Genomic DNA, 54,793 nt, shown 5'->3' with positions numbered 1-54,793 from the left:
GCACGTTCTGGTACAGCGCCGGGGCCAGCACCACGGCGGAGGTGCTGTAGAAGATGGTGTAGCCATCGGCCGTGGCGCGCTTGGCCTCCGTTGCCGCGATGTTGCCGCCGGCGCCGGGCTTGTTGTCCGGCACGACGGACGTGGACAGCTGCTTGCCGAGGCCCTGCGCGACGATGCGCGCGTTGATGTCGGCCGAGCCCCCGGGCGGGAAGCCCACGATCATCCGGATCGGCTTGCCGGGATAGGTGTCCGAGGCCAGCGCGGGCGTGGCCGCGATGGCGGGCAAAACAATGGCTGCCGCCAGCAATGCATGGGCGAGTTTGTGCATGGTGTCTCCTTTTTATTTTGAAAGCGGATTTGGGCGAAGCGAGGAGGCTGGCTATGGCTGGTTGGACAGCAGCCAGCCAAGCGCGTCCTGGATCGTGGGGTTGTCCTGGATGGGATGCGCATCCAGTGCCGCGGCCGTGGCCTTGAAGCGCGCTTCGACACCGGGCAGGACCAGTGAGGGAAGCCCGGCGCGTGCGAGTTCCTTTTGCGCTTCCAGCACCTCGTGCGTGCGGCGCCTGGCGTGGATGGTGTGGGTGCGGACCAGCATGTCGATAAAGCCGGCCAGCGGCGCTTCATCGATGTCGCGCAGCACGCCATAGAGCTTGTCGCGCACGCCTTGCTTCTCGGCGGCCATCAGCAGCTCCACGGACAGGGCTTCCATGCCCTTGGTGAAGACGCTGCGCAGGATCTTCAGCGAGATCGCATCACCGGCCACGCCGCCTTCCACGGCTTCGGCCTTGCCGCCGGCCGCGTTGACCAGCTTGCAGAATTCGGGGGCGGATGCCCCGGCGCAAAGCAGCGGGGTGCGATGCAGCGACAGCGAGATGGCGCCCATCACGGCCACGTCGACATACGCAAGCCCGGCAGCGGATGCCGCGGCGGCGGCCTTGCGCTTGTCCTCGGGGCTGGCGGTCGTCAGGTCCGCGTAGCTTGCGCCTGCTTTCATGTGCGCATGGCAGTTGCCCGCCACGGCCAGCGCAGCCGATCCGAATACGCAGGACAAGACCCAGTCGGCCGAGGCGAGCCAGGGGCCGATTGCCGCATGGACGGGAAGGCCCCGGGCGGTGGCGAGTGCCTTGCCCGCGGGGGAGAGGTGGGTGTCGCAGAGGTGGAGCTGCACGCCTGGAAGGCTTGCCAGGGCGGTGGCGTAGCAACGGCCGACTTCCCCCAGGCCAATGATTGCGATGTTCAAGACTATCTCCTGGCTGATTTCGGCCAAGAGTACATAAAAAAAACAGTCTCAACAATCTGAAATAACTAACCTGCGGGTATACCTCTAAATTCTTGACCTATCTTGCGACTTTTTCGCGGGGTCTCGTCAGATTTGTACTCAATTTGTTTTGTCGGCGGCTTCGTCGCCGGCGTCGGCATCGTGCTGCAACCCCGCCGGCGCCGAGTCCAGGCGGCGACTCATGAAGCGCTGGTTGGAGATATGGAGGTGGACCGACATAAGCTGCGCGGCCAGCTCGCCGTTGTGCAGCTCCATCGCCAGCACGATGTCCTGGTGATGATGCAGGCTGCGCCTGAGGTCATCGAGTTCATAGAGGAAGAACGAGCGGACGATGACCGGCATGTCGATCATCGTCTCCAGCATGGACTTCAGCCGGTTGGAGCCGGATGCTTCCAGCAGCAGGCGGTGGAAGGTGCTGTTCGCCGCCTGTATTTCCGCGATGGCGTCATCCCCTTTGGCGCCGGCTTCGATCACGGCCGCCATGCGCGCGTTGCAAGCCTTGAGCGCGGCGATGGTCTGCGCATCCGCCCGCTCGGCGGCAAGCCTGGCCGCGTACGGCTCCAGCAGCGAGCGCAGGCTGAACATCTCCTCGATGTCCCAGCGCGTCCAGCCCGCGACAAACACGCCGCGGCCGGTCTGCGCCACGGCCAGCCCGTCGTCGATCAGGCGCTTGAGCGCGGCCCGCACGGGCGTCCTGCTGACGCCCATTTCCTCGGCGATGTGTTCTTCCTTCAGCTGTGTGCCCGCCGTGTAGTGACCTGCCACGATGCGCTTTTTCAGCTGCTCGTAGGTCTGTTCGCTTCCTTTTTTCATAGCTGGCTTTGTTCTTTCCGGGGCGTGCCCATGCCGGGCGGCGCGCGATGTCCTCGGCGCGACGGGGATGCAATTTGCGCGCAAGCGTGCACGCCATGCGCGGCGGCAATCGTATCAGACCGCATGTCGGTGCCGGAAAACGCCCTTGGAGGAGGCGGGCAGGAATGGCCGTCGTCTGGGTGAGGCGGTTGACGCACCTTTTGTTGCTTTATGTATTCAATTTGTATCCATCCTTGCTGCGCGCGGAGGAGATTCTGCTTTTTTTGGCTGTATTTTCTTTGTCTAATCCTTTCCTTGCATCTTATTGTACTTTTTTTGTATTATTCGGGGATCGCAAGCGCGCTGCAGGCGCGAGCGGGCAAGCAGGTGGCCGCAAGAGCCCCTCTACTTCAAGACACCAAAGGAAACGAAAGGAAAGCCATGACCATCTCCCCGGAACAGATCACGCGCCTGAAGGCGCTCGGCGCGGCCACGATTCACGAGGCGCAAGGGCAGAAGGGCGCGGTCGACGTTGGCCTCAAGCCGCTGGACCCCACCTTGCGCATGGCCGGGCCGGCAGTGACGGTGGACCTGCGCCCCAGCGACAACCTGATGATTCACTACGCGCTGACCAAGACCAGGCCGGGCGACGTGCTGGTGGTCGATGCCAAGGGCTTTCTTGAAGCTGGCCCATGGGGCGACCTGCTGACGCTCGCCGCGCAGAAGCTCGGCCTGGCCGGGCTTGTGGTCAACGGTTCGGTACGCGACGGCAACGCCATCATCGAGATGGGCTTCCCGGTTTTCTGCCGGGGGCTGTCGATCAAAGGCACCAACAAGCATCAGCCAGGCCGCGTGAACGTGCCGGTGAGCCTTGGCGGCGTGGTGGTGAATCCCGGCGACATCATCGTGGGCGACCGCGACGGCCTGGTGGTGGTCGATGCAAACGAGGTAGACAGCGTGATTGCCAGGAGCGCCGACCGGGAGCTGAAGGAAGCGAAGATCCGCGAAGAGCTGGAGAAGGGCAAGACGATGGTCGAGCTGCTCGGGCTGGGGGATACGTTGCAGCGCTACGGGCTGGTTTGACGGCAGGTAGTGCCGCACGGCGGCAAGTGCGCGGCAGCAACCCGGGGCAGCAAAGGGTCGCGGACAGGAGCACAGTTGTGCCCCTTTTTGCGATTCAAGGCGCTAGCAGCAGGCGCTCGATGCAGGCCCTGCGCTCTTCCTTCTGCGCCGCGGTACCCTGGTGGGAAAGGAGGGACTCCGACAATTCATAACTGTATAGTGCGAACGCCCTGGCGCGCGCCTCGGGGATGTCGAACCCGAGTGCGCTGAAGCACTGCGAGATATAGGACAGGCGCTTGGCATCCACCTCGTCGAGCACCTGGCGTACCCGCTCTTCCCGGCGGGCCCACGCGCGGATGGCAAGCTCCGTTGACGCCGCTTCCTGCGCGGCGGTACCCCGGAACGGCAACGTGAGCAGATCCCGGACCAGCTCCCGGGGCGGCAGCCCGCGGCGCTCGAAGCGGTAGATGATCTGCTCGGTGGCCTCATCGCGCCATGCGGTCAGCATGCGCTGCAGCAGGTCTTCACGATCCTTGAAGTGCCAGTAGAAGCTGCCGCGCGTGACTTCCAGTTCCTTGGCCAGCACTTCGACGCGCACTGCGTCTACGCTGCGGCTGACCAGCAGATTGCGGGCAGCCATGATCCAGTCTTCCGGCGTAAGTTGGTTGCGAGGGGCTGCGGAACTTGTCCCCGTGCCTTTGGGCATAGTGCCTCCAATAAATATGGTGAGGATTGTACTTCCCCCATTCAATACACTTATGTACGGTAAGGTTCTCGGCATCTCCGGGGGTAAACACCAATAAATTAGCCGGAATCCTCGCTTGACCGGATTCATTTCCCTTCCTACAATACACATACGTATGTGTATGGAGAAATTGAGATGAGTCAGCATGAAGGCGTCGGCTTGACCTTGACCGCCGCGGAACACCAAACCAACTACTTTGACCAGGGCACGGGCAAGCCGCTGTTCCTGCTGCATGGCTCGGGGCCGGGCGTGTCCGGCTGGTCGAACTGGAAGGGCGTAATGGGCGAACTTGCCAAGACCTTCCGCGTCATCGTTCCGGACATCGCCGGCTTCGGCTTTACCGAATTCAAGGAAGGCACGAAGTACGACATCAAGCTGTGGGTGCGGCATCTGGTCGGCATCATGGACGCACTGGATATCGAGAAGGCTTCGTTTGTCGGCAACTCCTTTGGCGGCGCGCTCTCCGTGGGCCTGGCCGTGTTCGATCCGAAGCGCGTCGAGCGCCTGGTGCTGCTGGGCACGCCGGCAGGGGAGTTCGAGCAGACGCCGGGCCTGCGCTCGGCATGGGAGTACGAGCCGTCGCCGGAGAACATGGAAAAGACAATGCGCCTGTTCCCTTTCGACCAGTCGATCATCACCCCGGAGATGGTGCAGTCCCGCTACGAGGCCAGCGCCCGTCCCGGCGCGCAGGACGCGTTGCGCAAGCTGCTGCCCAAGCCGAATGCGCAAGGCCCGACCCTCGTCAAGGGCTTCCCGCCAGCTGCCATCGCCAAGATCGAGGCGCCTACGCTGGTGCTGCACGGACGCGAAGACCGCGTGGTGCCGCCGGCATGCGGCCAGTTGCTGGCAAGCACGATCCCGCAGGCGGACCTGCACCTGTTCGGGCAATGCGGGCACTGGGTCCAGACCGAGCGGCGCGCCGATTTCCTGAGCCTGGTCGGCAACTTCTGCGCATAAGACCATGAGCCGCAATGTCCTCGAAAAGGTCCTGCACCAGCTCACGGTGGATCGCTCGGCCAAGCAGCGCTTTCGCGACGATGCCGATGCCTACCTGCGGCGCTTTGCCCTCAGCGAGGCCCAGCGGGCCATGTTGATGCAGTTCGATGTGCTTGGCCTGCAGCAAGCGGGTGTCAACCCGATGCTGACCATGGGCTTCTGGCAGGAACTGTCCCCGGAGCGCGACATGCGCGCCTACATGAAGAAGCTGCGCCCGGTCGGCTCGGCCGAGACGTTGCACAGCGCCGCCTTGAAGCGCTAGGAACAGGAACAGGAACAAAGATGGGAAAGATCGTAGGTGGCTTCCTGGTGCCCCATGACCCGGTGATGTTCGTCGCGCCCGAGGCGCCGGCACCCGCGGTGCGCGAGCGCATGTGGAACGCCTTCAAGACTTGCGCGGCGCGGCTGGCCGGGCTGGCGCCCACCAGCGTGGTGATCGTGGGCGCGGACCACTACATGCTGTTTGGCACGGGTTGCCTGCCCAGCTACCTGATCGGCACGGGCGATGTCGATGGCCCGCTCGACGCCATGCCGGGCCTCAAGCGTGGCGTGATACCGAACAGCGAAGCGCTGGCGGCGCATATCGCTGCCGAAGGCCACGCGAACGGGTTCGACTGGGCGGTGGCGCGCGCGCTGACGGTGGACCACGCCATCGGCATTCCAAACCAGCTGATGGTGCAGCCGATGCGGGAAGCGGGCCACGCCGTGGGCATCATCCCGGTGTACCTCGCCGCCGGCGTCGACCCTTATATCCGGATGGCGCGCGCCATCCAGGTCGGCCACCAGATCCGCGATGCGGTCAGCGCTTATCCGGAGGATGAACGGGTTGTGGTGATCGGCAGCGGCGGCATCAGCCACTGGGTCGGCACGGCGGAGATGGGGCGGGTCAACGAGGCTTTCGATCGCGAGATCCTGGCTTATGCCGAACGCAACGATCTGCAGGCGCTTGCTGCGCTCAGCGACGAGTACATCCTCGCCAACGGTGGCAACGGCGGCATGGAGATTCGGAACTGGGCCTGCGCCATGGGCGCGCTGGAAGGCGCGCGCGGCGAGACCATCGCCTACGAAGCCGTCCCGGAATGGGTGACCGGCCTGGGATTTGTCCAGCTGCACCTGCAGTGACGCAATATCCGGCGCTTGCGCCGGGCAAGAAGGAATGACAGCGATGAGCAATAAAGTTTTCCTGATCCAGCGTGAAGCGCTGGCGCCGGGCCAGGTGTGCAAGGTCGAGACATCGGGCTGCCCGCTGGCTGTCTACAACATCGACGGCGAGTACTTCGCCACCAGCGATGTTTGCACGCATGCCACGGCATCCCTGTCCGAAGGCGAGATCGTCGATGGCGACCTGATCGCCTGCCCGGTCCACGACGGCCAGTTCCATATCCCGACCGGACAGGCCGTCGGGTTCCCGTGCACCGTCGACCTGCGCACTTACAAGGTCATCGTCGAGGCTGACCAGATCTACGCCGATCTCGACGAAGAGTCCGAAGCGGCGTCGTCGGCTATCTGAAGCCATTGAGAGAGTGAACATGACACACGACTGCAGCGGCAACTGCGAACGCTTGCGCAAGGATCCCGCCAGCGCGCCCCTGCGCGACCTGGATCGCCTGTTGGACCTGAACGCTGGCAGGCTGTCGCGCCGCGTCTACTGGGACCAGCGCATCTACGAGCAGGAACTGGAAAAGATCTTCGCGCGCAGCTGGCTCTTTCTCGCGCATGAATCGCAGATTCCCAAGGCGGGCGACTACGTCACCACGTATATGGCGGAAGACAACGTGATCGTGGTGCGGCAAAAGGACGCTTCCATCCGTGCCTTCCTGAACACCTGCCCGCATCGCGGCAACAAGCTGAACTTCACCGACGCGGGCAACGCGCGCAGCTTTGTCTGCAACTACCATGGCTGGAGCTTTGGCATCGATGGCGCCTTGCGTGGCATGGCGGGGCAGGAGCTGTTCGAGGCCAGCGGCATGGACCGCTCGGAACACGGCTTGCACCCGGTTGCCAAGGTAGCGAGCTACAAGGGGCTGGTGTTCGGCAACATGGATCCGGATGCGCCCTCGCTGGAGGACTTCCTGGGCGACTTCCGCTATTACCTCGACGTCATGCTGGACATGGACGGCGAGGGCACGGAGTTTGTCGGCAGCTGCGTCAAGTCGGTGATCAACTGCAACTGGAAGGTCCCGGTCGAGAACTTCATCGGTGATATCTACCACGCGCTGTGGACCCATGACTCCGCCGCGCGCGCCATGCTTGGCGGCCCGGTGGCAGAGGTCTTCAAGGATCCGGATTCGTACCATGTCAATGTCAACGGGCACGGCTGGGAATTCAACCTGGACGTCGTCGGCAATGCCGCGACCCTGGGCGACAAGGAGATCCGGAAATACCTGTACGGGATCCAGCCCAAGGTGGCCGAGCGGCTTGGCGAGTTCCGCTCGAAGATGATCGGCTCGATTTCCTCGGTCAGCGTCTTCCCGAACCTTTCCTTCCTGCCGGGGCAGAACACCTTCCGCGTCTGGCATCCGCGCGGCCCGGGCAAGATCGAGCTGCACACCTGGACCATCGTCAACAAGAGCGCGCCGCAGGACATCAAGGATCGCTGGCTAAAGGGCACCATGCTGACGTTCTCGCCCTCCGGCGTGTTCGAGATGGACGATGGCGAGAATTTCGAGTTCTCTACCCGCACCAATGCCGGCTTCGTCACGCGCCAGCAAGACCTGTACATGGGCCTGGGCCTCGACTCCCGGCTGGAGGGCAGCGAGCTGCCTGGCAATGTCTATCGCAACCAGGTGAACGAAGCCAACCACCGCGCGTTCTACCAGCGCTGGCTGGACCTGATGCAGGCGCGCGCCTGGGATGAAGTCCCGGTGCGCGACAAGCCAAGCTTGCCTGAGAGCGCGTTCGTCAACGACAGCCTGAAGGAGGTCGCATGAGCGCGCTCCCTCAACAATTGCCGCAGGCCCTGGCGCTGCAGGCGGTGGACCTTGCCACTGCGCATCGGGTGCAGCAGTTCCTCTATCGCGAGGCGCGCCTGCTCGACAGCGAGGCATGGAGCGACTGGCTGGCGCTGATGACGGACGACATCCACTACTGGATGCCGGCCATCGAGAACCGCCGCCGCGCGGACAAGCTGGGTGCCTACGGGGTGGGGCGTGGCGCGTATTTCGACGACAACCACTTCGACCTGGAACGCCGCGTGGCCCGCTTCAAGCAACCCTCCGCATGGGCCGAGGATCCGCCGACCCGCCATGTGCACGTCATCAGCAATATCGAAGCGTACGCGGGTGCGGCCGATGACGAGTTCATCGTGCATTCGGTCTTCGTCAACTACCGCAGCCGGGGAGAGGCGGACAACGATCTGTTGCTTGGCCGGCGCGAGGACGTGCTGCGCGCTCATGGCGGGGATTTCCGGATCGCCCGGCGCAAGATTGTCATCACGCAGTCCCTGCTGATGTCCAAGAACCTCAATACCTTCTTCTGACCATGGGCTGGCTCGATAACGATGTGGCATTGGTGACCGGCGCCAACTCAGGCATTGGCCTGGCGGTCACCCGCAGGTTCCTGGCGGAGGGCGCAGCCGGCGTCGGCGTGCTGGTGCGCAATGCGCAGAGCGCCGACGCCATGCGCGCAGAGTTTAGCGACCGCGTGGCGATCACCGTGGGCGACGTGCGCTCGGAAGACGCCAACGTGCAGGCGGTGCAGGCCACCGTCAAGGCCTTCGGCAAGCTCGACACCCTGGTTGGCAATGCTGGCGTATGGGACCACTTCGCCACGCTGCGCAAGCTGGAGCCGGGTGTGGTCAGCGCGACCTTTCGCGAGGTGTTCGACGTCAACGTGCTGGGCTACCTGCTGGCCGCTCATGCCGCCGCGCCCGCACTGCGTGAGAGCCGCGGCAGCATGATCTTCACGCTGTCGAACGCCAGTTTTTATGCCGGCGGCGGAGGCCCGGTCTACGTGGCCTCCAAGCACGCCTGCGTGGGCCTGATCCGGCAGCTTGCTTACGAACTGGCGCCGGACATCCGCGTGAACGGCGTGGCACCCGGCGGCACGGTGACCCCGTTGAAGGGCCCGGAGGCCCTTGGCAAGCAGGAGGCCCGACTGTCGGAGATTCCCGGCTTCTCGGACGCCGTGGCCAACGCAATGCCGCTGGGCTTTATCGCCCAGCCGGAGGACCACACCGGGCACTACGTGCTGCTGGCCTCGCGCACCAATTCCCCGGCAACCACGGCCGCCATCCTGCAAAGCGACTGCGGCTGGGAAGTCCGCGGGCGGCCAGGGCGGCGCTAGCCGATCAGCATGAGACAAGAACGAGACAAGATGAACGCCCCCAACGCATCGCCCAACACATCAGCCTGCGCCTCGCACGCTGCCGTGCGCAACGTCTTCGCCCGCGCGCGTCTGCCGGTCATGGGCGCGCCCATGTTCCTGGTCTCTGGCCCGGAACTGGTGGCCGCCAGCCTCAAGGCCGGCATCGTCGGCACCTACGCCGCACCGAACGCGCGCAACCTGGCCGCGCTCGATGCGGCGCTGGCGCAGATCGCAGCCGAGGCCGCCCATCACCCGCAAGTGCCCTGGGCACTGAACATGATCGTCCACAGCAGCTATGACCGCTTCGAGGCGGAAATGGCACTGGTGGAACGGTATCGCCCAGGCATCGTGACCACGGCGCTGGGCAGCCCCCGGCGCGTGCTCGAGCGCGTGCACGGCTACGGCGGGCTGGTGATGGCGGATGTCATCTCGCCGGCACTGGCCCGCAAGGCGATCGACGCCGGAGTCGATGGCCTGGTGCTGGTCACCAGCGGTGCCGGCGGCCACACCGGCACCTATCACCCCTTCGCCTTCCTGGCGGAAGTGCGCCGCTTCTGGGACGGCCCGGTTGGGTTGGCGGGCGCCATATCCAGCGGTGCGCAGATACGGGCCGCGCAGTTGCTGGGCGCCGATTTCGTGGTGGTCGGCACCCGCCTGATCGCAACGCGGGAGAGCATGGCGGCGCCCGCTTACCGCGACATGCTGGTGGCCAGCAATATGGAGGACCTGGTGCAGTCCACCGCCGTATCGGGCGTGATGGCGAACTGGCTCAAGCCGACGGTTGCGGCGGCGGGATTCACCCCCGACAAGCTCAAGGAGGAGAAGAAGATCGATTTCTCCGGCGACATTGCCTCGGCGCCGAAGGCATGGCGGGACGTGTGGTCGGCAGGCCATGGTGTCGGCGCCATCGATGCGGTCGGCTCGGTCGAGGACGTGGTCACGGCGCTGGCTGACAGCTATGCCGCCTGCCTGGCGGGAGAAGCTGAGCAGATCCTGCAGTTGCTGCCGAGATATCGCGCAGCCCGGGCCGCCGCCTAGGCTGGCGGACAAGCAGGCAATGACCAGACAACAAGCATCACGAGGTAGACAACGATGAAAGATACCCCCATCCAGCAGGCGGCCGAGGCTCTGTACCAGGCCCGCCGCGAGCGCAGCCCCATCGCCAGGGTCTCGGAGACCTTCGGCATCGACGGACTCGAGGCGGCCTATGCCGTTGCCGCCGCCAACACGGGACGCGCGCTGCGCGAAGGCCGCGTCATCAGCGGCAAGAAGATCGGCCTGACATCGAAGGCCGTGCAGGCGCAACTCGGCGTCGACCAGCCGGATTTCGGCGTGTTGTTCGCGGACATGGAGTTCCTGTCCGGCGCGGCCATTCCCTCGGGCTCACTGATCCAGCCGAAGGCGGAAGGGGAGGTCGCCTTCGTCATTGGCCGCGATCTTGATGACGAGGCAATGACCTGGGGGCGTTTCCTCCGTGCCATCGAATTCGCATTGCCCGCCATCGAGATCGTCGACAGCGCCATCCAGGACTGGAAGATCACGCTGGTCGATACGGTGGCGGACAACGCGTCCTGCGGTCTCTACGTGCTCGGCACCGATCCGAAGCGCGTGACCGACCTGGCGCTGGCCGATTGCGCGATGCGTTTCACGCGCAACGCCGAACCGGCGTCGGAGGGCAACGGCGCCGCCTGCCTGGGCCACCCGCTGCATGCCGCCTGGTGGCTGGCACGCACCATGACCGTGATGGGCGAGCCGCTGCGGGCTGGCGACGTCGTGCTCTCTGGCGCGCTTGGGCCCATGTTCAAGATCGGCAGTGGCGACGCGCTGCATCTGGAGATCGAAGGGCTGGGGCAGGTGCGCTGCCAGGTGGATTGACGCTAACGCCCGTCGCAAGAACGGGCGATTCGGAGACAACAATGGGAATCAAATACGCTGCCGCAATTGCGGCGGGGATCATGGTGTCCGCGTGGGCCGCTACGGGCTGCATTCTCGCCAAGCTGGAGGAGGGCGCATGGACGCAAACCAATTGACTCGCGCGTCCGCCGTCGGCCGCCGCGCCGCCGGACCAGATGCTGGCCTGCGGCTGGCAGAGCCCAGCATCCTGCGCACCGACCTGCCCGATGGCAGCTTTGTCTTACGCTCCTCGGTACCGCTGGCAGATTTCGATCGCTGCATCGGCGAATGGCTCGCACGATGGGCGGCCAAGGCGCCTGCGCGCGTCTTCCTGGCGGAGCGCCGAGGTTCGGGCTGGCATACCGTCAGCTACGGCGAGGCCCATGCCACGGTCCGCAATATCGGCCAGGCGTTGCTGGATCTCGATATTGCGCCGGAAGATCCCGTGGTCGCGCTGTCGGACAACAGCGTGAACCTGGCACTGCTGTCGCTGGCGGCCATGCACGTGGGACTGCGCATCGCGGTGGTGTCGTCAGCCTATACCAGGATGAGCAGCGATCACGCCAAGCTGCACGCCATCCTCGCCAGCTTGCATCCCGGCCTCGTCTATGCGGAGGACGCCGCCTTGTACGCAGCGGCGATACGGCGCGCCGGGCTCTCGTGCCCCGTGGTCTATGCGCAGGGCGCGGCCGGCGGCGAGTTGCCGTTCTCCGCGCTTTGCGCGGCCAGTGCCGGGCCCGGCGTGGATGAGGCGCTGCGCAGCATCACGGGCGCCACCATAGCCCGCATCCTGCTGACTTCCGGCTCCACCGGGGCCCCCAAGCTGGTGCCGAATACGCACGAGATGCTGTGCGCCAACCAGCAGATGATCGCGCAGTGCTGGCCGTTCGTCGACGAAACGCATCCCGTGGTGCTGGACTGGCTGCCGTGGAGCCATACCTTCGGCGCCAACCACAATTTCAACCTGGTGCTGCGCAATGGCGGCGCCCTGTACATCGACGACGGCCGCCCCGCGCCGGGCCTGATCGAGCGGACCATCGAGGGCATCCGCCAGGTTCGCCCGACGCTGTTCTTCAATGTGCCCAAGGGCTATGACGCGTTGCTGCCCTACCTGGAGGCGGATGAAGCCCTGGCCACGGCGCTGTTCGAACGGCTGGACATGCTGTTCTTCGCGGCCGCGGCCCTGCCGCAGAGGACTGCGGAGCGCCTGCGCGCGGTGGCGCGCGGCGCCCGGCATCGATCGTTGTTCTTCACGACGGAGTGGGGTTCGACGGAGACTTCGCCAGTGGTGACCAGCGCGCATTTCTCGTCCTCGGACCCGCGCAATATCGGCGTGCCTGTTCCCGGCGTCGAGCTGAAGTTCGTGCCGTGCCAGGGCAAGCACGAACTGCGGGTGCGCGGGCCGTCTATCTTCGCTGGCTATCTCGGCGACGAGGAGAAGACGCGCGCCGCGTTCGACGAGCAAGGCTTCTACTGCATGGGCGATGCGGGCCGGCTCGCCGATCCGGCCGACCCGAACAGCGGCGTCATCTTCGATGGCCGGGTGTCCGAAGACTTCAAGCTGACGACGGGCACCTGGGTATCGGTCGGCTCGCTGCGCGTGCGCGCGGTCTCGGCGATGTCGCCCTATGCGCTGGATATCGTCGTCACCGGGCACGATCGCGATGAAGTCGGCTTGCTGGTGTTTCCCAGCGCGAAGCTGCGTGCGCTTGCCAACGACCAGGACGGCACGCTTTGCGGTAAGTCGCTGGGGCTGGTGCCGGCCGTGCGGCGAGCGCTTGGCGCGGTGCTGGCCGACCTTGGCAGGGGTGCCGGGTCTTCCCAGCGGCCGGCGCGCGCGGTGCTGCTATCCGCCGCGCCGGCGATCGAGCAGGGCGAAATCACCGACAAGGGCTACATCAACCAGCGCGCGGTACTGACGCTGCGCGCCAGCGATGTGGATCGCCTGTATTCGGACTGCCAGTCCGTGATCTATCCAAACAACATCTCCCAGGGCTAACGGAAGCAATCATGACCCAGACACTGAAGGCCGCGATCGTCGGCTCCGGCAATATCGGCACGGATCTGATGATCAAGATCCTGCGCCATGGCCAACACCTCGAAATGGGCGTCATGGTCGGCATCGACCCCGCCTCGGACGGTCTTGCGCGCGCCGCCCGGCTTGGGGTTGCCACGTGCGCGACGGGCGTGGCTGGCCTGGTCGACATGCCGGCGTTCGCCGATATCGACATTGTGTTCGATGCCACCTCGGCCGGCGCCCATATCGAGAACGACAAGCTGTTGCGCACACGCAAGCCGGGCATTCGCGTGGTCGACCTTACGCCGGCCGCCATCGGCCCGTATTGCGTCCCCGTGGTCAACCTCGATGCCAACCTCGATGGCCGCAACGTCAACATGGTCACCTGCGGCGGGCAGGCCACCATTCCCATCGTCGCGGCCGTTGCCTCGGTGGCACAGGTTCACTACGCGGAGATCGTGGCTTCGATCTCCAGCAAGTCGGCCGGACCGGGAACGCGCGCCAATATCGACGAGTTCACGGAAACCACCTCCCGTGCGCTGGAAGTGGTAGGTGGCGCCCGCAAGGGCAAGGCCATCATCGTGCTCAATCCGGCGGAGCCGCCGCTGTTGATGCGCGACACGGTGTACACGCTGTCGGATATGGCAGACACCACGCGCATCGAGGCAGCGGTGGCGGCCATGGTGGCTCGCGTCAACGCCTACGTGCCCGGCTACCGGCTCAAGCAACGGGTGCAGTTCGAGCGATTCGACGAAAGCCAGCCGCTGAACATCCCGGGCGTCGGGCGCATGAGCGGGCTGAAGACCTCGGTCTTCCTCGAAGTGGAGGGCGCCGCTCACTATCTGCCCGCCTATGCCGGCAACCTGGACATCATGACTTCGGCAGCGCTGGCCACCGCCGAGCAGCTCGCGCGGCGCGTGCTTGCCGCGCGCGAGGCCGCGGTAGCGTGAAGAACCCAAGCCCAGGACAAAGCCCAGGACAAAAGATGGAAACCAAGCTCTATATCTCCGATGTGACCCTGCGGGACGGCTCGCACGCCATCCGCCACCAGTACAGCATTGCGCAGGTCAAGGCCATTGCGCGCGCGCTGGACGAGGCCAACGTCGATTCAATCGAAGTCGCGCATGGCGACGGCCTGCAAGGCTCCTCATTCAACTACGGCTTCGGCGCGCACAGCGACGTGGAGTGGATCGCAGCCGCCGCCGAATCTGTCACCCGCGCCAAGATCGCCACCTTGCTGCTGCCGGGAATCGGCACCACGCATGACCTGCGCGCCGCCTATGACGCGGGGGCTCGCGTGGTCCGGGTGGCAACGCATAGCACCGAAGCGGACATTTCCCGCCAGCATATCGAGTACGCGCGCGAACTCGGCATGGATACCGTGGGATTCCTGATGATGAGCCACATGACAACGCCGCAGGCTCTCGCCCAGCAAGCCAAGCTGATGGAAAGCTACGGCGCCACCTGCGTCTATGTGGTGGACTCCGGCGGTGCACTGACCATGAACGACGTGCGCGACCGCTTCCGCGCCTTCAAGGACGTGCTGAATCCCGCCACGCACACCGGCATGCACGCGCACCACAACCTCAGCCTGGGCGTGGCCAACTCCATCGTCGCGGTCGAGGAAGGCTGCAACCGGATCGACGCCAGCCTGGCCGGGATGGGCGCCGGCGCGGGCAATGCGCCGCTGGAAGTGTTCATCGCTGCGGCCGAGCGCCAGGGCTGGTCGCATGGCTGCGACCTCTACAAGCTGATGGACGCCGCTGACGACCTGGTGCGCCCGCTGCAGGACCGTCCGGTGCGGGTCGACCGCGAGACGCTCGCCCTGGGCTACGCGGGCGTGTACTCGAGCTTCCTGCGGCACGCGGAAACGGCGGCTGCCCAGCATGACCTGAAAACAGTCGACATCCTGGTTGAACTCGGCAAGCGCCGCATGGTGGGGGGGCAGGAAGACATGATCGTGGACGTCGCCCTGGATCTGAAGGCACGGCAACTGGAAGCGCAAGATGGCGCCCGACACTGAAGCGCAGCTGGCGCGGCCAGCGGACCAGTCCGAGCCGGGGGTGACACTGACCTTCGCGCCGGCGGGTGTCCAGTTGCGGTGTGCGCCCGGCGCGTCGCTGCTGGATACCGCCGTGTCGCAAGGCTTCTTCCCGAAACACAGTTGCCGCCGGGGCGAGTGCAATGCATGCGAGGCACGGGTGATCGCCGGGGAGGTCGCTTACCCTGCCGGCTTCATCCCGGAAGGGGTGCGGCCGGGGCACTGCCTGACCTGCGTGGCGCGGCCGGTGACCGATGTCATCATCGAAGCGCCGGAAGTCTGCGCCATTCCCGGCCGCCGGGTGGTGCAAGCGCCCGCGCGGGTGGCGCAGGTGCGCCGGGTGAGCCCGGATGTGGCCATCGTGTCGTTGCACGTGCAGGGAGGGACGGATTTCTCGTTTTCCCCCGGCCAGTATATGGACGTGATCCTGCGCGACGGCACGCGGCGCAGCTATTCCATGGCAAACGCGCCGGATGCGCAGGGCACGATCGAATGGCATGTCCGCGCAATGCCCGGCGGGCGGTTCTCGCCGCATGTGTATGAGAAGCTGAAGCAGAGGGACGTGCTGCGGCTGGAAGGGCCCTTCGGGGCGTTCACCCTGCAGGATTCCGATGCCCCGGTCATCCTGCTGGCATCCGGCACGGGCTACGCGCCAATTGCCTCGTTCATGCGTAGCCACCACGAGGCGCTTGCAAGACGAGGTGCCACGCTTTATTGGGGTGGCCGGCGCAAGGAAGACCTCTACGCGTGGGACGACGCGGCGCACTGGGCTGCTTCCAGCGAACGCTTGCATTTCGTTCCCGTGCTGTCCGAGCCGGATGGCCCATGGACAGGGCGCACGGGCTTTGTGCACGAGGCGGTCGCTTGCGACTTCCCGGATCTCTCGGCGTTTGAGGTGTACGCCTGTGGCAATCCGCTGATGGTGGATGCAGCCAGCCACGTGCTGACGCGCGACAACGGGCTGCTTGCGGGCCGGTTCCATAGCGACGCGTTCATCACGGCAATCAAGCCGGCAAGATAGACGCCACGTCTTTCGTCGGGAAAGCGCGGTCGGGCCTGGATCAAGACATATCAAGGCATATCAAGACATAGCTAGCCGCAGCGCAGGAGGATCGTGAAAATCTCCGCGCAAACGGCATCTGGAGGAGACACAATGGCGCGCCAGGCCGCCCCCGCCTGGCGCCATCCTCAGTGCAGCCGCGTGCCCGCCGCCAGCAAACGCTCCAGCCCCTGGGCCAGCGTCATGCCCAGCGCGCGTCCCCAGCCGTGGATGGCGAGCACGTGCCGGCGGTAGACGGCATGGTGGAGCAGGGCGGCAAACCTGCCTTCGATATGCCAGCCGCTCTCCTTGCCCGGCGCGGCCACGCTGGCGATGGCGTTGCTTCCCGCCAGGCAGACCAGCGAGCCATAGTCGCGATACCGGAACCCCTCGGTGTGTTTGCCCGCCAATCGCCGTGGCAACGCTTGCGCAAGATACAGCGCTTGCTGATAGGCAACCTGCGCGCGCGTCGGGAGCTCCGCATCGAGGTCCTGGGGCCGGCAGCTGGCGCAGTCGCCGATCGCGTAGATATGTTCGTCCTCGACGCTCTGCAGCGTGGGCAGCACGCGGATCTGCCCTTTGGCATTGACCGGCAGCCCGAAGCTGGCCAGCATGCCCGGCGCGGCTATGCCGGCCGCCCACACCACGACATCCGCCTGCATGGGTGCCTGGCCGGCCATGGTCAGACCGCTCTCGCTGACGGACGTCACGCGGGCGCCGCACTGGACGCGGATGTTCAGCCGCGCGAGCTGTTCGCCGGTGCGATCCGCGATCCGGGCGCCGAGGCCGGGGAGCACCCCGGGGGAGGCTTCTATCAGGCAGATGTCCACGTCCTTCACCGGGTCGAGCCGGTGGATGCCGTAACGGTTCAGCACGCTGGACGTGCGGCGCAACTGGGCCGCGAGCTGCACGCCGGTGGCGCCCGCGCCGACGATGGCGACGCGGACTGTGCCGGTGGGCGCTTGCGGCTGTGCCGCGGCCTGCGCGGTCTTGCGGCGCAAGGCGGTGAACACGCGGTCACGCACCTGCTCCGCGCTGCTCACGCTGTCCAGCGTCAGGGCGTGCTCACGCGCGCCGGGCACGCCGAAGTACTGCGTGACACCGCCAACGGCAAGCACCAGCTTGTCGTAGCCGATGGACTGGATCTCTGCGCCCTCGCCATGGCCGGTGCCGGCGATAGCCACGGAGATGGTGCGGTTGATGCGATCCACCGCATGCAGGTCGCCCTGCACGTAGCGGAAGCGATGGCGCTCGGCCTGCAGCGCGAAGGACGTATGGTGAACCACGGGCTCGAGCCTGCCCGCGGCCACTTCATGCAGCAGCGGCTTCCACAGGTGCGTGGGGCTGCGGTCGACCAGCACGATTTCGGCGAGCCCTGGCTTGCCTAGCCGCCTGGCGAGGCGGGTGGCGACCTGCAGCCCGGCGGCGCCGCCGCCGACGATCACGATGGTGGTCATGGGAAACTCCGTGATTGGGGTCTTGTTGCGGCAAGCGGCTCCAGCCGCCGCTTGCCGTCCACGCTGCACTCCAGCGCGTGGAAGTCCGGCCAGAGCGCATCCGGCGATCCTGAAAGCACAACGGATCGCCCTGCCTGACGCGGCGCATCGTCATACGCCGGCTGAACACTGGCTGTGTGCATGCCGACGGCTTGCGCGGCGCGCAGGCTGCTCGGCGTGGCGCCAACCAGCAAGGCGCGGTGCGCGGGCACGTCGGCGGTGCGCAGGATCAGCCGGTAAAGCTCGATCTCGGTTTCCCGGGGCAGCAGCGCGTCCGCCGTGGCGACGACGGTAAAGCGGCCCATCCAGTCTGGCCCGATGGCGCCATCGAGCAGCACGCGCAGCCCACGCGATGCGACCGGCGCGGCAAGCGCCAGCCGCGCGCCGCCCAGCTCCGCGCTGCGCATGAGCTGCATGGCCTGGGCACGGATTTCGATCGACTGGCCGGCACGCGCGCCGGTGCAAGCATCCTCATGCCAGCGCAGCAGGGCGTCGCGTTCTCGCGGTGCTGCGCCGAAGCCGGACTGGCGCAGGTCGTCCGCGCGGATGAGTACATCGTCCAGGGTAAGCACCAGCAATTCCAGCGACATTTTTCGTCTCCCTATGCACTACGTTTCGATACGCGGACGCGATTGCGTTTCCGGTCAGGGCACTATAAGGTAGCCGCTTCATATTGAAAAATTGGTTTATAAAACCGACCAATAGGTTTTCTACTATGAATCGCACCACCACCTTCCGGCAGCTCAATGCCATCGATGCCATTGCCCGCCTGGGCGGTGTTTCCCGCGCGGCGGAGGAATTGCACATCACGCAGCCAACGGTGTCGCTGCAGCTCAAGCTGCTCGAGGAAGCGATCGGGGCGCCGCTGCTGCAGCGCGCGGGCCGGGGCACGCAGCTCACGCCCGCCGGTGAGGTGATGGCGGGCTACGCCGGTCAGATCCTGCGGCTGTGGCGCGAAGCCACCGAGGAGGTGGCGGCGCTCAAGGGCAACCTGGCCGGCACGCTGCGGGTCGGCGCCATCACGACGGCGGAGTACCTGCTGCCCTCGATGCTGGTGGCATTCACCGCGGACCAGCCCGACGTCAAGATCAAGCTCCATGTGGGCAATCGCGAGGAGATCGTGCGGATGCTGGCCATGCATGAGATCGACCTTGCCATCATTGGCCGGCCGCCCACGGACATCCGCACGCAGGCGACGCCGTTCGCCAAGCACCCCATGGCATTCATCGCGGCGCCGGACCACCCTTTGATGGCGCGCCGCAATCTCACGCTGCAGGACCTGGTGGCGGAGAACCTGCTGGTGCGCGAGCGCGGCTCCGGCACGCGCAATACCGTGGAGCGGCTGTTCAGGGAGGCCGGCCTGCGGCTGCCCCTGGGGTCCGAGCTGTCCAGCAACGCGGCGATCAAGCGGATGGTGTCGGCAGGGTTGGGGCTTGCATTTCTCTCCCTGCACGCCTGCACCCTGGAATTCCAGGCCGGGCTGATCGGGCTGTTGCCGCTGCAAGGCAATCCCATCGAGCGCGACTGGTACGTACTGAACCTGCCGGGCGTGCGCCTGCCGCGAGTGGCGGTTGCCTTCCGTGGCTACCTGGTGGAGCAAGGCCAGGCGGAAATCAACCGGCAGCTGGAGTCCTTTGACGTGATACTGCGCCGCCTGCACGCGCGCGCCCGGCGCCAGCGCAAGGCAACGGCTGCGCAAGGGGAGCGATCATGAGGCCCGGCATGCCGATGCGCCGTGCCATGGCGGCGCTTGCGCTCGGGCTGGCATGCACGGCGGCGCAGGCCCGCGGGCCGGAGGTGCCGTACAATCCGCCTCCCATTCAGGATCTGGCGCAGATACAGCAGGCTGCGGCGGCGTTCGTGGCTGCGCAGAACCAGCAAGCGGGCACCCGCTGGGTAGCGGGCGAGCCGAACAACAAGGTGCTGGCGCCCCGCTGTGCCAAGGCCTTGGGTGTGCAATGGGCGCCGAAAAGCCAGGGGCTATCCAGCCAGAGCGTAGCGGTGCGCTGCCCGCGTACCGCAGGCGGCTGGACCCAGCGCTGGGAGGTCTTTGTCCCGGTGAGGCAGGCCGCACGTTGACGCGCCGGCGCGTTGGCCAGTTGGTCCGTTGGCCCGCTGGCGAATGGGAAACCCCTTGGTTTGGGCAATCACTTAACAATACATGAAGAAAAAGTCTCTTCTAATTGCTGCCGCGGCAATCGCCGTCCTGGCTTACCCCGCGTATCTCTACTGTTATTACGGCGTGGCCTATGGCGGCAAGGCGTACAGCCCCAACGGGGCCTTCTACTATCAGAAATACAAGCTGGCCAGCTGGCGTAGCTGGGTGCCGATCATGGCCTTTCCGGGACAAGGCTCGGACAAGCTCTACTATGTGAACGGCTATGTGCGGGTGTACACCGCCGACGGGAAGCAGATCGGCCAGGCATCGGCGTCCGGCGTGCCGTTGGCGGAGGTGTTCTGGGCTGGCGATGCGCTGGTGGTGATGGACGGCAGCTCCGATCAGGATGGCCCCATCATGCTGCCGGGGCGCTCGGACTGACCGGCGCAAGGCATTCAAGTTTGCGGATGGCTCGCCGTTAGGAGGGGCACCCGTTGAATTCGAATGTAGACCTTGCGCCCCGCCACTGAATACGACCGCCCCGCCAGCAGGCTGCTGCCGGCCGAGATTGACGCCGGCGGGCAGCATCCCGAGCCGTCCGTCACCGACTGGCTGCTGCACGATGACCAGGTGATCCGCGAGTGCTTTCGCCATGCCGCCGCGATCCTGAAGAATGCGACGGGTGCCGCCATGACGGCGGTCACGCTGCTCGACGAGGAGCACCAGCACTATCGGGCCGCGGCGGGCATGCCGCTTTCGCCTATCTCGCGCAAGCATTCGCTTTGCGACCATGTGGCGCGGCACGGTGACCTGTTCGTGCTCGAGGACGCGCTGGCCGATCCACGCTTTGGCGAATGCATGCTGGTCAGATGCTTCCCCTTCGTGCGTTTCTACGCAGCGATCCCGATCAAGGCGCCCTGTGGCACGGTCGTCGGTGCGCTCTGCGCGATGGATTCGGCGCCGCACCGCATCACCCTGGCGCAGTGCGAGGTCTTCAGGCACCTGCGTGCCATGGTCGAGAACGATCTGAAGCTGCGCACTGCCACCGCGATCGATCCGCTCACGCAACTGTTCAACCGGCGCGCCATGCTGGAGAGCGTTCGCCGCAGATGGCATGAAACGGCCGACGGAGAAGAAATCGGCGCGGTCATGGTCGACGTCGACTGGTTCAAGCGATACAACGACGCCTACGGGCATCCGGCGGGCGACACCTGCTTGCGCGAGGTCGCATCGGTGCTGCAATCGATTGCGGATGCGCATCGCATGATCGCCGGGCGCCTGGGCGGGGAAGAGTTCGGGCTGCTTCTGTGCGGCGCGCCACGGCCAGCGCTGGAGACGGCGCTGGAAGACCTGCGCCTGAGCGTGGAGCGCTTGAAGATAGAGCACCGCGGCTCGCCGTTCGGCAGCGTGACGCTGAGCATCGGCGCATCGCTGGCGCGCAAGAAGGGCGCCGTCGAGCCCGGGTCTCGCGAGGGGTTCGCGCTTGCGGACCGCGCGCTCTATATGGCCAAGGCCGACGGCAGGAACAAGGTGGTCATCATCTAGATGGGCAACTCGCTGGCTGGCTAACTCGCTAGCAGGCCGCCGTGCCTGCGGCGGCCTGCGCCCATTGCACGAACCCGGCATGGCGCGCCAGCAGGCGGCGTGCCGTGTTGTAGTCCGGCGAATCGATGCGCGGGCCCTGCGCGAGCTTGCCGTCGCGCACCGCCTCATACCTGCCAACCCTGTCTTGCGCCTGCGCGACCTGCTGCGCCGATGGCGTCAGCGCGGCGTGTATCGCGGCGACCTGATGCGGGAACACCGTGCATTTCGCCTTCAGCCCGATCCGCCGGGCCCAGGCGAGGTCCTCAGCCAGCGCCGTAGCATCCTGGTAGTTGAACGGACAGTCGATCGGCACGCAGCCCGCGGCAATGCAGTCCACCAGGAAGCGCGAGCGCACATGATGCAGCTCGACGCCGTCCGGGCCGCGCACCGCATCGAGATCCGCGCTCAGGTCTTCCGCCGCCAGCAGGCAGGCACTGACGCGCGGGCTGGCCGACAGGATGGCTGGCGCGGCAACGATGCCCCGCGCGGATTCCAGCGTTGGCACGATTTCGGTGTGGCCTTGCGGCAAGCCAAGCTCGCGCTCAAGGCCGGTGATCAGCTGGTCGAGCGCCAGGATCTGCGCGCCCGACTCGGTGTGCGGCAGCAGGATCGCCGCGGGCGCACCCGGCAGCACGCCGCGCAGGTCATCCAGCCCGTCGCCATCCAGCTTGTTGACGCGCACGGCGCCGACAATGCCGCGGGCCCGGCATTCGCCCATCAGGGCGGCGATCCGCGCGCGCGCCGCGGGACGGTCCGCGGGGCTGGTGAATTCCTCCAGGTCGGCGACCACCACATCCGGGCCGCTCTCCAGGGCCGCGTGCTGGCGGACGGGGTCCAGGCCGGGCACGAACAGCCAGCTGCGCCGCAGTCCAGGCGGCCGTCTTGTTGCTTGGCTGCTCATGGCGTTTCTCTCGTAGCGGGCGCGTGGCCATCGCCCTGGAACAGCACGGCACTGGCCGGCTCACCCGCCTGCAGGCGGGCCAGGATCGCCGGCTCGGCTTCATCGGAAGCCAGCGCCTGGTTGATGATGCCGGCGGCGACATCCGGCGCCAGGAACAGCACGCCGTTGTCATCCGCCAGCACGATGTCTCCCGGGTTGACGGTGACGCCGCCGCAGATCACCGGCTCATTGACGGCGCTGCCGCCGTCGTCGATGCGCTTGGTGGTCAGGACGCTGGTGCCGCGCGCGAACACCGGCATCCCCATGGCGCGCAGCTCCAGGATGTCCGTCACCACGCCGTCCACGATGATGCCCCTGGCGCCGGCGCACAAGGCTGCGGTGCCGGTGACGGCGCCAACGGGGGCATGCGCATGGTCGCCGCAGGCGTCGATCACCAGCACATCGCCGGGCGCGAGGCTGGCCAGCGCCCGGTTCACGGCAATGGCGTTGGGCGTGGCCAGGCGCAGCGTGACGGCACGGCCAACGACCTTCACGTTGGGCGCGAGCGCGCGGATCTCGTGGCTGGCAAAACCGTCTTCAAGGAAGTGCCCGAGCGTGGGGAAGCTCACCCGTTCAAGCTGGCGCAGCAGTGCCGTGTCAAGTTTGGCTTGCATGGCGCTCACTCAGGACAGCGAGGTGGTGGCGTCCACCCCGGTGGCCGCCGCCGGGGCATGCCTGCTGAGCGTCTCGGCCAGCAGCAGCAGGGCGGCGGCGGAAATCAGCGCGGAGCCGATCATGTACCACGCAACGGAAGAGCCGCGGCCCGTGGCGGACAGCAGCGCGGTGGTGATGATCGGCGTGGCGGCGCTCCCCAGCAGCCCGGACAGCATGTAGCTGATCGACAGGCCCGAGTAACGCACCTTGGTGCCGAACAGCTCCGCCAGGAACGTGGCGATCGGGCCGTAGTTGGCCGCGAAGGCGCTCATCATCAGCAGGTAGCCGAGCAGGGCGAACGAGAATACCTTGGTGTCCAGCAGCCAGAACAGCGGGAAGGCTAGCAGCGCCTCGGCGATGATGCCGCCGATGATCACCGGCTTGCGGCCCACCTTGTCCGACAGCAGGCCAAACAGCGGCAGCAGCACGATGCACAGCGCGCACGAGATCAGCGCGATGGTGAGCATCTGGTTGCGGGAGAAGCCAAGCGTCTGCGTGCCGTACGTCAGCCCGAACGCCACGATCAGGTTGAAGGCCGTGCCGGTCGACATCGTCGCGATGCCGCCCAGCAGGACCTGCTTCCACGATTTCGTCAGCACTTCCGCCAGCGGGATCTTCACCTGCGCGGCGGTGGCCTTGACCTTGCTGAACGACGGCGTTTCCGACGTGTTCAGGCGGATGTACATGCCCACGCCCACCAGCAAGACGCTGGCCAGGAACGGAATGCGCCAGCCCCAGGACAACAGCGCCTCATTCGATAGCACGGCATTGCAGAGCAGGAACGCCAGGTTGGCGATCAGCGTGCCGGCGGGCACACCGATCTGCACCCACGATCCGTACAGGCCGCGCTTGTCGGCCGGGGCGTGTTCCACCGCCATCAGCACCGCGCCGCCCCACTCGCCGCCCAGGGCCAGGCCCTGTATCACGCGCAAGGTGAGCAGCAGGATGGGCGCCCAGATACCGATCGAGCGGTAGTCCGGCAGCAGGCCGATGGCAAAGGTGGCCGAGCCCATCATGATGAGCGAGATCAGCAGCATGGACTTGCGGCCGACCTTGTCGCCGAAGTGGCCGAACAGCGCGGCGCCGAGGATGCGGGCCAGATAGGCCGATGCGAAGGTGCCAAAGGCGAGCAACGTGCCGGTGAGCGGGTCAAAGGCCGGGAAGAAGACCTTGTTGAAGACCAGGGCCGAGGCCGTGGCGAAGATAAACAGGTCGTACCACTCGACCGTGGTGCCGATGACGCTGGCCGCGGCAATTTTCTTCATGTTGCGGGGCGCTCGCCCGGCTTCGGGCTGGTGGGTGGGGGCGTGGTCGGGGTTCATGAGGCTTTCCAGTAATGCGGGCAGGCTTGGGCACGCGTGAGGTAAGGGGGCCGGTGCGGGGTGATGCTTTGGATGTTTTTGTTCGGGTGGTCAGGCCAATATAGCGTAGATGACCGAGAAATTAAGCGTAATAGGTAGTTGTTCTAGGTCAGGTGGGCGGGTGGTCCGGCCTGTTTGGCCGAATTTCACCACTTCGGCTTCGTTAACGCAAGCCACGTGCCAGCAACAAAAGTGACTACATGGCACTTTTCGCTAAAGTCTGCGCGTGGAATTGGTGCGAAAGTGGGCGGCGGGAGGCGCTGGGTTGGGCCTGGCTTGCACCAGCGGTGTGCGCCCGGACCCGGATTGCCCGGGCCCGGCAAAGGGTCTGTCTGGCCTACTCGGCGATGTCTTCGGACAAGCGCGACACAATCGCCAGCAGATGGAACGACATGGCGTGGCGCGCCCGGATGGGGTCCCGCGCCACAATCGCGCTGACGATGCGGTCGTGCTCGCCAACCGCCGCGCGCCAGGCAGATGCATCCACAAAGTGCTTGTCGAGCCGCTTATACAAGGGGCTGGCCTCGCACAGATCCCATACATGCGTGACCACCGATGCCAGCGCCGCATTGCCGCAAGCATCGGCGATGGCCTGGTGGAAGGCTCGGTCATGTGCGAAGTCGCCAGCTTCCGGCGACTGATCGGGGTTCATCTTCCGGTGCGCCTCTTCGATGGCGGCGATCTGCTCGGGGGTGCCTTGCTGGGCTGCCAGCGCCGCGCATTCCGGTTCGAACAGCGTGCGCGTCTCGATCAGCTCGAACGGGCTGGCTTCCAGTGCCGCGCCCAGGCGGGCATCGATCTCGGCAGCCGGATCGGGCTCGGTGCCGTTGGTGGCGGCCTGCCCGTTCTCCTTGGGTTCCAGCACGAATACGCCGCTGCCGACGCGCACCTCGATATAGCCGCCGATCTCGAGCGCGATCAACGCTTCGCGCAACGTCGAGCGCGCGACGTTGAGCTGCTCGGCCAGCTCGCGCTCCGCGGGCAGGCGCTCGCCGGGGGCGAACTCGCCTGCGCTGATTTTCTTGGCAATCTGGTCGGCGATCAGCCGGTAAAGGCGCTGCGCTGAAACCGCTTGAAGTAAGGACATGAAGGCAAGGCCGCTGCAAATTGACTGATGGTCTGATCAATACAGCAAAACCCGGTGTCTGTTCAAGGGGCAGGGTGGGTTTCTCCCGGCTTTCCGGGGCGCGAGCGGGAGTGGTCCGGCCAATATGGCCTCGGATTGGCAGCAAGCCGGGCATGCGCTCCGGGTGCTATCGGTCGTCTTTCCCGCACATCGCTGCGCGTGTACTGGGCAAAACGTGAAGCAATCGCCTTCAATTGGACTGACCACCCTGTCAAAAAATCAAAAGATTTGGCAATTTTCCTGCGAAAGCCATAGAATTGGTCCGGCCACCGGTTGAGTTACAAGCCCGGCGACACAGATAGCGGCTTTAGCGTCATCCGGCGGGTCGCACTGGTCTGACCCGAAGCCTGACCCGAAGCGCTTTCCCCCGATTTCCCGGCCGGCCCCTCACGGCGCCGGCCGTCCAGATCCAGACAAGACAGCAGGACACCAATGCAATGGAGCATGCAATGAAGAACGCAGACCTGGTACGCCGCAAAGATGCCGCCACGCCCCGTGGCGTTGGTGTGATGTGCAACTTCTATGCCGAGCGCGCCGAGAACTCGGAACTGTGGGATGTCGAAGGCAACCGCTACATCGACTTCGCGGCTGGCATCGCCGTGCTCAATACCGGTCACCGCCATCCGCGCCTGGTGCAAGCCATGCAGGCACAGATGGAGCGCTTCACGCACACCGCCTACCAGATCGTGCCCTATGCCAGCTATATCGAGCTGGCCGAGAAGATCAACGCCCGCGCGCCGGGCGCGTTCGCCAAGAAAACCGCGTTTTTCACCACCGGCGCCGAGGCTGTGGAGAACGCCATCAAGATCGCCCGCGCCGCGACTGGCCGCCCGGGCGTGATCGCCTTCTCCGGCGGCTTCCACGGCCGCACCATGATGGGCATGGCGCTGACCGGCAAGGTCGTGCCGTACAAGGTGGGATTTGGCCCGTTCCCGGGCGACGTGTTCCACGCACCGTACCCGTACGGGTTGCATGGCGTGAGCGTGCAGGATTCGATCAACGCGCTGCACCAGTTGTTCAAGGCGGATGTGGACCCGAAGCGGGTCGCGGCCATCATCTTCGAGCCGGTCCAGGGCGAGGGTGGTTTCAACGTGGCGCCCGCCGAGTTCGTGCGCGCGCTGCGCGGCATCTGCGACGAGCACGGCATCCTGCTGGTGGCCGATGAAGTGCAGACCGGCTTTGGCCGCACCGGCAAGCTCTTTGCCATGGAGCACTACGACGTCACGCCGGACCTGACCACCATGGCCAAGAGCCTGGCCGGCGGCATGCCTTTGTCGGCCGTTTGCGGCAGGGCCGAGATCATGGACGCGCCGGCCCCCGGCGGGCTGGGCGGCACCTACGCCGGCAACCCGTTGGCGGTGGCTTCGGCGCTGGCGGTGCTGGACGTGCTGGAGAGCGAGAAGCTGATCGAGCGCGGCGCCGCGCTCGGCCAGCGGCTGCAGGACAAGCTGGCTGGCCTGAAGTCGCGCGTGCCGGAGATCGGCGAGGTCCGCGGCGTGGGCGCCATGATTGCCGTGGAGTTCCGCAAGGCCGACGGCCGCCCCAATCCCGAATTCACGCGGCAAGTGCAAGACCGCGCCCTGGAGCGCGGCCTGCTGCTGCTCTCCTGCGGTGTCTACGGCAACGTGGTGCGCTTCCTGTTCCCGCTGACCATCCCCGACGCCGTAATGGACGAAGGGCTGGGCATCCTGGAGGCCGCGCTCCTGCAGTAACCGCCTGCGCGCAAGCTCAGGCCCGCAAACATCGTATTCAAGACTTCGAAGGATCGCCGCACCCAAGCTGAAGCGCGCGGCGATCGCAAAAACGGAATTCACGACCATGAACAAGCAATCGCCGCAAGCATTGCCGGCGCGCACAGAGCGCAACGGTGGCCAGATCCTGATCGACCAACTGATTATCCAGGGCGTGAAACGCGTCTTCCTGGTGCCGGGAGAAAGCTACCTGCCTTGCATCGATGCGCTGTACGATCATCAGGACAAGATCCAGCCCATCGTGTGCCGGCAGGAAAGCGGGGCGGGCTATATGGCGGAGGCGCAAGGCAAGCTGACCGGCGAGCCCGGCATCTGCTTTGTCACGCGCGGCCCCGGCGCCACCAACGCCAGCATCGCCGTGCACACCGCCTACCAGGATTCGACCCCCATGATCCTGTTCGTTGGCCAGGTCGGCAACGATTTCTACGAGCGCGAAGCATTCCAGGAGGTCGACTACCGCCGCATGTTCGGCCAGATGACCAAATGGGTGGCGCAGATCGACCGCACCGACCGCATTCCCGAATTCATCGCGCGCGCCTTCGCGGTGGCCACCAGCGGGCGGCCCGGCCCGGTCGTGCTGGCGTTGCCGGAAGACACGTTGTGGGGCAAGGCTACGGTGGCCGACGTGCCACGTTACCGCCGTGCCCATAGTGCGCCGACGCCCGACGCCGTGGCCTCGCTGGCCGAACTGATCGAGCAGGCGGAGCGCCCGTTCCTGCTGCTAGGCGGATCGGGCTGGACGCCGGAGGCCTCGCGGCAGATGGAAGGGTTTGCCGAGCGCTTCGCGCTGCCGGTCGGGGTGGCCTGGCGCCGCCTGGAGTGCTTCGACAACCATCATCCGAACTTTGCTGGGCACGTGGGCTGGGCCATGCCCGAATCGCTGCGCAAGCGCGTACAGGAAAGCGACCTGCTGATCGCGGTGGGCACACGCATGGGCGAGGCCACCAGCGAGGGCTACACGGTGGTGGAGAGCCCGCTGCCGAAGCAGAGGCTGGTCCATGTGTACCCCGACGCCAATGAGCTTGGTCGCGTGTTTCATCCCACGCTGCCGATTGCCGCGGACGTGGTTTCGTTTGCCGCCGCGGTGAGCGAACTCTCCCCATCGCGTTGCCTGGGGGCGCGCAACGCCGGGCACGACGCCCACCAGGTCTACCTGGCCGAGCAGGAACCCAAGGCCGCGCCGGGCGCCCTCAACCTCAACGTGGCCGCCTGCCACGTCCGCGACAACGTGCCGGAGGACACCTGCATTACCGTTGGCGCGGGCAACTACGCCTTGTACCCGCATGCCTACTACCGCTTCAAGGGCGTTGGCACCAGCCTGGCGCCGACCGTGGGATCGATGGGCTACGGCCTGCCGGCGGCCATTGCCGCCAAGCTCGAGAACCCCGGTCGCACCGTGATCTGCTATGCGGGCGACGGTTGCTTCCAGATGAACCTGCAGGAACTCGGCGTTGCCATGCAGTACCGGGTCGGCATCGTCGTGCTGGTCTTCAACAACGGCATCTGGGGCACCATCCGCGCGCACCAGGAGCGCGAGTTCCCGGGCCGCACCGTGGCGCTTGGCTTCGACAATCCAGAGTTCAGTGAACTGATCCGCGCCTATCGCGGGTATGGAGAAATTGTCGCCAGCGATGAAGCGTTCGGCCCCGCTTTTGCGCGTGCCCTTGCGTTCGCCAACACCCAGCAGCTGCCTGCCTTGCTGGAGCTGCGCTATGACGCGGACGGCATCGCGCCGGGCATGACCTTGTCGCAGATCCGCTCGGACGCACTCGCCCGGCAAGCGCACGCGAAGTAATGGCCACGACGGCAAGGAGAGAGAACATGAGCATGCTGGCAATCAACGGCGAGCGCCTGTGGCAGTCGCTGATGGACCTCGCCGCGATCGGCGCCACGCCCAAGGGCGGCAATGCGCGCCTGGCGCTGACGGCGCTGGATGGGCAGGGGCGCGACCTGGTGACCGGTTGGATGCGCGCAGCCGGACTGAGCGTGACGGTCGACCAGGTCGGCAATATCTTTGCCCGCCGGGCAGGGCGCAACAACGCGCTGGCCCCGGTCATGACCGGCAGCCATATCGACACGCAGCCCACCGGCGGCAAGTTCGACGGCTGCTATGGCGTGCTGGCCGGCCTGGAAGTCATGCGCACCCTGAACGACCACGGCATCACCACCGAGGCTCCGCTCGAAGTGGCCATCTGGACCAATGAAGAAGGCTCGCGTTTTGTCCCGGTGATGATGGGTTCCGGCGTGTTTGCCGGCGTCTTTCCGCTGGAGACCGCGCTGTCGGCCACCGATGTCGCGGGCAAGCGGGTGGCGGATGAACTGGCGGCCATTGGCTATGCCGGCGACGCGGAAGTTGGCCGCAAGGTTGGCGCCTACTTCGAAGCCCATATCGAACAGGGGCCGGTGCTCGAGGCCGAGGACAACGTGATCGGCGTGGTGACCGGATCGCTGGGCCTGCGCTGGTACGACGTCACCGTGACCGGCATGGAGGCGCACGCCGGCCCCACGCCGATGCCGCTGCGCAAGGACGCGCTCTATGCCGCCACGTTCCTGATGCAGGAAGTGATCCGCATCGCCAACGACTTCGCGCCCCACGGGCGCGGCACGGTGGGCGTGGTCAAGGTCCATCCGTCGTCGCGCAATGTCATTCCCGGGGCGGTGACGTTCACGGTCGACCTGCGCCACCTCGACCCGGTGCGGCTTGCCGGGATGGATGCGCGCTTTCGCGCGGCTTGCGCCGCCGTCGCGGATGGCACCACCACCGGCGCGGCCCTGGATGTGGTTGTGGAAGACGTGCAGTATTTCGCGCCCACGCCGTTCGCGCCCGAGCTGATCCGCCACGTGCGCCAGGAAGCCGCCGCGCGGGGCTACAGCCATCAGGACATCGTCACTGGCGCAGGCCATGACGCGGTCTACATCGCCGGCGTGGCGCCCACCGCGATGATCTTCGTGCCGTGCAAGGACGGCATCAGCCACAACGAAATCGAAGACGCCAAGCCGGAGCATCTGGAAGCCGGGGCCAATGTGCTGCTCGGCGCCATGGTGGCGCAGGCGAACGCGAACGCCTAAGCGGGCCGAAACCCCAATGCATGCCAGGAATCCACGATGAGTGACTTGAGAGATCTCGCCTATTGGCGCAAGCAGGCTGCAACGGTATCGATCCGTTCGCAAGCCTATATCGATGGCCGCTGGGCCGACGCCGCCGACGGCGCCACCTTCGAGACCATCAACCCCGCCACCGGCAAGGCGCTGGCCAGCGTCGCGGCCTGCGGTGCGCAGGACGTCGACCGCGCGGTAGCCGCGGCGCGCAAGGCGTTTCAGTCCGGCGTCTGGTCGGACATGCCGCGCAGCGCCAGGAAGGCCACGCTGCTAAGGCTATCGCACCTGATCGACACGCATCGCGAAGAGCTCGCGTTGCTGGAAACGCTCGACATGGGCAAGCCCATTGCCGAGACGCTGCAATACGACATCCCCGAAGCCGGCCGCACTTATGCCTGGTACGCCGAAGCCATCGACAAGATCTATGATGAGATCGCGCCGACGGGCCCCGACGTGCTGGCCACCATCACGCGCGAGCCGCTAGGCGTGGTGGCGGCGGTCGTGCCCTGGAACTACCCGCTGCTGATGGCCAGCTGGAAGGTGGCGCCCGCGCTGGCCGCCGGCAACAGCGTGGTGCTCAAGCCCGCGGAACAGTCCCCGCTCACCGCGCTGCGGCTGGCGGAACTCGCCGAAGAAGCGGGCATCCCGGCGGGCGTCTTCAATGTGGTGCCAGGTCTTGGCGCCGCCGCCGGGCAGGCACTTGGCCGCCATCCCGACGTGGACTGCATTGCCTTTACCGGCTCCACCGCCACCGGCAAGCGTTTCATGGAGTATTCCGGCCAGTCCAACCTCAAGCGCGTCTGGCTCGAGTGCGGCGGCAAGTCTCCGCATATCGTCTTTGACGACTGCCCCGACCTGGACCGCGCCGCGCAGGCCGCCGCCATCGGCATCTTCAGCAACCAGGGCGAGATCTGCATCGCCGGCTCGCGCCTCTATGTGCAAAGCGGCATCTACGACGCGTTCATGGAGAAGCTGGAAGCACACGCGGCGCGCATGCAGCCGGGCGACCCGCTCGATCCCGCCACCGCCATGGGCGCCATCGTCGACGGCGCGCAACTGCAGCGGGTGATGTCCTATGTGAAGAGCGGCGAGGACGAAGGCGCCCGCCTGCGCGCAGGCGGCAAGCGCGCGCACACGGACAGTGGCGGCTTCTACATGCAGCCCACCATCTTCGAGTGCCCCACGCAGTCGCTCACCATCGTGCGCGAAGAGATCTTTGGTCCGGTGCTGGCAGTGACCCGCTTCGAGTCCGAGGAAGAGGCCATCCGCATGGCCAACGATTCGCCCTACGGGCTGGGCTCGGGACTCTGGACCTCCAACCTGTCCCGCGCCCACCGCGTTTCGCGCAAGCTGCAGGCGGGGCTGGTGTGGGTCAACTGCTATATGGACAGCGACGTGACGGTGCCATTTGGCGGCGTGAAGCAGTCGGGCTCGGGACGGGACAAGTCACTGCATGCGCTGGACAAGTACACGGACCTGAAGACCACGTGGATCAGCCTGGCGTGACCAGGCAACGCGTTGGCCGGCCAGCGCCGGTCAATGCCGATCAACGCCGGTCAGCCGCTCAGAGCAGTTCCATCTGCCGGACGGTGGGGGCGTGGCGGTGTGCCAGCGTCAACGCCGGCACGCCGCCAACCGGCCACGCCAGGCTAAAGCCCTGTTGCCGTGCCTTGTAGGCGGCCTCTTCCTTGCCAGCCACCTGGAGCTGCCTGTACATGGCGCGGGCATGCGTCTTGACCGTCGGCGCCGAGATATTCAGCAGGCGGCCTACGGTCTTGACCGCATGCCCTCGGGAGAGCAGTACCAGCACGTCATACTGGCGTTGCGTCAGTCCCAGTTGCGTTGCTTCTCGTGTCAACCGCTGGCTCCCGGCGGCGGGCCGCGGTGCCAGCGCAGCCGAGGGCAAGGCGGGGAACAGTGAAAGCTGGCCCGCGCCGGCACGCTCCGGCTGACGGGTGGCGATACGCCGGATGGTGGTCCTGAGCACGTCGAGCGGGGCGGATTTTGGCAGGCAGCCGCAGAAGCCTTCGGTGATCTCGCCTTGCGGCAGCTGCAGCGGCACGGCATCGCTGAGCAGCAGCACGCGCGGCGCGGCCCATAGCCTGCGTGCCTGGCCGAGCCATTGCCAGCCCGTGTCAGCATCGGCGGGCATGCCAAAGACGATCAGGTCAACGGTGCCGCCGGCATGTGAATGCTCAGGGATTTCCCCCGGGTCGATGGCAGCGACTTGCGCGATGCCTGCAATACTCTCCAGCAGCGTGAGCATTGCAATCCGGAGCAATGGATGGCTTTCAACGAGCACCACGTTCATGCCGTAACTCCCCGTACAAGCGCAAATGCTAGTGCAACGGAGACAGGCTGAACCCGCGGGGATGGCACGACACTGCCAGCGCCGACCAGCGCCGACCAGCGCCGACCAGCGCTTGCGGCAGGTTTTGCAATCCCCGGATTTCCGACCCTGCCCTGGCGGACGCGCCAGGGCGGCTCTGTGCGTCGTAGAGCCTGCCCGAATACGTAATGTTTTTTATCTCGGAGGATATTAGGTTCGGATTCTGTTTGAAATCAAGTGGGCATGTTGCTTGGATGAAACATGAATACGCGCGCTATGCATGTCAAATGCGGTCTTCTGGCTATCTTCGTGCGGCGGTCACGGTGTCAGGCACCTCGGGCCTCACCGGCCCGGGTCGCGATCTTGGCGACGGAGTTGCCCCAGCCGACGCACAGGTCGGGCCGCACATGCCTCATGCCGCCAAGGCATCCTCGCCGCAGACGTCGGCGTCGGTCCCGCACGCTGCATGTAGCGCCGACGCGAGGATCATGGCTTCGGCGTTGCGCGGCGGCGGCCGGCAGGGGCGCGGGCGGTAGACGGCCTGGCCCTTGGCGATGGGCAGGCCGCTGAGGGCGCACACGCCAGCCTCGCGTGCCGATATCGCAGCCCAGATCTGGGCGCCGTAGCGGCAATGGGTGGCGTCGCGCCAGCTGATCACCGCCAAGGTGAGACTGGGTCGCTCCACCACGCTGACGATGGCGGTGTGGCGCCGGTGCCGGGGATCTTCCTCATCGGGCCAGGCGCAGTCGGCGTACAGATGGAAGGTCTGACGCGCACGGAGCAGGCCGATGGTGCTATCCCACGGGTCGGGGCAGTCCGCTTGCGCGCATGGGGTGGATGATGTGGCGGGATTCGGGTGCGCAGGCATGGTCAGCTCCGGATGATGGGGGCGGGCGGGAGAGGCAGCGGCCCCCCCCGTCGCGCGGATGAAGGCTGGCGTGCGGACGCCGACCATAAAGACATCTTATGACGCGCGCCGCGCCGCACGCAGTTGTCCATCGGTGCAGGCGCGGTACGACATTGAGATGGCCGGGTTATACGAACGTAGGAGGCGCCCGCTGCGGATGGGAAGAAGGCCGTTGCCTGCGGGGGGGGCAATCTCCTTATTTTTCGGTGAGAATCTATGATCAAAATATTTGAATAATGCATCCATGAAATGGCCGATTCTCAGGTGGGTTGCACTCGTATAGTTCAGTTCGTGGGCGGCAGGTACAAAAAGCCCTGCCCCATGAAATTCAACCAATTTCAATGAGAACGCCAAGATCATGTCCAATCCGAAACTCGAAGTCCTGACCCCGCAAAACAGCCAGCTGATCTTCATCGACCACCAGCCGCAGATGGCCTTCGGTGTGCAGTCGATGGACCGCCAGGCGATGAAGAACAATGCGGTGGGCCTGGCCAAGGCGGCCAGGATCTTCAATATCCCCACCACCATCACCACGGTGGAGAGCGAGTCTTTCTCCGGCTATACCTACCCCGAACTGCTTGACGTATTCCCCGGCCAGCAGACGCTGGAACGCACCTCGATGAACTCGTGGGACGACCAGAAGGTGCGCGACGCGCTGGCCGCCAACGGCCGCAAGAAGATCATCGTGGCCGGGTTGTGGACCGAGGTCTGCAACACCACCTTCGCGCTGTCGGCGATGCACGACAGCGACTACGAGATCTACATGGTGGCCGACGCTTCCGGCGGCACCAGCAAGGAAGCGCACGACTACGCCATGCAGCGCATGGTGCAGGCCGGCGTGGTGCCGGTGACCTGGCAGCAGGTGCTGCTCGAATGGCAGCGCGACTGGGCGCACCGCGACAGCTATGACGCCGTGATGCAGCTGGTCAAGGAACACTCGGGTGCCTACGGCATGGGCGTGGACTACGCCTACACCATGGTGCACAAGGCCGCGCAGCGCACCGCCACGCCGCACGCGTCGATCGCCCCGGTTCCGGCCCGCTGAACCGCGCTGCCGTGTCGGCCCGTCAGGCTGCATCACGCCCATGATGCGCCGGCCAGGCGAGATGCCCCACTGGGCCGGGCGCTCGTCCTTGGCCCACTGGCTTCGGTCCCACACAGTGAGTGCATCGTCGATGCGCGCCCTGCCTATCCTTTAGTTTGATTGACAGCTTCTCGCCGTCGCAACGATCATCGGCTCGCACCGCATCCACCGGGCACACAAGTGCCCGGTGGCCATGGCCGCTGACTGATTCTGATAGGAGAGAGCGCATGTCCAATGAAGCAACGTGTCCGTTCAATCATGCCGCCGGCGGCGGTACGACAAATCGTGACTGGTGGCCGAAGCAGTTGCGGTTGGACTTGCTTGGCCAGCATTCCGACAAGTCCAGCCCAATGGATGGGAGCTTCAGATATGCCGAGGCTTTCAAGCGTCTCGACCTCGCAGCGGTAAAAAGGGACCTTGCTGCTCTGATGACCGACTCGCAGGATTGGTGGCCGGCGGACTTTGGCCACTATGGTCCACTCTTCATCCGCATGGCTTGGCATAGTGCGGGCACCTACCGTGTCGACGACGGCCGGGGAGGCGCCGGACGCGGTCAGCAGCGTTTCGCACCGCTCAATAGCTGGCCCGATAACGTCAGCCTGGACAAGGCACGTCGCCTGCTCTGGCCGATCAAGCAGAAGTACGGGAACAAGATTTCCTGGGCCGACCTGCTGATCCTCACCGGAAATGTCGCACTTGAGACCATGGGATTCAAGACCTTCGGCTTCGCCGGAGGTCGTGAAGATACTTGGGAACCGGATAATGACGTCTACTGGGGCAACGAGAAAACCTGGCTGGGCGGCGATATCCGTTACGGCAAGGGCGCGGCCGGCAACGATGGGGATCCGCATGGCGCAGGGGCCGGCCGCCCGGACGACGGACGAAACCTGGAAAATCCACTGGCCGCGGTGCAGATGGGCCTTATTTACGTGAATCCGGAAGGCCCCGACGGCAATCCGGATCCAATTGCGGCAGCGCGCGATATCCGCGAGACCTTTCGCCGCATGGCCATGGACGACGAGGAAACCGTCGCGCTGATCGCCGGTGGCCATACTTTTGGCAAGACGCACGGCGCTGGACCGGCCGGCAACGTTGGCCCGGAGCCGGAGATTGCTGATCTGGAGCAGCAGGGGCTGGGCTGGAAGAGCAGTTTTGGCACCGGCATGGGGGCCGATGCCATTACCAGCGGTCTGGAAGTGACCTGGACCGCGACGCCGACGAAATGGGGCATGGGATTTTTCGAGAACCTGTTCCGCTACGATTGGGCGTTGACCAAGAGCCCGGCCGGCGCGCATCAATGGGTGGCAAAGGATGCCGGTGAGACGATCCCGCACGCGCATGATCCGTCGAAGAAGCTGCGGCCTACGATGCTGACCACTGACCTTTCGCTGCGCTTCGACCCGGCTTACGAGAAGATCTCGCGGCGCTTCCTGGAGAATCCCGACCAGTTTGCCGACGCCTTCTCCCGCGCCTGGTTCAAGCTGACCCATCGCGACATGGGGCCGCGCGCCCGCTACCTTGGCCCGGAAGTGCCTGCGCAAGCCTTGATCTGGCAAGACCCGATCCCCGTCGTCGACCATCCGTTGGTCAACGACCAGGATATCGTTTCGCTCAAGCAGACGATTCGCGCGTCGGGGTTGTCTGTAGCGGAGTTGGTGTCGACGGCCTGGGCATCGGCATCGACCTTCCGTGGCTCGGACAAGCGCGGCGGTGCCAATGGTGCGCGCATCCGCTTGGCACCGCAGGTTGAATGGCACGTCAACCAGCCTCAGCAATTGGCGAGGGTGCTGACGGTCCTGGATGGCATCCAGTCCGAGTTCAACCGCGCACAGTCTGGCGGCAAGAAGATCTCACTGGCGGATTTGATTGTGCTGGCCGGCGGAGCTGGTATCGAGCAGGCAGCAGAAAGGGCAGGCCATCGGGTGACCGTGCCGTTCTCGCCAGGTCGCATGGACGCGTCGCAGGAACAGACCGACGTGCAATCTTTCGAGGTGCTTGAGCCGGTTGCAGATGGCTTTCGCAATTACGTCAAGGGAGAATACGGCGTTCCCGCGGAGGCGTTGCTGATCGACAAGGCCCAACTGCTGACGCTGACCGCACCGGAGATGACCGTTCTGATTGGCGGGCTTCGTGTGCTGAACGTTCATGCCGGAACGGAGGCTCACGGCGTTCTCACCGACCGGCCGCAGACGTTGACCAATGACTTCTTTCGTAACTTGCTCGACATGCGTACTGAATGGAAGCCACTTTCGGCTTCCCGGGGAGTATTCGAGGGATACGACCGCAAGACCGGTGAACTGAAATGGACTGGCACGCGTGTCGATCTGATCTTCGGTTCGCACGCACAGCTCCGCGCGCTCTCTGAAGTCTACGCAAGCGAGGACGCCCAAGAGAAATTCATCCGAGACTTCGTCACGGCATGGGTCAAGGTGATGAATCTCGATCGGTTCGACCTGGCCTGCGCATAAGCCAACCATCACCGTCGGCTGCTTGTCGACGGATCCATCTTGGATGCCATTTCAAAAAGATGCTGGCGTCGTTGCGCGGCCTTGGCCGATCCACATGTATTGTCTGCGGCCGCGCGCCTAGCCAGAACCGCTTCGCTTCATTTTGAAGCAGCCTCTTACTGCGACAAAGCCCTCCATCGCCTTGCCGAATCCGCCAGTGCTTCTCGCGGACTTCCAGGCCTGCCCCCCCCGCACCTTGCTCGCGAGCCTGCGCTCCTGAACCACCCGGCCACGCATTCCGGACACCTTTCCAAGTGGCGGGATGATTGGGTTAGCGCCCTCCCGGCGCGAACCCATACCCTTGCTGCGCCGGTGCAAAGACCGTGCAAGAACCATATCGTCAAACAGGACGGAACAGCGAGGAGAAACGCATGAAAAGAATGGGAACACTCTTGGTAGTGGCGGTGGCAACGATGCCGGGCATAGCGGCGGCACAATCGGGGGTGACCATCTATGGCGTAGCCGATCTCTACACCGAGTATGTCAGGTCTGGGGCAGTTCATGTCGCGCGGGTCGAAGACGGCGGGCTGTATCAATCGAGGTGGGGTTTGCGGGGCAAGGAGGAACTGGCGCCGGGACTTTCCACGGTATTCACACTAGAGACTGGGCTTGCACTGGACAGTGGCACCGCCCAGCAGGGGGGACGCCTGTTCGGCCGCCAGGCCTGGGTCGGCCTGAGCAGCAACGACTGGGGGGCGTTGACGTTTGGCCGGCAGAACACGCCGATCTACTACATCGAGGGGCAGGCATCGGCCTTTGGCTTCTCCCCGTATGGCCCGCTCGGTCGCCTGCAGAACGGCGGCCCCGCGGGCAGCAGCCTGACCGCGCGCGCGGACAATTCCATTCGGTACGAGAGTCCCGAACTTGCCGGGCTGCAGGGCAGTGCGATCTATTCATTCGGCGCCGAGCGGACCAGCGCGCCACGCGATGCCGACCGGCTGGCGGGCTTGGCGCTGACTTATGCACGCGGACCGCTCTGGCTGGGCCTTGCCTACGAACGTACCTACAGCATCAACGCGGTAACGGATGCTGACCGCGACGAGCGCGCGATCGGCGCCACGTATGAATTCCCGTGGGTGAAGTTGTTCGCCAATGTCCGCCAAGCCACACGATGGGTGCCAGGCCAGGCGACGCTGAAGGACCGCGGTTTCCATGTCGGCACGACCATTCCCGTGGGCGGCGCCGGACTGGTGCTGGTGGCATATGGCATGCAGCAATCGGTCGGCACGCCGAATCGTGGCCAGCAGATGTCGATTGGCTATCAGTACTCGATGTCCAAGCGTACAACGCTCTATGCCAACGCCAGTAAGATCTGGAACACGAACGGGGCCAACTACACATTTTCAAACATCCCCAATGAGGTCACAGCAAGCAGCGTGTCCGACCCACGCGGGGTCATGATAGGCATGCGCCATCTCTTCTGATGTGCGCACGCCGGCGTACGCCACCCGGTCGCCGTCGTCGGCCAGAGGCCGACGCGTCGCGATCTCGTCATGCCTAGGAGAATCCATGAAGCGCTCTACCCTCGCAGTGGCCTTCGGGCTGCATCTGTTCTGCGCGTCGATCGCATCTGCGGCCGTCGTACAGGTGCAGACCCTTGGCGCGGACACCGCGGTGCGGCTTACCGATGCCGCCAAACGGTTTGCCGAGGACCGAAGACTTGCCGTTAGCATCGTCGTGGTCGACGTTTCCGGCCACTTTCTCAGCGGCGTGAGAATGGATGGCGCCCCGTTTGCGACTTTTGATGTCGCACGCGGCAAGGCCATCGCTTCGGCGGCCACGGGAGGCGTCTCCGGCGCCGAACTCGTGAAGCGCTATCAGGCCAATCCCATCGTCTTCGGCCAGATGAGTTCGCTGGTGTATGGCGGGCCCGTCTTTCCGTCGCAGGGTTCACTGGGCATCTACGTCGGTGGCCGGCTGGTCGGGGCCGTCGGCGTTAGCGGCGGGCCATCGGACATGGACGAGGAGATCGGGCGCCGCGGCGTGGTCGCGATCGGTGCGGCCGAGGCGCCCTGAGTAGCGTATGCGCTATGGTGGTGCCTGCTGGTGTACGACACCGGCAGGCACTCCGCATCGGCCATTCAGGACGTCAGCGTTCGCTGCGGGCCTGGACGTCCGTCAGGAAGCGCTCGATCCGCGTGATGAGGTCCACCGGTGTCTCGTCCATCGGATAGTGTCCCGCGTTGCGGATCACGTCGATGGCCAGATCGAGGAATACTCTGCCATACGTCTGCTCCATGACGTCAGCTGTCAGCGACGGGTCGTGCTCACCAACCAGCAGCAGTGTGGGAACACGGATGCCCGCAATCTCGGCAGAGAAATCAGTGTCGGCCCATGCCCGGAAGTAGGCGGCGAACGCGTTGGCATCGGCATGCAGCGTCGAGGCTTGAACCAGTTTTTCTACCCAGTGCCGGCTCAGGCGTTCGCCCGTGGAATTGTCCACGACAGCAATTCTTGCCGCGAGATCGTCGGCGGCACGTTCGAACAGCGTGCGTGCCGGCTCGTCGAACAGCACGCGCGTCGGCGGCACAGGCGTGACGCCGACCATGGCCTTGACGCGTGCAGGGGCCAGCATGGCGACAGCCTGCATGGCCTTTCCTCCCATAGAGTGTCCGATCAGCGAGAAACATTGCCATCCCAGTTCGTCACCGAGCGCCAGCACGTCGGCGGCGATCTCCTGCATGTCGAATCTGCCCTCGACCTCTCGCCGGGCACCATAGCCTCGATAGTCGATGAAGGCGTAGGTGAAGCGGTCACCGTCGAGCACGTCCACAAGGGGCCCCCATCCACGCGCATGGCCAAACCAGCCGTGCAAGGCGATGACATGGTGTGGGCCGTTGCCGATGGTGACCACGGTGCCGTTTTGCTGGTAATGCATTGATTTCCTCCGGTCGTCGATGTCCCGCCCGATATTGCATGACGAACCGCGGCGTGAGGGCGGCCCCTGTCAAGTTCTTGGACAATCCGGTAAGCAGACGCCGCGCGGCATCGGGCGATCGCTTGCCGGCGTGCCTATGCCGCAGAACGGAGGACGTATTGGTAAACGGCTCCCCAAATGGGCAAGCGTCTTGTTTCCAGATCCGTAGAGTGTGAGCCTGGGCTGGCCCTATCGCCCACGCCTCGCGATTCACCAGGAGACAAGAGTCAATGCAAAGCCGGAAGCTTCCATCATTCCTCAGCGCCCCTCAGCGGGTGGCCACATTTGCCGCCATCACTGCGGCCATCACCGCCGCACTGGCCGTGGCACTCGCAGGCCTGCGGCCCGCCGCCGCCAACGCAGCGCAAGCGGACACAAATACACAGGCCAACTGGAAGCCTTCGAAGCCTATCGTCTTTATCGTGCCGTTCCCGCCGGCAGGCATCAACGACGTACTGGCCAGGGCCGTGGCGCAACGCTTGTCGAAAGCGCTGGGACAACCAGTCGTGGTGGAGAACCGACCGGGCGCCAGCGGCAACATCGGCGCGGAAGCGCTCGTGCGCGCGGCGCCGGACGGCCATACGATCGGCATCCTGAACAGCATCCACGCGGTCAACGCCGCCTTCTACCGCAAGCTGCCCTACGACGTGACGCGCGACGTGGTGCCTGTGGCGCCACTGGGCGAGTCGCCGCTTGTGCTGGTTACGAATCCGCACACACCATACAAGTCCGTCACCGAACTGATTGCCTACGCCAAGGCGAATCCCGGCAAGGTCAACTACGGTGGCCCGACCAGCTATCCGCTCGAAATGATCAAGACGATGGCTGGTGTCGACATCACCAATATCCCCTACAAGGGCAGCGGCCCAACCATCAACGATATGATCGCCGGACACATCGACCTGGCGACGGGCCCGCTGCTGGAGTACATGCCCCATGTGAACGCCGGCAAACTGAGGCTGCTGGCCGTCGGTACCGCGAGCCGGCTCCAGGGCCTGCCCAACGTGCCCACGGTGGCTGAGAGCATTCCCGGGTACGACATTACCGTCTGGTATGGCTTGTTCGCCCCCAAGGGCACGCCGGCGCCGGTGACCGAGCGGCTGCGCAGCGAGGTCCGCGCCATCATGAACGATGCCGACATCCGCGCCAGGCTGGCCGGCCAGAGCATTGACACCGCCTTCAGCCAGACCGGCGTGATCGGCCTGACCAGCCGTCTGACCAGCGAAACGCTGCGCGCGCACCAGATCGTCACCAAAACCGGCGGCTACCTGAACTAGATCGGGCATTGTCTTGTTGTGAGGATTCCAACGTGAAACATCCCATGGAGCGCCGCCGGCTGTCTGCCCGCTTGCTCGCGTTGTGCACGCTGGCCGTGCCTGCGCTGGCGCAGCCCGCATCAGAGGCAGGCGAATCGCGGCCCGCGCGGCTGATCGTTGAGCAAGTCTGCGCGGCATGCCACGGCAACACAGGCCAGAGCGCGCAGAAGGAATACCCCAGCCTGGCGGGTCAGAACGAAGACTACCTGTTCAAGCAACTGCGGCAGTTCAAGGCCGGCGCCAGCAAGCCGGCACTGCGCCAGGACGCCACGATGGCTGCCGTGGTGCAAAGCATGAGTGAAATGGAGATGCGCGAAGTGGCTCGCTACTTTAGCCGCCAGGCACCCGCGCGCGGACAGGCCGCCCTGCCGCACTTGGTCGGGGCGGGCATGATCATCTACTGGAAGGGCAATCCGTCCAATCACCTGCCGGCCTGCGTGACATGCCATCGGCCAAATGGGGAAGGCATCGCGCCCGACTTTCCGCGCATTGCCGGCCAGCAGCCGGAATACGTGGCCAGGCAGCTCCAAGCGTGGAAATCCGGCACACGTGGCGGTCCGGGCAAGCTGATGAGCCTGCTTGTGCCGTTGATGACGGACGAAGAGATCCTCGCAGTTGCGCAGTACGTCGCGCAACTGCGCTGATGTGCTGCATCTTGCCGTCCAGCGCAGTGGTGCCGCGGACGGCACAATCGAAAGGAACCAAAACGATGATGATCGACAGGAGACATTGGCTGAAGGCTGCAGGTGCCCTCGGCCTGGGAGCCGCTTCGCTGCAGGCAGCGGCGCAGGTGACGTTGGGGCGGAACGCACCGGTTGCCGAAACGGGTGCGGTTCCACTCCCCGCAATCAAACCGGGCAAGATCCACCGGATCGAGTCGGCCACGCAGACCGTGCACGTCGGCATTCTCGACCCCAAGGCAACACCGGCCGCCAGCATCGAGTCCGGCGATCTCGTGATGTATCCCAATACCTGGGTGAACTGGGCCAACGGCGCCGCGTACGGCATGAGCTTCGAGGATCGCGAACCGGTGCGCAAGCGATTTCCGCAAGGGCCGTACTCGAACGTCGGGCCCGTGGAACTACGCGGGGCGATGCCCGGCGACGTGGTGGAGTGCCGGATGGTCAAGTTGCGTCCGATCGGCTGGGGATGGAACTCCGCACCCAAAGGTGTCGGTGCACTGCCCAACGACTTTCCAAAGCCGTACCTGCGCTATTTCAAATTTGACGAGAGCCGGCAGTACACCGAGTTCGCGCCGGGCATCCACATCAAGCTGGCGCCGTTCCAGGGCGTGATGGCGGTGCAGCCCGCCGGCGACGAACCGGTCAGCGCCATCCTCAGCGGTCGGTATGGCGGCAATCTCGTGTTGCGCGAGCTGGTTGAGGGTACGTCACTGTTCCTGCCGGTCCAGCGGCCGGGCGCGATGATCTGGACAGGCGATTCGCACGCCGCCCAAGGCGACGGCGTGGTCAATCAGACCGCCATTGAAACCGCGATGGAGGACATGCAGATCCAGTATTTCCTGCACAAGCAGCGGCCCTTGTCCCTGCCGATGGCAGAGACGCCCGGCCACTGGATCATTCTCGGCTTCGGCAACAATCTCGACGAGGCGCTGGTCGCCTGCCTGCGGCAGATGCTCAACTGGGTGAGCGCTGCGACCGGCATGGATCCTCAGGACGTGTACTCGCTCGCTAGCATTACCGCGGGATTCCGCATCACCCAGTACTCCAACCAGACGGCCAGCAACTACACGTCGATCCCGGCCAAGACCGTGCACGGCATGCTGCCCAAGGCAGTATTCGACGCGGCGATCCAGGACAAGTTGTCGCGCTCGCTGCGCGGTTGACACAGTTGACACAGTCGACGCCGGGCGGCGTTGGGCGTCTCAGTCGCCTTGCGCATCGCCCGGCATGCCGATGCGGCGAAACTCCGACGGGCTAAGCCCCAAGTGTTGGACGAAAAAGCGCGTGAAGTGTCCTTGCGCGCTGAATCCGAGCTGGTCTGCTACGTCCCCGATGCTGGCATGCCGTTGAGCCAGCAGTCGGGTGGCGATGCCGATTCGGATCCAGTCAAGGTATTGCTGCGGCGAAATGCCCATGCAGGCCTTGAACTGGTGGAAGAGCCGGCTGCGGGACATGCCCACCGCGCTGGCGACCGTCTCCACGTTGGGATTTTCCCCCGCATGGTTGCGTATGTACTCGGTCGCGCGCTTGATCCGGTAGTCCAGCGGTCTGGTGTTTGCCAGCACTTCGGTCATGGACCGCCGCTGAAGATGGCAGGCCGATACCCTGCGTGCCAGTTCCGCGACGGCGGCCTCGCAATCTACCGAGCCAATCGCCGAATCGTCAGCCAGGTCCCGGGCCAGGCGGGTACCCAACTCTGTCAATGATGCGACGGTATCCGCATCCATGCGCGCCAGCGTTTTGCTGAAGCGCAGGCCGCTGGCAGGATTGTCGACGCCGAGCGTGCGTCCGAGCCATTCCGGTTCCAGCAGCAAGGCGAGTAGCAGCGAGGGCGAGCCCTCCTTAGCGCTCTTCGCATGCGTCGACCAGGGATTGATCAGCAGCGCGCATCCGTCGGTCAGTGTCTGCGCGTGGCCGTCGATCTTGAATGTCGCATCCGTGCCGCCGAACTTGAAGATCAGATGGAACTCCGCATGGGCATGCGCGACGAGCGGCCCCGATATGCGATGAAGGGTGGCACGGCCGAAGCTGCCGTGGACGATGCGTAGCTGGCGGTCCTTTGCCATTCAGGGTGTCTCCTCATCAATGCCTTGGGGGATCGTGCGTGCTTACGCGCGGCGGGAGGTGGAGCAAGGCTTCGCCTTGCGCGAGCCCGGTGCTCGACCAGCACACGCCGACAAGCCACTCGATCATCCTGGTTATGCAAACGTTTGCAGTGGTTGGGATTATGTCATCTGTCGGGCAGTCGTCAAGGGGGAACAGTCCCTATCGATCCGGTCAGATGTGAGGCAAGGTCTACACGGAGACGAAGGAAAGGGGGCCGATGACGATGCAAGCGTCGAATACGCCCCGTCCTTCGCTGGCTCCGACACGTCGGCAAGGCTCGACTAGTCAGCCTTTCTCGTTTGTACGCGTCAAGGCGCCGCGGGCCCGGTGGCCGGCGGGCCCGTATCCGTGTGCGCGTTTGAATGTGACTTCCCGGTCATGCTACGCCCAGGGAGCGCGAATGCCCGCCTGGCTGGCAAGTTTTTCCAGCGCGGCAGCGGTTACACCCGCCAAGGCAATTCCGCTCACGCCCCGCTCCCGGGATTCGGCGTAGCCGCGTTCTCCCGGCAGCCGTGGAGGGCCTTCGAAAGACGCCGGCAGATTGTGGATGGCCTCCGCGAGCTCGCTCAACTGCGCTTGAAACATGGAGGGGTCCAGCACCTGAGCGATATCGATGACGAGCATCCACGCGTTCTGCGTGTGCCGATGAACCGCAGGGGAAGCAAGCAGCGCGGGTGCCAGGATCGGATGGTTGGTCAGCAGGCTGCAGGCGATCTCGGCCATCAGCGCGAGGCCCGAGCCTTTCGGGCCGCCCAATGGCAGCGGCGTTGTCGCCTGATGGGCGTCCGTGGTGGGGTTACCCATGGCATCGATGGCCCAGCCCGGCTCGAGCGGCCGGCCGGCTGCCCGAGCCTGCATCAGTTTGCCGAAGGCAACCGCACCCGAAGCCATGTCGAACACGATCGGCTCGACGAGGCCAGGGCAGGCCATGGACAGCGGAGCCGTTGAGACGCCAGCCACCGAGGCGCCATGGTAGGCCATCAACGGTCCCGACGCGGCCATCGCCATGGCAAACATGCCCGCACTGGCCACATGAGCGGTGTGAAAGCCGAGCGCGCCGGTATGCGTTGTCTCCCGCAAGAGCACCAGGCTCGCCCCGGCCTGGCGCGCAGCGGCAATGGCTTGCCCGGCGGCAATGCGCATGCCCAGCGCACCGGCGCAGCGATCCCCTTCGACAACGGTTAGCGCTGGCAGGCTGAGCACCGGGCGCGGTTGTGCCCGGCCATTCATGTCGCCCGAGGCCAGCCACGCAATGTACTGCGGGATGCGCGCTACCCCATGTCCGGGAGAACCACGCAGGTCAGCCCACACCAGGCTCTGCGCCACCAGTGAGGCGCCAGGTTCGTGCAGCCCTGCCGAGGCAAGTAGCGCCTGCGCGAAGGTTTGCAGCCGGGCTGCACTGATCATGGTCGGGGGGCGCGCCGTCATGCGGCCCCCGATGGCGCCTGGTGGACCGGGAAGAACTTGTACAGCCAGTCCGTGACCAGGTTCAGGACGGCCCGGTTGTCGTCGGAGAAGATGAAATGATCGATTTCCGAGAACAGGTGCAGTTCGACCGGCATCCTGGCGTTGCGGAACAGCGCGATCGACTGGTCCGTAGGGGTGACCGAATCGTCCGCCGGATGCAGCAGCAGGAGCGGGCGCGGGGCAATGTCTCCGACCACTGCGTTCGGCCGAAAGCCCAGCATGCTTTCGACCACCTCGAACGGGAACGCCATGAAGCTTCCCGCAGGCAGATTGCTGCGCATCGCGGCGGGGATCGGCACGATGTCAAAGCGCGAGACCTGCATCGACTGGCCCATGGCCAATCGGGCACGGCCTTCTTCCACCATTGCCTCGAAGCGCTGCCATTCGCCCGGTCCGGCATGTTGCTGACGCAGCTTTACCTCCCCGTCGCCCCATCCGGCCGATGAGATGCAGGCCACGATGCGAGGGTCAACGCCAGCCGCATAGACCGCCACGGCCGCGCCGAAGCTGTGGCCCATTACAGCAATCTTCGCTGGCTCCACCTCGGAAAGGCTCTGCAAGTAGCTGACCGCGCTGCGCGTGTCGCTCACCTGGTCCTCGCACAGTACCTTGCCGCGCTCGCCTTCGCTGTTACCGCAGCCCCGCATGTCGAAGCGCAGGACCACATAGCCCAGCGAAGAAAACAGGCGCGTCGCCAGCTGCACCATACCGTCATCCTTGTTGCTGCCGAACCCATGCAGCACGGCGATGGCTGGACGTCGCTCGCCGCTGGCAAGATTGGGGGGGAGATGCAGGGCTCCGGCCAGGCGGAGCCCGTCGGAGTCAAATGTTACATCCGTGTGCACGCTCATTTCTCCAGGTTTGGTGACACACGATGTTCTACGAAATCCGCGGTTCCATGACTGCCCAAGAATCCACTGACTTACCCGATCGTCCGCTGACTTTGATGACGGGCGCGATTTGCGTGTCCGTCAGTACGGCTCACGATCGCGCGCGCCGGACGCAAGGCAGGCAGCGATGTGGTCGATCAGTTGAAGCAAGACCTGCCTGTCGAAGTAGTTGTTCATCCTGTGGCTGAGGAACACGTCGCCGCCAGCGCCGGCGACGCGTTCTCTTACCTGGGCAATCCGTTCGGCAAGATCGGGGAGCCCGGCTTGCATCGCCGCCCGGGCAATGGCATCAGGCCAGAAACCATAGGCGTCAATGCCGCAACAGTCCGCGACGCATTCCGTTTCGAGCCAGTCAAGCAAGGGCAGGATAGGGACGAGCCACTCGTCGACGTCCACCGCGTCGTGGTGCTTCCCTTGCAGGTCGATGAACGGGATCCATTTGTCTTCGCCGATGCTGATGTCGCCTTGATTTGCCATTTCCTTCGCGCATGTCTGAGAGGGTAGAGTCGGCAAAGTGTAGCCGACCGCAGCGCGCCAGTATCGGCTGACAAAACCATGTCATCTGGCGACGGCCGGCAGCAATCTGAAGCGTGTCACCATGTCGCCACGACGCCGTATGGTCGATAGCGATCATGCAGCATGAACCAACGGGGTATGCTAGATTCAATGCCGCCTATTCAGGCGCGGTGCGGCTCAGGGAACGGCGAGCCGGCTATGCAAGCAAGCTAGTAAAACAGCCGAATCAGGTGCAATCCCTATGAAAAAGAGCGCAACGCCCCAGGGCGAATCCCCTTCCCGGCTGATCGATGCCAGGATCCAGGAACTGGACGATTGGCGGGGCAAGACGCTCGCCCATGTCCGCGCTCTCATCAAACAGGCTGACCCTGAGGTGGTCGAGGAGTGGAAGTGGAGAGGCGTTCCGGTCTGGTCTCACGATGGACTGATCTGCACCGGCGAGACCTACAAGAGCGTTGTGAAGCTGACTTTCGCCAAGGGCGCTTCGCTCGAGGACCCTTCAGGACTTTTCAACGCCAGCCTGGAAGGCAACACCCGGCGCGCTATCGATTTGCATGAGGGTGACGAAATGGATGAGGATGCCTTCAAGACGCTCATACGCGCCGCTGCAGCCCTGAACAGGTCATCGGCCCGATAGCCGAATCCGGCGCCTCATGTGTTGGCGCCTATCCTGGCCGGCCACGCAACAACCATGGCCAGCTACAACGGCCAACTACCACGCCCAGCAACTACGGCCGCTTGTCGCCTGCCGGGCTGGTAGGGCGCTGCGCAGGCAGCTTGCCGAGGATGCAATCCACCGCGCGCGTATCCGATTTGCCTTGCCCGAGCGCGCCGATGACCGAGTCGCGATACTGCACCGGCGTGATGCGCCGGTAGTAAAGCCGGGAGGTCTGGTCGAGCCAGTACACGTAGTCGCTGTTGTTCTGGCCACCGTCGGTGCGCAGCCAATCGCTGATGTTGTTGTTTCCGATCATCATGTTCGGGCAGCCTCGTTGCACGCTGTCGAGGTAGGCGTCGAAGCCTTTTGCCTCGTAGTTGCGCACCGAGTCTGGCGCGCAGGCGCATAGCACCAGGGCAGCGCAGGCGCAGGCAAGCCAGGATGCCATCCGGCGATGCCGTGGGCTGCGGCGCGTTGTCATTGCGGGGGCTGGCATATCGCTCCTATGTCCTCTCGATCACTTGATCCCTGGTTCCCTGCTGCTCTGGTTCGGTGTGCGTGAAGCCACGCCCAAGGATAGAGCGGATCCCCCGGCACCTTGCCGCATGGCGAAAAATTTCATGGGTCGCCGGTAAAGGCTTGAATGCCAGGGTGGGCAATGTTGCCGGATACCGTAGGCCGCACTTTTATGTGCGATTGCAGCAAAAATTGGCAATCGTCCTTGAATACTGGATCGTTCCATCCTATAACCATCCCATTGGATGGTATTTGGATGGTGCCGGATGGTTAACAACGATGGATGAGCAACAAAGGGCACTTGTGGCGCAACCCCGCCCTAAAGGCGGCGAAACCGAGAAGATCACGATCAATCTCGGTCCGGTCGATCTCGGCCAGATCGACCTGCTGGTCGAGGAAGGCTTTTACTCAAACCGTACCGACCTGATCCGCACCGCGATCCGCAACCAGCTTGCGATCCACGCGCAGGCCGTCAGCGAGACCGTGACGCGGCGCGCGCTGGTGCTTGGCCTGCAGCATTTCTCCCGCCAGGACCTGGAGGCGGCGCAAGCCGCGCACCAGCGCCTGGATATCCATGTGCTGGGACTGGCCAGCATCGCATCCGATGTCACGCCCGAGCTTGCCCTGGCCACGATCGAGTCGATCGTGGTGCTGGGCGCTTTCCATGCCTCCGCCGCCGTCAAGGCCGCGCTGGCCGGCCGTATCCGCTAAGCCGCCAGGCAACGGAACGCCCAACGCCAAAGGCACATAGAAGGACACCATGATGAAGATGAACGAAGAATTCCTGACTTCCATGCAGGAAGCCATGGCGCTGCTGCGCACCGCGGGGCCGCTGGAAGCCACCGAGGTCATTGCGCGCGCGTTGCGCGGCAACAGCGCAGCGCCTAATGCCGGCTTCCAGCCTGCGCAAGTTGTCGAGGCGCTGCTGCCGCGCCAGGCGCAGGAGAACGCGCATGCGCGTGAAGGCCGCGCACACCCCGCGGATGCGCGGCAACCCGCAGCGCAACCGGACGTGCGGGACACCGGCCACTTCATCACCCGGCGCCATGCCGGACACGCCGGCCAGCGCGCCTACAAGCTCTACGTGCCCGCCGGCTTCGAGGGCAAGCGCCTGCCGCTGGTGGTGATGCTGCACGGCTGCACGCAGGACGCCGACGATTTTGCCGCGGGTACCCGCATGAATGCGCTGGCAAGGCAGCACGGTTTCCTGGTTGCTTACCCCATCCAGCCCGCGACGGCGAACCCGTCCAAATGCTGGAACTGGTTCAAGCCGGGCGACCAGCAGCGCGAGCTGGGCGAGCCGTCGCTGATCGCGGGTATCACGCGGGAAGTCATGGCCAGCCATCCGGTCGATCCCGATCGCGTGTACGTGGCCGGCTTGTCCGCCGGCGGCGCCATGGCCGCCGTGATGGTGCACGCTTATCCCGACCTGTATGCCGCGGCGGGGATTCACTCCGGCTTGCCGTATGCCAGCGCGCATGACTTGCCGTCGGCGCTGGCCGCGATGAAGGGCGGCAAGCTGGCGGGCAAGCACATGGCGAACGCGCAGGCCGCGCCGTTGCGGCCCCTGATCGTCTTCCAGGGAGACGCTGATACGACGGTGCATGTGTCCAACGCCGACCGGCTGCTGGGAGCATTCCAGCCTGGCGGTGAGCAGGACAGCCAGCGCCGGAGCAAGCAGAACGGGCGCGCTTTCACGCGCCGCCAGTTGAAGTCGCGCGATGGCGTTGATGCGGAGTATTGGCTGCTGCATGGCGCGCCGCACGCGTGGGCGGGTGGCAGTACGCATGGCTCGTACACCGATGCGAGCGGGCCCGATGCCAGCGCGGAGATGGTGCGGTTTTTCCTGGCGCATCCGCTGAAGAGGTAAGCGGTGGCGCGGGTGCGTCGGCCTGATTGCCCCTGCACGCCTCAAGCCTTCATCCGCGCCACCAGTTCCTGCGCAAACTCCAGCGACAGCCGCGACAGCGGCTCGGACTGGACATTGAAGATCTGGACCGAGGCATTGACCTTGGTCCGGATCGGAATCGCCACGATATTGGGCCACGCCTGCCCGAACACCGTCATGGCATCGACCAGCGCGATGCCGGCCCCGGCCTGCGCCAGCGCGCGCGCCACGTGCGCCTGCTCCACTTCGATGCGCATATCGAGGTCGTCGAAGCCGCTGCCAAACATTTCCCGCACCAGCAAGCCGAACGGCACATCCGCGCCGTAGCCGATCAATGGCTCCCCGGCAAGCTCGGCCGGGCGCACGTAGCTGCGCCCGCTCAAAGGGTGCCCCGCGGGCACCAGCGCCACCATCGGGTTCTTCACCAGCAGCCGGGATTCCAGGTTGGGATGCGCCAGCGGCATGTTGGACACGGCCAGCTCGGCCTGGCCGGAGAGCAGGGCGCGCAGCATGTTGCCCGGGATCTGCGTGCGCACGACGATGCGCACCGCAGGATGCGCGGCGCGAAACGAGGCGATGGCGCGGGGCAGCACCGTCTGCCCGAGATTCGGGCTGCATGAAATGCGCAGGCTGCCCGTGCGGTTGGTTGCGAGGTCTTCTGCGATCTCGTTCACGCGCTCGATCCCCTCGTACACCACATTGACCTCGCCCAGCAGCCGCCTGGCTTCCGGCGTTGGATGCAGGCGGCCCTTCACGCGGCGGAACAGTTCCAGCCCCAGGCGCTGCTCGGTGTGCGACATCAGCCGGCTGATGGCGGGCTGCGACACATACAGGAGCTTGGACGCGCCGCTGATCGAGCCCGTGAGCATCACGGCACGGAACACTTCGATCTGCCGGAGGTTCATTTTCATGATTTCAACCTATTAACCTGATGTTAAGTTGCGCGGATATATAAGCATATGACAGTAAGGGTGCGGCTGCCTACACTGGGTCCTGGCAGCGCGCTTGCCCACGTGCACCAAGGCGGCGCCAGGTGCCATCGGCGCCGGCACCGCGATAGGGATGCATGGCCCATCGCGGGGCATCTTGATGCATGCCGGTGCATCGCCCCAACATCCACTGCGGGAGACAAGGAGAGAACATGAGCGACATCCATCTGACTTACATCAACGGCCGAGACATTGCGAAGCTCGCGATGACCGACCAGGAAATCCTCGACGCGGTCGAGCAGGGCCTGCTGGCGCAAGGCAACAAGCAGACGGTGATCGAGCCGCGCGTGCACCTGATTCCAGACCCGGCATTCAATGGCCACTTCAACGTGCTGCGGGGCTATGTGGCGCCCCTGGGGCTGGCCGGCGTGAAGATCGTCGGTGACTACGTCGACAACTACAAGCTGGGCCTGCCATCGGAGATGGCCATGCTCAACCTGTTCGACCCCCGCACCGGCATGCCGGTGGCGATGATCGACGCGACCTTCATCACCGATGCGCGCACCGGCGCGGTGACCGCGCTTGGCGCTCGCCACCTGGCACGACGCAACAGCAAGGTGCTTGGCCATATCGGCGCGCGCGGCACGTCGTACTGGAATGTGCGCCTGCTCGACAGCCTCTTCGACTTCGACGAGATCCGGGTGCATTCGCGCCGCCCGGAAAGCCGCGACGCGTTCGCCGCGCGGCTGGAGAAGGATCTTGGCAAGAAGGTCATCGTCACGCAGGACTGGGAGTCGTGCGTGCGGGGCGCGGACATCGTGGTCGAGGCGTCGCGGCTGGACAAGCCCACGCCGCTGCTCAAGACCGAGTGGATCAAGCCGGGCGCGTTTGTGGTGCCGTACGGGACCATGAGCGCGGTGGAGCTGTCGCTGACCGACATCATGAGCAAGCTGGTGGTGGACGACTGGACGCAGTGCAAGGGCGGCATGTTCGGCTCGCTGCGCGCGCATGTGGAGGCGGGCAGGTTGTCCGAGCAGACGCTGCACGCGGAACTCGGCGATATCGTCGCGGGCCGCAAGCCGGGCCGCCAGAGCGATGACGAGACCAACCTGTTCTGGCACCGAGGCCTGTCGCTGAGCGATATCGCGCTTGGCCACGCCATCATGAAGAAGGCCGAGCGCATGGGCATTGGCCAGCAGCTCGTCTACGCATGATCGCCAACGCGCGCATGTATGCGGTGGCCGCGCCGGTGGCCCAGGCGTGGCGTGCGTTGTTTGCCTACGTGGGCGAGCGCGCCGGCGTGGCGTGGACGTACGTCGAGCATGCCGCGCCGGCGCCGGTCAGCGCGCTGTGGGCGCGGCCGGACTGCGGCTGCGTCTTCATGTGCGGGTTCCCGTTCGTCAGCACGGGCAGCCGGCATCGCCTGCTGGCGGCGCCGGTGCCATCGCTGCCGCGCTATGGGGACCGGCCGGAATACTTCACCGAGTTCATCGTGCGCGACGATGCGGCGTTCGCCACCCTGGAGCCGGCCTTTGGTGGCCGGCTGGCTTGCATGTTGCCGGAATCGAACTCCGGCTTCAATGCGCCGCGGCACTACCTGATGGCAAAGGCTGCCGCTGGCGCTGCCACGCTGTTCCGGCCAACGGCGGCGCCAACCCCCACGCCGCGCCAGGTGATCGACGCAGTGATCGGCGGCGATGCCGAGGTTGGCGTGGTCGACAGCTATGTGCTGGACCTGCTGCGCATGCATGTCCCTGAGCTGATGGCGAAGGTGCGCAGCGTGGCGGTGACGCCGGCGTCTCCGATCCCGCCGCTGGTGGCCGCGCCGCAGGCCGGCGATGCCGCCGTGGCGCGCGTGCGCGCCGTGCTGCTGGACCTGCATCGCGACCCGGCCTGCGCGGGCTGGCTCGCGCAATTGCGGCTGGCGCGCTTTGCTTGCGTCACCGCGCTGGACTATGACGTGCTGGCGCGCTACGCCAGCGAAGCCGACCACGCGGGCTTTGCGCTGACCGGCACCCTTGACGCCTGGGAGCAGCGTCCATGACCGCCACGGCAGCGAGCGCGGCTTGCGCGCGGCCTGACCGTGCCCGGGAGCCCGTTTTTGTGATTTCCTGATAGTCCGACTGACGTGGAGAATTGTCGATGAAGCGTTTCCTGATGACATTGCTGGCTGCCGGGTTGCCGATGCTGGCCAGCGCCCAGGCCTATCCGTCCAAGCCCGTGCGGCTGATCGTGCCGTTCCCGGCGGGCGGGCCCGCCGACGTGCTCGGCAGGGTCGTGGGCGAGGGGCTGTCCAAGGCGTGGGGCCAAAGCGTGCTGGTGGAGAACAAGGCGGGCGCGGCCGGCACCATTGGCGTGGAGCAGGCGGCCAAGGCCGCGCCGGATGGCTATACGCTGGCAGTGGTGCCGGTGGGCAATATCGCCGTCAATCCTTCACTGTTCCGCAGCCTGCCGTACAAGGCGCAAGACCTGGTGCCGGTGACGATGCTGGCGACGGCGCAGAACGTGCTGGTGGTCGGTGCCAACGTCCCTGCCGCTTCCCTCGCGGATCTCCTCAAGCTGGCGGCGCAAAAGCCGGGCGAGCTGACCTTTGCCTCGCCCGGGGCCGGCAGCCAGGCGCACCTGGCGGGCGAGTTGCTGCAGCTGGACGCCAAGGTCAAGCTCAACCACATTCCCTACAAGGGCGTGAGCCCGGCCATGACCGACCTGGTCGGGGGCCAGGTGACCATGATGTTCGCGCAGGTCTCGTCGGCGTTGCCGTACGTCAAGGCGGGCAAGCTCCACGCGCTCGGCGTGGCCAGCCAGAAACGCCTGGCGGTGATGCCCGACGTGCCCACCATTGCCGAGCAGGGCTTCCCCAGGTTCGAGGCGGTATCCTGGTATGCGCTGATGGCGCCGGCAGGCACGCCCAGGGAGGTGATCGCCCGCATCAATCACCAGGCGCTTGAAGTCCTGGCGAACCCGGCGCTCAAGGAGAAGCTGGCCACGCTCGGCATGGAGCCCAGCGGCGGCACGCCGCAGGAACTGGCCACCACGATTGAGCAGGACAGCGCGCGCTGGGCCGGCGTGATTCGCAAGCGCCAGATCACGGTGGACTGAGGGCATTGCGAAGCCGCCAGTCTGATCCGCTGCGCCCATAGCAGGCAGCAGGGGGGATCAAGCCGGTGCAGTCCTGGACCCCGCTCGCAACAGGCGACGACGCCTTTACCCCGCCACCAGGTAGTTGCCGCGCAGCTCGGTGACGTCGCAGTTGTGGCCCTCGCCGCCGCGGTCCACCACCAGGAAGCGCGCCGTGCCTTGCGTGACGATCAGCGAGTGATGCCAGGCGCCGCGCTTGTAGTTCACGCCTTGCCTGCCGTTGGTGACGAACACGCGGATGGCCGATTCGTCGATCTGGTCGCCAACGGGCGCCACGACCACCAGGAAGGCGGCCTCGTCCAGGGGCACGAAGGCCTGGCTGCCCAGCGGATGCCGCTCCATGGCGCGGATGCCGAGCGGCAGCGCATAAGGCTGCGCGTCGAAGAAGCTGATCAGCGCCCGGCCGCCCTGCGTGCCGACGTCAACGCTGGCAAGGTCGTCGTAGCGCAGCGTCATGCCGCCATTGATCACCATCGGCGCGCGCCCCTCGCTTTCGATGACATCGCCAAACGGGGCGAATGCGGCTACGGTCAGTGGCTCCACCCGCAGGCGCTCCGGCGCTTGGGATGGCAGTGGGGGCTGGATCGCCTTCTCGTCGGGAGCAGACACGTTTTTCCTTTTTCCTCTTGTCATGGGTAAGAAGTGGCCGGGGAAGGCGCTTGGC

56 protein-coding genes (1 of these 56 running past the window's edge) are annotated in these 54,793 nt (G+C 65.4%); 35 read left to right on the top strand and 21 right to left on the bottom strand.

From position 1 onward, the window contains the following. The 3 genes from AC1RQC_RS09880 to AC1RQC_RS09870 form a co-directional block, all read right to left on the bottom strand. Nucleotides 1-328, bottom strand: partial view of a Bug family tripartite tricarboxylate transporter substrate binding protein gene (locus tag AC1RQC_RS09880; protein WP_492375166.1) — the start only. Its footprint begins 653 nt before the window's first position; the window shows 328 of its 981 coding nt (coding positions 1-328); it begins with the start codon at nucleotides 326-328; the stop codon falls past the left edge of the window. Between the two features lie 51 nt (nucleotides 329-379). Then, nucleotides 380-1,240 (bottom strand): NAD(P)-dependent oxidoreductase, encoded by an 861-nt coding sequence (locus AC1RQC_RS09875; protein WP_492883104.1) that lies wholly within the window; start codon nucleotides 1,238-1,240, stop codon nucleotides 380-382. Between the two features lie 138 nt (nucleotides 1,241-1,378). Next, entirely contained in the window at nucleotides 1,379-2,092 is a 714-nt protein-coding gene (locus AC1RQC_RS09870; RefSeq protein ID WP_492883102.1) for a GntR family transcriptional regulator, read from the bottom strand. Between the two features lie 420 nt (nucleotides 2,093-2,512). Here AC1RQC_RS09870 and AC1RQC_RS09865 point away from each other — a divergent pair, with 420 nt between their 5' ends. Then, complete coding sequence (locus tag AC1RQC_RS09865; protein ID WP_183033127.1) at nucleotides 2,513-3,154, top strand: 4-carboxy-4-hydroxy-2-oxoadipate aldolase/oxaloacetate decarboxylase; 642 nt, start codon at nucleotides 2,513-2,515, stop codon at nucleotides 3,152-3,154. 94 nt (nucleotides 3,155-3,248) lie between these two features. On the opposite strand, the gene AC1RQC_RS09860 is transcribed toward AC1RQC_RS09865, so the two are convergent. Further along, a complete protein-coding gene (locus AC1RQC_RS09860) occupies nucleotides 3,249-3,773 on the bottom strand; it encodes a TetR/AcrR family transcriptional regulator (protein WP_220810720.1) in 525 nt (174 codons plus the stop codon). A gap of 240 nt (nucleotides 3,774-4,013) precedes the next feature. Here AC1RQC_RS09860 and AC1RQC_RS09855 point away from each other — a divergent pair, with 240 nt between their 5' ends. The 13 genes from AC1RQC_RS09855 to AC1RQC_RS09795 all read left to right on the top strand — a co-directional run bounded on the left by AC1RQC_RS09855 (nucleotide 4,014) and on the right by AC1RQC_RS09795 (nucleotide 16,151). After that, nucleotides 4,014-4,835, top strand: a complete 822-nt coding sequence (locus AC1RQC_RS09855; protein WP_492813269.1) for an alpha/beta fold hydrolase — start codon at nucleotides 4,014-4,016, stop codon at nucleotides 4,833-4,835. 4 nt (nucleotides 4,836-4,839) lie between these two features. Further along, entirely contained in the window at nucleotides 4,840-5,136 is a 297-nt protein-coding gene (locus AC1RQC_RS09850; protein ID WP_174425342.1) for an extradiol ring-cleavage dioxygenase, read from the top strand. A gap of 20 nt (nucleotides 5,137-5,156) precedes the next feature. After that, nucleotides 5,157-5,996, top strand: coding sequence for a DODA-type extradiol aromatic ring-opening family dioxygenase (locus tag AC1RQC_RS09845; protein WP_492883100.1), 840 nt, complete (start codon nucleotides 5,157-5,159; stop codon nucleotides 5,994-5,996). A 43-nt stretch (nucleotides 5,997-6,039) separates the two neighbouring features. Continuing rightward, a complete protein-coding gene (locus AC1RQC_RS09840) occupies nucleotides 6,040-6,384 on the top strand; it encodes a non-heme iron oxygenase ferredoxin subunit (RefSeq protein WP_416051952.1) in 345 nt (114 codons plus the stop codon). Between the two features lie 19 nt (nucleotides 6,385-6,403). Then, nucleotides 6,404-7,804, top strand: coding sequence for an aromatic ring-hydroxylating dioxygenase subunit alpha (locus AC1RQC_RS09835; RefSeq protein WP_492375159.1), 1,401 nt, complete (start codon nucleotides 6,404-6,406; stop codon nucleotides 7,802-7,804). Next, nucleotides 7,801-8,352 (top strand): 3-phenylpropionate/cinnamic acid dioxygenase subunit beta, encoded by a 552-nt coding sequence (locus AC1RQC_RS09830; RefSeq protein WP_492375158.1) that lies wholly within the window; start codon nucleotides 7,801-7,803, stop codon nucleotides 8,350-8,352. The genes AC1RQC_RS09835 and AC1RQC_RS09830 overlap by 4 nt, the downstream gene beginning before the upstream one ends. Nucleotides 8,353-8,354: 2 nt before the next feature. After that, nucleotides 8,355-9,158: a 3-(cis-5,6-dihydroxycyclohexa-1,3-dien-1-yl)propanoate dehydrogenase gene (gene hcaB, locus AC1RQC_RS09825; RefSeq protein WP_492826823.1), complete on the top strand. Its 804-nt coding sequence runs from the start codon at nucleotides 8,355-8,357 to the stop codon at nucleotides 9,156-9,158. 30 nt (nucleotides 9,159-9,188) lie between these two features. Next, entirely contained in the window at nucleotides 9,189-10,217 is a 1,029-nt protein-coding gene (locus AC1RQC_RS09820; protein WP_492375156.1) for an NAD(P)H-dependent flavin oxidoreductase, read from the top strand. Nucleotides 10,218-10,271: 54 nt separating this feature from the next. Then, nucleotides 10,272-11,054, top strand: a complete 783-nt coding sequence (locus AC1RQC_RS09815; RefSeq protein ID WP_492826825.1) for a 2-keto-4-pentenoate hydratase — start codon at nucleotides 10,272-10,274, stop codon at nucleotides 11,052-11,054. 136 nt (nucleotides 11,055-11,190) lie between these two features. Next, nucleotides 11,191-13,071: a feruloyl-CoA synthase gene (locus AC1RQC_RS09810; protein ID WP_492813279.1), complete on the top strand. Its 1,881-nt coding sequence runs from the start codon at nucleotides 11,191-11,193 to the stop codon at nucleotides 13,069-13,071. Nucleotides 13,072-13,082: 11 nt separating this feature from the next. Beyond that, a complete protein-coding gene (locus AC1RQC_RS09805; protein WP_492826829.1) occupies nucleotides 13,083-14,039 on the top strand; it encodes an acetaldehyde dehydrogenase (acetylating) in 957 nt (318 codons plus the stop codon). Between the two features lie 35 nt (nucleotides 14,040-14,074). Then, the gene (gene dmpG / locus AC1RQC_RS09800; protein WP_492826831.1) at nucleotides 14,075-15,112 is read left to right on the top strand and encodes a 4-hydroxy-2-oxovalerate aldolase; all 1,038 of its coding nucleotides are present in this window, start codon (nucleotides 14,075-14,077) and stop codon (nucleotides 15,110-15,112) included. Next, on the top strand, nucleotides 15,096-16,151 hold the full coding sequence (locus AC1RQC_RS09795) for an FAD-binding oxidoreductase (RefSeq protein ID WP_492883098.1): 1,056 nt from the start codon (nucleotides 15,096-15,098) through the stop codon (nucleotides 16,149-16,151). Before dmpG ends, AC1RQC_RS09795 begins: the two co-directional genes overlap by 17 nt. 167 nt (nucleotides 16,152-16,318) lie before the next feature. Here AC1RQC_RS09795 and AC1RQC_RS09790 read toward each other — a convergent pair whose 3' ends face one another. Both AC1RQC_RS09790 and AC1RQC_RS09785 read right to left on the bottom strand, forming a co-directional pair. Continuing rightward, the gene (locus AC1RQC_RS09790; RefSeq protein ID WP_492883096.1) at nucleotides 16,319-17,626 is read right to left on the bottom strand and encodes an NAD(P)/FAD-dependent oxidoreductase; all 1,308 of its coding nucleotides are present in this window, start codon (nucleotides 17,624-17,626) and stop codon (nucleotides 16,319-16,321) included. Continuing rightward, a complete protein-coding gene (locus AC1RQC_RS09785) occupies nucleotides 17,623-18,255 on the bottom strand; it encodes an HAD family hydrolase (RefSeq protein WP_492883094.1) in 633 nt (210 codons plus the stop codon). Before AC1RQC_RS09785 ends, AC1RQC_RS09790 begins: the two co-directional genes overlap by 4 nt. A 125-nt stretch (nucleotides 18,256-18,380) precedes the next feature. Between AC1RQC_RS09785 and AC1RQC_RS09780 the strand changes: the two genes are divergently transcribed. The 4 genes from AC1RQC_RS09780 (at nucleotide 18,381) to AC1RQC_RS09765 (ending at nucleotide 21,308) form a co-directional block, all read left to right on the top strand. Continuing rightward, entirely contained in the window at nucleotides 18,381-19,379 is a 999-nt protein-coding gene (locus tag AC1RQC_RS09780) for a LysR family transcriptional regulator (RefSeq protein ID WP_492375148.1), read from the top strand. A gap of 8 nt (nucleotides 19,380-19,387) precedes the next feature. Next, nucleotides 19,388-19,744 (top strand): hypothetical protein, encoded by a 357-nt coding sequence (locus AC1RQC_RS09775; RefSeq protein ID WP_492813289.1) that lies wholly within the window; start codon nucleotides 19,388-19,390, stop codon nucleotides 19,742-19,744. An 82-nt stretch (nucleotides 19,745-19,826) separates the two neighbouring features. Beyond that, nucleotides 19,827-20,204 (top strand): hypothetical protein, encoded by a 378-nt coding sequence (locus AC1RQC_RS09770; RefSeq protein WP_492375146.1) that lies wholly within the window; start codon nucleotides 19,827-19,829, stop codon nucleotides 20,202-20,204. 72 nt (nucleotides 20,205-20,276) lie between these two features. After that, entirely contained in the window at nucleotides 20,277-21,308 is a 1,032-nt protein-coding gene (locus tag AC1RQC_RS09765; RefSeq protein ID WP_492375145.1) for a sensor domain-containing diguanylate cyclase, read from the top strand. Between the two features lie 28 nt (nucleotides 21,309-21,336). Here the strand turns inward: AC1RQC_RS09765 and AC1RQC_RS09760 are convergent, their stop codons facing one another. From AC1RQC_RS09760 to AC1RQC_RS09745, 4 genes are all read right to left on the bottom strand, one after another. Continuing rightward, nucleotides 21,337-22,248: an HpcH/HpaI aldolase/citrate lyase family protein gene (locus AC1RQC_RS09760; RefSeq protein ID WP_492375144.1), complete on the bottom strand. Its 912-nt coding sequence runs from the start codon at nucleotides 22,246-22,248 to the stop codon at nucleotides 21,337-21,339. Then, nucleotides 22,245-22,901, bottom strand: a complete 657-nt coding sequence (locus tag AC1RQC_RS09755) for an RraA family protein (RefSeq protein ID WP_492375143.1) — start codon at nucleotides 22,899-22,901, stop codon at nucleotides 22,245-22,247. The genes AC1RQC_RS09760 and AC1RQC_RS09755 overlap by 4 nt, the downstream gene beginning before the upstream one ends. Nucleotides 22,902-22,910: 9 nt before the next feature. Then, on the bottom strand, nucleotides 22,911-24,263 hold the full coding sequence (locus AC1RQC_RS09750; RefSeq protein WP_492387158.1) for an MFS transporter: 1,353 nt from the start codon (nucleotides 24,261-24,263) through the stop codon (nucleotides 22,911-22,913). A 376-nt stretch (nucleotides 24,264-24,639) separates the two neighbouring features. Then, complete coding sequence (locus AC1RQC_RS09745) at nucleotides 24,640-25,389, bottom strand: FadR/GntR family transcriptional regulator (protein ID WP_043354300.1); 750 nt, start codon at nucleotides 25,387-25,389, stop codon at nucleotides 24,640-24,642. 488 nt (nucleotides 25,390-25,877) lie between these two features. Between AC1RQC_RS09745 and gabT the strand changes: the two genes are divergently transcribed. The 4 genes from gabT (at nucleotide 25,878) to AC1RQC_RS09725 (ending at nucleotide 31,784) form a co-directional block, all read left to right on the top strand. Then, entirely contained in the window at nucleotides 25,878-27,140 is a 1,263-nt protein-coding gene (gene gabT, locus AC1RQC_RS09740) for a 4-aminobutyrate--2-oxoglutarate transaminase (protein WP_174425308.1), read from the top strand. Between the two features lie 106 nt (nucleotides 27,141-27,246). Then, nucleotides 27,247-28,974 (top strand): thiamine pyrophosphate-binding protein, encoded by a 1,728-nt coding sequence (locus AC1RQC_RS09735; protein ID WP_492883091.1) that lies wholly within the window; start codon nucleotides 27,247-27,249, stop codon nucleotides 28,972-28,974. 26 nt (nucleotides 28,975-29,000) lie between these two features. Next, entirely contained in the window at nucleotides 29,001-30,248 is a 1,248-nt protein-coding gene (locus AC1RQC_RS09730; protein WP_492813300.1) for a Zn-dependent hydrolase, read from the top strand. A 36-nt stretch (nucleotides 30,249-30,284) separates the two neighbouring features. Then, the gene (locus AC1RQC_RS09725) at nucleotides 30,285-31,784 is read left to right on the top strand and encodes an aldehyde dehydrogenase (RefSeq protein ID WP_492372274.1); all 1,500 of its coding nucleotides are present in this window, start codon (nucleotides 30,285-30,287) and stop codon (nucleotides 31,782-31,784) included. Nucleotides 31,785-31,842: 58 nt separating this feature from the next. On the opposite strand, the gene AC1RQC_RS09720 is transcribed toward AC1RQC_RS09725, so the two are convergent. The 3 genes from AC1RQC_RS09720 to AC1RQC_RS09710 all read right to left on the bottom strand — a co-directional run bounded on the left by AC1RQC_RS09720 (nucleotide 31,843) and on the right by AC1RQC_RS09710 (nucleotide 33,874). Then, the gene (locus tag AC1RQC_RS09720; protein WP_492883089.1) at nucleotides 31,843-32,589 is read right to left on the bottom strand and encodes a response regulator transcription factor; all 747 of its coding nucleotides are present in this window, start codon (nucleotides 32,587-32,589) and stop codon (nucleotides 31,843-31,845) included. A gap of 430 nt (nucleotides 32,590-33,019) precedes the next feature. After that, a complete protein-coding gene (locus AC1RQC_RS09715) occupies nucleotides 33,020-33,475 on the bottom strand; it encodes a DUF3331 domain-containing protein (RefSeq protein ID WP_492826850.1) in 456 nt (151 codons plus the stop codon). Nucleotides 33,476-33,571: 96 nt separating this feature from the next. After that, nucleotides 33,572-33,874 carry a hypothetical protein gene (locus AC1RQC_RS09710; RefSeq protein WP_492883087.1) on the bottom strand — a complete coding sequence of 101 codons (303 nt, stop codon included), beginning with the start codon at nucleotides 33,872-33,874 and terminating at the stop codon, nucleotides 33,572-33,574. Here AC1RQC_RS09710 and AC1RQC_RS09705 point away from each other — a divergent pair. The 4 genes from AC1RQC_RS09705 (at nucleotide 33,873) to AC1RQC_RS09690 (ending at nucleotide 39,121) form a co-directional block, all read left to right on the top strand. After that, complete coding sequence (locus AC1RQC_RS09705) at nucleotides 33,873-34,559, top strand: hydrolase (RefSeq protein ID WP_492372271.1); 687 nt, start codon at nucleotides 33,873-33,875, stop codon at nucleotides 34,557-34,559. The genes AC1RQC_RS09710 and AC1RQC_RS09705 overlap by 2 nt on opposite strands. A 266-nt stretch (nucleotides 34,560-34,825) precedes the next feature. Further along, nucleotides 34,826-37,066 carry a catalase/peroxidase HPI gene (gene katG / locus AC1RQC_RS09700; RefSeq protein ID WP_492883085.1) on the top strand — a complete coding sequence of 747 codons (2,241 nt, stop codon included), beginning with the start codon at nucleotides 34,826-34,828 and terminating at the stop codon, nucleotides 37,064-37,066. 410 nt (nucleotides 37,067-37,476) lie between these two features. Beyond that, nucleotides 37,477-38,529 carry a porin gene (locus tag AC1RQC_RS09695; protein ID WP_492883083.1) on the top strand — a complete coding sequence of 351 codons (1,053 nt, stop codon included), beginning with the start codon at nucleotides 37,477-37,479 and terminating at the stop codon, nucleotides 38,527-38,529. 85 nt (nucleotides 38,530-38,614) lie between these two features. Beyond that, nucleotides 38,615-39,121 carry a GlcG/HbpS family heme-binding protein gene (locus AC1RQC_RS09690; RefSeq protein WP_492826856.1) on the top strand — a complete coding sequence of 169 codons (507 nt, stop codon included), beginning with the start codon at nucleotides 38,615-38,617 and terminating at the stop codon, nucleotides 39,119-39,121. Nucleotides 39,122-39,194: 73 nt separating this feature from the next. On the opposite strand, the gene AC1RQC_RS09685 is transcribed toward AC1RQC_RS09690, so the two are convergent. Then, nucleotides 39,195-39,983, bottom strand: a complete 789-nt coding sequence (locus AC1RQC_RS09685; protein WP_492826858.1) for an alpha/beta fold hydrolase — start codon at nucleotides 39,981-39,983, stop codon at nucleotides 39,195-39,197. A gap of 269 nt (nucleotides 39,984-40,252) precedes the next feature. Here AC1RQC_RS09685 and AC1RQC_RS09680 point away from each other — a divergent pair, with 269 nt between their 5' ends. The 3 genes from AC1RQC_RS09680 to AC1RQC_RS09670 all read left to right on the top strand — a co-directional run bounded on the left by AC1RQC_RS09680 (nucleotide 40,253) and on the right by AC1RQC_RS09670 (nucleotide 43,184). Further along, nucleotides 40,253-41,299 (top strand): Bug family tripartite tricarboxylate transporter substrate binding protein, encoded by a 1,047-nt coding sequence (locus AC1RQC_RS09680; protein WP_492883081.1) that lies wholly within the window; start codon nucleotides 40,253-40,255, stop codon nucleotides 41,297-41,299. Between the two features lie 32 nt (nucleotides 41,300-41,331). Further along, complete coding sequence (locus AC1RQC_RS09675; RefSeq protein ID WP_492883079.1) at nucleotides 41,332-41,982, top strand: c-type cytochrome; 651 nt, start codon at nucleotides 41,332-41,334, stop codon at nucleotides 41,980-41,982. Between the two features lie 65 nt (nucleotides 41,983-42,047). Then, nucleotides 42,048-43,184, top strand: coding sequence for an acetamidase/formamidase family protein (locus tag AC1RQC_RS09670; protein WP_492826860.1), 1,137 nt, complete (start codon nucleotides 42,048-42,050; stop codon nucleotides 43,182-43,184). Between the two features lie 39 nt (nucleotides 43,185-43,223). Here AC1RQC_RS09670 and AC1RQC_RS09665 read toward each other — a convergent pair whose 3' ends face one another. The 4 genes from AC1RQC_RS09665 to AC1RQC_RS09650 all read right to left on the bottom strand — a co-directional run bounded on the left by AC1RQC_RS09665 (nucleotide 43,224) and on the right by AC1RQC_RS09650 (nucleotide 46,961). Next, complete coding sequence (locus AC1RQC_RS09665; protein WP_492883077.1) at nucleotides 43,224-44,087, bottom strand: helix-turn-helix transcriptional regulator; 864 nt, start codon at nucleotides 44,085-44,087, stop codon at nucleotides 43,224-43,226. Nucleotides 44,088-44,508: 421 nt separating this feature from the next. Beyond that, nucleotides 44,509-45,534 (bottom strand): Ldh family oxidoreductase, encoded by a 1,026-nt coding sequence (locus AC1RQC_RS09660; RefSeq protein ID WP_492372285.1) that lies wholly within the window; start codon nucleotides 45,532-45,534, stop codon nucleotides 44,509-44,511. A 17-nt stretch (nucleotides 45,535-45,551) separates the two neighbouring features. After that, nucleotides 45,552-46,445 (bottom strand): alpha/beta hydrolase, encoded by an 894-nt coding sequence (locus tag AC1RQC_RS09655; RefSeq protein ID WP_492883075.1) that lies wholly within the window; start codon nucleotides 46,443-46,445, stop codon nucleotides 45,552-45,554. A 120-nt stretch (nucleotides 46,446-46,565) separates the two neighbouring features. After that, nucleotides 46,566-46,961 (bottom strand): DUF6331 family protein, encoded by a 396-nt coding sequence (locus AC1RQC_RS09650; protein ID WP_492811198.1) that lies wholly within the window; start codon nucleotides 46,959-46,961, stop codon nucleotides 46,566-46,568. A 280-nt stretch (nucleotides 46,962-47,241) separates the two neighbouring features. Here AC1RQC_RS09650 and AC1RQC_RS09645 point away from each other — a divergent pair, with 280 nt between their 5' ends. Further along, nucleotides 47,242-47,637, top strand: a complete 396-nt coding sequence (locus tag AC1RQC_RS09645; protein WP_492372260.1) for a DUF1801 domain-containing protein — start codon at nucleotides 47,242-47,244, stop codon at nucleotides 47,635-47,637. 91 nt (nucleotides 47,638-47,728) lie between these two features. Here AC1RQC_RS09645 and AC1RQC_RS09640 read toward each other — a convergent pair whose 3' ends face one another. Beyond that, entirely contained in the window at nucleotides 47,729-48,106 is a 378-nt protein-coding gene (locus AC1RQC_RS09640) for a hypothetical protein (protein WP_492826866.1), read from the bottom strand. A gap of 347 nt (nucleotides 48,107-48,453) precedes the next feature. On the opposite strand from AC1RQC_RS09640, the gene AC1RQC_RS09635 reads away from it, so the two are divergent. Both AC1RQC_RS09635 and AC1RQC_RS09630 read left to right on the top strand, forming a co-directional pair. Beyond that, on the top strand, nucleotides 48,454-48,885 hold the full coding sequence (locus AC1RQC_RS09635) for a CopG family transcriptional regulator (RefSeq protein WP_492372258.1): 432 nt from the start codon (nucleotides 48,454-48,456) through the stop codon (nucleotides 48,883-48,885). Nucleotides 48,886-48,937: 52 nt separating this feature from the next. After that, a complete protein-coding gene (locus tag AC1RQC_RS09630; protein ID WP_492883295.1) occupies nucleotides 48,938-50,044 on the top strand; it encodes an extracellular catalytic domain type 1 short-chain-length polyhydroxyalkanoate depolymerase in 1,107 nt (368 codons plus the stop codon). A 41-nt stretch (nucleotides 50,045-50,085) separates the two neighbouring features. Here AC1RQC_RS09630 and AC1RQC_RS09625 read toward each other — a convergent pair whose 3' ends face one another. Then, entirely contained in the window at nucleotides 50,086-50,973 is an 888-nt protein-coding gene (locus AC1RQC_RS09625) for a LysR family transcriptional regulator (RefSeq protein WP_183033095.1), read from the bottom strand. 230 nt (nucleotides 50,974-51,203) lie between these two features. Between AC1RQC_RS09625 and AC1RQC_RS09620 the strand changes: the two genes are divergently transcribed. From AC1RQC_RS09620 to AC1RQC_RS09610, 3 genes are all read left to right on the top strand, one after another. Then, nucleotides 51,204-52,205: an ornithine cyclodeaminase family protein gene (locus AC1RQC_RS09620; RefSeq protein ID WP_492811202.1), complete on the top strand. Its 1,002-nt coding sequence runs from the start codon at nucleotides 51,204-51,206 to the stop codon at nucleotides 52,203-52,205. Next, entirely contained in the window at nucleotides 52,202-53,035 is an 834-nt protein-coding gene (locus AC1RQC_RS09615) for a phosphate/phosphite/phosphonate ABC transporter substrate-binding protein (protein WP_492883073.1), read from the top strand. The genes AC1RQC_RS09620 and AC1RQC_RS09615 overlap by 4 nt, the downstream gene beginning before the upstream one ends. 98 nt (nucleotides 53,036-53,133) lie before the next feature. Further along, entirely contained in the window at nucleotides 53,134-54,090 is a 957-nt protein-coding gene (locus AC1RQC_RS09610) for a Bug family tripartite tricarboxylate transporter substrate binding protein (protein ID WP_492826869.1), read from the top strand. Between the two features lie 105 nt (nucleotides 54,091-54,195). On the opposite strand, the gene AC1RQC_RS09605 is transcribed toward AC1RQC_RS09610, so the two are convergent. Further along, a complete protein-coding gene (locus AC1RQC_RS09605; RefSeq protein WP_492826871.1) occupies nucleotides 54,196-54,738 on the bottom strand; it encodes an ureidoglycolate lyase in 543 nt (180 codons plus the stop codon). Between the last annotated feature and the right edge of the window lie 55 nt (nucleotides 54,739-54,793).

This window comes from Cupriavidus sp. GW822-FHT03E04 (assembly GCF_058801495.1).
This window is presented reverse-complemented; position numbering and strand designations above follow the sequence as displayed.

Bases quoted from the DNA above. Each gene is read 5' to 3' on its own strand.
- AC1RQC_RS09870 (WP_492883102.1), bottom strand. From the start codon at position 2,092: ATGAAAAAAGGAAGCGAACAGACCTACGAGCAGCTGAAAAAGCGCATC.
- AC1RQC_RS09865 (WP_183033127.1), top strand. From the start codon at position 2,513: ATGACCATCTCCCCGGAACAGATCACGCGCCTGAAGGCGCTCGGCGCG.
- AC1RQC_RS09860 (WP_220810720.1), bottom strand. From the start codon at position 3,773: ATGGCTGCCCGCAATCTGCTGGTCAGCCGCAGCGTAGACGCAGTGCGC.
- AC1RQC_RS09855 (WP_492813269.1), top strand. From the start codon at position 4,014: ATGAGTCAGCATGAAGGCGTCGGCTTGACCTTGACCGCCGCGGAACAC.
- AC1RQC_RS09850 (WP_174425342.1), top strand. From the start codon at position 4,840: ATGAGCCGCAATGTCCTCGAAAAGGTCCTGCACCAGCTCACGGTGGAT.
- AC1RQC_RS09845 (WP_492883100.1), top strand. From the start codon at position 5,157: ATGGGAAAGATCGTAGGTGGCTTCCTGGTGCCCCATGACCCGGTGATG.
- AC1RQC_RS09840 (WP_416051952.1), top strand. From the start codon at position 6,040: ATGAGCAATAAAGTTTTCCTGATCCAGCGTGAAGCGCTGGCGCCGGGC.
- AC1RQC_RS09835 (WP_492375159.1), top strand. From the start codon at position 6,404: ATGACACACGACTGCAGCGGCAACTGCGAACGCTTGCGCAAGGATCCC.
- AC1RQC_RS09830 (WP_492375158.1), top strand. From the start codon at position 7,801: ATGAGCGCGCTCCCTCAACAATTGCCGCAGGCCCTGGCGCTGCAGGCG.
- hcaB (WP_492826823.1), top strand. From the start codon at position 8,355: ATGGGCTGGCTCGATAACGATGTGGCATTGGTGACCGGCGCCAACTCA.
- AC1RQC_RS09820 (WP_492375156.1), top strand. From the start codon at position 9,189: ATGAACGCCCCCAACGCATCGCCCAACACATCAGCCTGCGCCTCGCAC.
- AC1RQC_RS09815 (WP_492826825.1), top strand. From the start codon at position 10,272: ATGAAAGATACCCCCATCCAGCAGGCGGCCGAGGCTCTGTACCAGGCC.
- AC1RQC_RS09810 (WP_492813279.1), top strand. From the start codon at position 11,191: ATGGACGCAAACCAATTGACTCGCGCGTCCGCCGTCGGCCGCCGCGCC.
- AC1RQC_RS09805 (WP_492826829.1), top strand. From the start codon at position 13,083: ATGACCCAGACACTGAAGGCCGCGATCGTCGGCTCCGGCAATATCGGC.
- dmpG (WP_492826831.1), top strand. From the start codon at position 14,075: ATGGAAACCAAGCTCTATATCTCCGATGTGACCCTGCGGGACGGCTCG.
- AC1RQC_RS09795 (WP_492883098.1), top strand. From the start codon at position 15,096: ATGGCGCCCGACACTGAAGCGCAGCTGGCGCGGCCAGCGGACCAGTCC.
- AC1RQC_RS09790 (WP_492883096.1), bottom strand. From the start codon at position 17,626: ATGACCACCATCGTGATCGTCGGCGGCGGCGCCGCCGGGCTGCAGGTC.
- AC1RQC_RS09785 (WP_492883094.1), bottom strand. From the start codon at position 18,255: ATGTCGCTGGAATTGCTGGTGCTTACCCTGGACGATGTACTCATCCGC.
- AC1RQC_RS09780 (WP_492375148.1), top strand. From the start codon at position 18,381: ATGAATCGCACCACCACCTTCCGGCAGCTCAATGCCATCGATGCCATT.
- AC1RQC_RS09775 (WP_492813289.1), top strand. From the start codon at position 19,388: ATGCCGATGCGCCGTGCCATGGCGGCGCTTGCGCTCGGGCTGGCATGC.
- AC1RQC_RS09770 (WP_492375146.1), top strand. From the start codon at position 19,827: ATGAAGAAAAAGTCTCTTCTAATTGCTGCCGCGGCAATCGCCGTCCTG.
- AC1RQC_RS09760 (WP_492375144.1), bottom strand. From the start codon at position 22,248: ATGAGCAGCCAAGCAACAAGACGGCCGCCTGGACTGCGGCGCAGCTGG.
- AC1RQC_RS09755 (WP_492375143.1), bottom strand. From the start codon at position 22,901: ATGCAAGCCAAACTTGACACGGCACTGCTGCGCCAGCTTGAACGGGTG.
- AC1RQC_RS09750 (WP_492387158.1), bottom strand. From the start codon at position 24,263: ATGAACCCCGACCACGCCCCCACCCACCAGCCCGAAGCCGGGCGAGCG.
- AC1RQC_RS09745 (WP_043354300.1), bottom strand. From the start codon at position 25,389: ATGTCCTTACTTCAAGCGGTTTCAGCGCAGCGCCTTTACCGGCTGATC.
- gabT (WP_174425308.1), top strand. From the start codon at position 25,878: ATGAAGAACGCAGACCTGGTACGCCGCAAAGATGCCGCCACGCCCCGT.
- AC1RQC_RS09735 (WP_492883091.1), top strand. From the start codon at position 27,247: ATGAACAAGCAATCGCCGCAAGCATTGCCGGCGCGCACAGAGCGCAAC.
- AC1RQC_RS09730 (WP_492813300.1), top strand. From the start codon at position 29,001: ATGAGCATGCTGGCAATCAACGGCGAGCGCCTGTGGCAGTCGCTGATG.
- AC1RQC_RS09725 (WP_492372274.1), top strand. From the start codon at position 30,285: ATGAGTGACTTGAGAGATCTCGCCTATTGGCGCAAGCAGGCTGCAACG.
- AC1RQC_RS09720 (WP_492883089.1), bottom strand. From the start codon at position 32,589: ATGAACGTGGTGCTCGTTGAAAGCCATCCATTGCTCCGGATTGCAATG.
- AC1RQC_RS09715 (WP_492826850.1), bottom strand. From the start codon at position 33,475: ATGCCTGCGCACCCGAATCCCGCCACATCATCCACCCCATGCGCGCAA.
- AC1RQC_RS09705 (WP_492372271.1), top strand. From the start codon at position 33,873: ATGTCCAATCCGAAACTCGAAGTCCTGACCCCGCAAAACAGCCAGCTG.
- AC1RQC_RS09710 (WP_492883087.1), bottom strand. From the start codon at position 33,874: ATGATCTTGGCGTTCTCATTGAAATTGGTTGAATTTCATGGGGCAGGG.
- katG (WP_492883085.1), top strand. From the start codon at position 34,826: ATGTCCAATGAAGCAACGTGTCCGTTCAATCATGCCGCCGGCGGCGGT.
- AC1RQC_RS09695 (WP_492883083.1), top strand. From the start codon at position 37,477: ATGAAAAGAATGGGAACACTCTTGGTAGTGGCGGTGGCAACGATGCCG.
- AC1RQC_RS09690 (WP_492826856.1), top strand. From the start codon at position 38,615: ATGAAGCGCTCTACCCTCGCAGTGGCCTTCGGGCTGCATCTGTTCTGC.
- AC1RQC_RS09685 (WP_492826858.1), bottom strand. From the start codon at position 39,983: ATGCATTACCAGCAAAACGGCACCGTGGTCACCATCGGCAACGGCCCA.
- AC1RQC_RS09680 (WP_492883081.1), top strand. From the start codon at position 40,253: ATGCAAAGCCGGAAGCTTCCATCATTCCTCAGCGCCCCTCAGCGGGTG.
- AC1RQC_RS09670 (WP_492826860.1), top strand. From the start codon at position 42,048: ATGATGATCGACAGGAGACATTGGCTGAAGGCTGCAGGTGCCCTCGGC.
- AC1RQC_RS09665 (WP_492883077.1), bottom strand. From the start codon at position 44,087: ATGGCAAAGGACCGCCAGCTACGCATCGTCCACGGCAGCTTCGGCCGT.
- AC1RQC_RS09660 (WP_492372285.1), bottom strand. From the start codon at position 45,534: ATGATCAGTGCAGCCCGGCTGCAAACCTTCGCGCAGGCGCTACTTGCC.
- AC1RQC_RS09655 (WP_492883075.1), bottom strand. From the start codon at position 46,445: ATGAGCGTGCACACGGATGTAACATTTGACTCCGACGGGCTCCGCCTG.
- AC1RQC_RS09650 (WP_492811198.1), bottom strand. From the start codon at position 46,961: ATGGCAAATCAAGGCGACATCAGCATCGGCGAAGACAAATGGATCCCG.
- AC1RQC_RS09645 (WP_492372260.1), top strand. From the start codon at position 47,242: ATGAAAAAGAGCGCAACGCCCCAGGGCGAATCCCCTTCCCGGCTGATC.
- AC1RQC_RS09640 (WP_492826866.1), bottom strand. From the start codon at position 48,106: ATGGCATCCTGGCTTGCCTGCGCCTGCGCTGCCCTGGTGCTATGCGCC.
- AC1RQC_RS09635 (WP_492372258.1), top strand. From the start codon at position 48,454: ATGGATGAGCAACAAAGGGCACTTGTGGCGCAACCCCGCCCTAAAGGC.
- AC1RQC_RS09630 (WP_492883295.1), top strand. From the start codon at position 48,938: ATGAAGATGAACGAAGAATTCCTGACTTCCATGCAGGAAGCCATGGCG.
- AC1RQC_RS09625 (WP_183033095.1), bottom strand. From the start codon at position 50,973: ATGAAAATGAACCTCCGGCAGATCGAAGTGTTCCGTGCCGTGATGCTC.
- AC1RQC_RS09620 (WP_492811202.1), top strand. From the start codon at position 51,204: ATGAGCGACATCCATCTGACTTACATCAACGGCCGAGACATTGCGAAG.
- AC1RQC_RS09615 (WP_492883073.1), top strand. From the start codon at position 52,202: ATGATCGCCAACGCGCGCATGTATGCGGTGGCCGCGCCGGTGGCCCAG.
- AC1RQC_RS09610 (WP_492826869.1), top strand. From the start codon at position 53,134: ATGAAGCGTTTCCTGATGACATTGCTGGCTGCCGGGTTGCCGATGCTG.